The following is a 55,778-nucleotide window of genomic DNA, read 5'->3' as shown; positions in this document are numbered from 1 at the left end:
GGTCGGCACCAGCAGGGGCACGCAGCCGCTGATCTCCACCAGGGGAGTGATGTATTTGTGGGTCATGACCTGATAGGGGTGACCGTTACGGGGCTGGGCGCCCATGGTCATCAGGACGACGGGTTTACGATCGGTACGGGGGGCGGGGCTGGGCATAGGTCACCTTGGCTATCCTTGGCTGTGGTGTCTCATCCTGCGCCTTGGGAAGGCCCTTGCGGCGGCTAAGCAGCAAGGGCATGCCTCAAGGCATGGTCATGGGATCCGGGTCGCGCCGCGGTGCCAGAATCGTCGGTCAGCCTGGGCAATGACAGCCTGGATCCTGATCCCAGTCTGCCAAGGCCGTTCAATATGTCAAACGAAATGATGCGTTAATGTTAAATCTTGTGGCGGCTGAGCTAGCTTGAGTCCCAGTATCAGGGGGCTGTGCGCGTATCGGAGGGGATTGGGCAGGTTATCGTGGTGGATATATTAAACATGCAGATTCTGTGGTGAAACATGCGGGGCACCCTCGGGTGCCCCGGCGGGGATCAGGCATTCAGCACGAACTGCTCGATCACCCTGGCCACGCCTTCCTCGTCGTTGCGGCTGGTGATGTGCTGCGCCAGCGCCTTGATCTCGTCGGTGGCATTGCCCATGGCAACCCCTAGCCCGGCGTATTCGATCATGTGGCGGTCATTACCCGCATCCCCCACTGCGATCACCTCGTCTGCGGTGATGCCCAGATGCTCGGCCAGGGCGGCGACGCCGGTGCCCTTGTTGCTCTGCTTGTTCATGAACTCGAGGAAGTAGGGGGAGCTGCGCACCACAGTGTAACGCTGGTAGAGCTCGGCGGGCAGCTGGGCGATGGCGCGGGAGAGCTGGGGCTCCGGGTCTATCATCATCACCTTCATGATCTGCTCGTCGGCGGGCAGGGTGGCGAAGTCCACCAGGTTGATGGGCATGTCTACAAGGCGGGACTCGTGCTCGGTATAGGTGCTGACCCTGGGGCTGATGAGGCCCTGGCGCACGGAGAAGCCGTGGATGTTCACCCCCAGCTCATCGGCCAGGTGGGCGATGGCGCTGGCATCGCTGCCGGTCAGCAGCTGGCTGCGGATGATGCGTTGGTCCGCGACTTTCTGCACCAGGGCGCCGTTGTAGCAGATGACGTAGTCATCCGGTCCGGTGAGACCGAGCTCGGCCAGATAGGCCGTCATGCCTTCCAGCGGGCGGCCCGAGGTCAGCACTACGGTGACGCCCCTGGCGCGCGCGGCCGCGATGGCGGCGTGGGTGCGGGGGGTGATCTGACCTTGCTGGGTCAACAGGGTGCCATCCATATCCAATGCGATCAGCTTGTACATCTTCTCACTACCTGAGTCTGGCCGGCCCGCCCGATGGGGCCTGGGGGAGGCCGAGTGTAGCGAAAATCGCCGCCGGGATCACGCCATGCCGTGATCCCGCCAAGGCGAGAGAGTGGGCGGCCCTCAGCGGTGGCCCTGATAGGGGGTCAGTTGCAACTGATCTTCCCGGATGGCGAAGTGGATGGGGCCGTGCTCTATGTCGACCCTGTTGTGATGGTGGGCCATCTCCACCTCGACACCGGGGAACAGCCGCTGGGTGGCGATGATGTCCATGTTGGCCATCAGCGCCTGCAGCTCGGCCTGGACGCTGGCCAGTTGCTCGTCCAGCGACTTGCTTTCCTCGAGTTGCTGGCTGCGCAGCGTCTTGATCTTCTGCAGGGTCTCGGGGCTGCGCTTCTCCCGGGGCAGTTGCAGCAGCCGCAGGATGAGATCCTGCAGCTTGTCGAGCTGCTCCCGGCAGGCCTGCTTGCGTTGACGCAGGGCCTGCTCCTGCTCCTTGTGGCTGAAGTAGCCGCCGAGGATCTGCAGCCGGGTCCGGTTCTGTGCCGAGGCGCCGAGCACCGGGGCCATGATCAGCCGGTTGGCGATGTTGACGCCCCCGATCAGGTGACCCTTGCGCATGGCGCTGTCCCCGACCTTGAGATCCTGGCCGCTGCGGCAATAGCTGTGGCTGAGCTGGCTCTGGATATGGATGTCGCCATCGGCCTCCAGCCTGGCGTACTGGGCATAGCTGGCGTGGATCTCGCCCCCTGCGTTCAGGTGGCACAGGTACTCATCCTCCTCCTGCTTGCGGCCGATGATGCCGTTGCGCACCGTGATGGTGCCGCCCGATTCGATATAGCCCCCCTCGACGAAGCCACCGATCACCACGTCACCGCTGGTCTTGATCCGCATGCCGGGCATGACATCCCCGGTGACCAGCAAGGAGCCTTCGAAGATGACGTGGCCGTGGCGAATGTCGACCTGCTTGACGCTCAGCACCTCATCGACCCTCATGCCGGCCCGCTCCTGGCAGGGCAGGCCGGGGCGTGTCGCCAGCAGCAGATCCGGGTCTTCGGGGGCGAGGCAGGCCCCTTCCCCCGCCGTCATGGCGCTCTCCTTGCCCGCTCTGGCCGGCAGCGTTTGGCCCGTCACGGTGAAACCGTCGATCCCCTGAGTCGGGGGATGGCGCCGCATCAGCGGCGTGCCCGCCTTGACGGTGAGCAGGGTGCCGAGATCGCGCATGTCCACCTTGCCATGATCCCGCTCCTGGGGCCTGAGGATCCGCTCGGCCGGGGTCTCCACCAGCCGCTCGAGCCGGCTATCCAGACCGTGCTCGACCGCTCTGCCCAGGGCGATGACGGGCCTGAGCCGGGTGCCGGGGGCAGCCTCCCTCGCGGTCTGGACGAGGCTGGCGAGCCGGGATTCGTCGAGCCCCAGCCTGATCTCGCTCGCCGCCACGGCGGCCTGCAACTGGCTCAGGGTCAGGGGCTGGCCGCCCCAGTCTGCGGTGATCTGGGCGCTGGCACTCATCTTGTCCTGCTCGACCTGGATCAGCAGCCGGGCATCCTGGCGCTGGGCGATGGGCACGGGGGCATGGGAGGGGACGTCCGGATTGGTCAGCAGGGCGTTGAGCAGGGCGACGGCCTGGCGGATCCCTTCGGTCAGGGGCTGGTAGCGCCGGCAGTTGGAGGCCAGCAGCAGGGTCAGGACCTCGGCCTCGGTGACGGGCTGGACCAGGCCGGGGGCGATGCGCAGGCAGACATAGGTCATGTCCGTTGACAGCTGAAACCACTCTTTGCTTAACACCGGGATCCTCCCTGGTTATCCAAATCCGGCTTGCCCTCTTGGCGGCCCTGAACCGCAGTATTCTGGCATTTCTCTTTCCGGGTCAACGAGCTGAACTCAAATGAGTGAGCTGGACTGAGGAAATTGTTCGTGACGGAGGGTATGCTGGCGATAGCCATGTCCATTGTGTCCATCCCTATCTGTGAGGCCGTCGGCGAAATGCGATGACGGCCTGTGCGAGGAACCCCATGTCGCGTCCCCCCCTGTTGCGGATCCTGCTGCCCCTCTCCCTGCCGTTGGTGGTTAGCCTGCTCACCGCCTGCCAGCCCGATAACCAGGGGATGGCGCTGGGTACCCTGGAGCGGGATCGGGTGCTGCTGACCGCCACCGCCAACGAGATAGTCCGGGCCTTGCCGGTGGCAGAGGGGAGTCGGGTAGAGGAGGGCAGCCTGCTGGTGCAGCTGGACGATCGCCGCCAGCAGGCGGTGCTGGCCCGGGCCCGTGCCGAGGAGGCCAGCGCCAGGGCGGCCCTGGCTCGCATGACCAATGGTGAGCGGCCGGAGGACATCGCCGCCGCCCGCGCCAGCCTCGACAAGGCGCAGGCCAACCTCAGGGAGGCGGAACGCAGCTTCCAACGTACCGAGCGGCTGGTGGCGCAGAAGCTGCAGAGCCCCTCCGAACTCGACAAGGCGCGGGCCGAGCGTGACGGCGCCCTGGCCGAACGGGATGGCGCCCATCAGCAGCTCGACAAACTGAGCCGGGGCGTGCGGGTCGAGGACATCGACGAGGCCAGCGCCAAGCTGGCGGCCGCCAGGGCCGACGTGGCACTGGCCGAGCGGGAGCTGGCGGATCTGACCATCACAGCGACCCGCAGCGGTCGGCTCGACAGCCTGCCCTACAACCTGGGAGAGCGCGTCCCGGTCGGTGCCGTGCTGGCGGCCATCCAGGCGGATCAGGCGCCCTACGCCCGGGTCTATGTGCCCGAGACGGCGCTGGCCAGCTACCAGATTGGCCAGGCCATCCGGGTGCGGGTGGACGGCGTGCCCGAGCCCCTGACCGGGCGGCTGCGCTGGATCTCCAGGGAGCCCGCCTTCACCCCCTACTACGCCCTCAACGAGCAGGACAGGGCCCGGTTGGTCTATCTGGCGGAGATCGACCTGCCCACGGCGCAAGAGCTGCCAAGCGGCCTGCCCCTGCAAGCGGAACCCGGCGATGAATGAGTTCGCGATCCGGGCGCAGGGCGTCAGCCGCCGCTTCGGCGATTTTCTCGCCGTGGACGGGCTGGATTTGCGCGTCCCCGGCGGCCAGATCCACGGTTTTCTCGGTCCCAACGGCTGCGGCAAGTCCACCACCCTGCGGATGCTGACCGGCCTGCTCACCCCTTCCAGTGGGGAGATAGAAGTACTGGGGCTCGCCATCCCGAAGCAAGCCGAGGCGCTGCGCCGCCGGATGGGCTACATGACCCAGAAGTTCTCCCTCTACGACGAGCTGACGGGCTGGGAGAACCTGGAGTTTATGGGGCGCATCCACGGCATGAGCGGTGGGACTCTGACCGCCAGATTGCACGAGCTGCTCGCCACCTATGAGCTGACGGCGCTGGCGACGCGCCGGGCCGGGGCCATGAGCGGCGGCCAGAAGCAGCGATTGGCGCTGGCGGCGGCGGTGATCCACCGCCCGGATCTGCTGCTGCTCGACGAGCCCACCTCGGCGGTGGATCCCCAGAACAGGCGCGACTTCTGGGAGAAGCTGTTCGACTTGAGCGAAGGGGGCACCACCATCCTGGTCACCACCCACTACATGGACGAGGCGGAGCGCTGCCACGGGCTCGCCATCATGGAGGCGGGCAAGGTGCGGGCTCAGGGCTCGCCCCAGGCTCTGATGGAGGCCATGAATACCCGGGTGGTGGAGGTGCAGGCGGAGGATCTGCGGCTGCTCAAGCAGCAGCTGCTGCAACTGGCGCCGGTACGCTCCGCCGCCCAGCTCGGTCAGCGGCTGCGGGTGCTGGTGGACAAGTCGCTGGCGGATCCCGTGCCCTGGCTGCAGCAGGCCTGTCCGGCCCTGGCCGGCGCCGCCATGGCCCTGGTCAGGCCTAGCCTGGAAGACGTCTTCGTCAGCTGCACCGGTCAGGAGCCCAGGGCATGAACAGTCTGCGACGGCTCTGGGCCATCACCCAGAAGGAGCTAAGGCAGTTGGCGCGGGACAGGCTGACCTTTGGCACCCTGGCGGTGATGATCCCGCCACGTCGAACCGTGAGGGCAAGCCGATGGACGGTCTGAGGCGGCTCTGGGCAATTACCCAGAAGGAGCTAAGGCAGCTGGCGCGGGACAGGCTCACGTTTGGGATGGTGGTGATGATCCCGCTGATCCAGCTGCTGCTGTTTGGCTACGCCATCAATAGCGACGTGCGCCAGATCCCGGCCGGGCTGGTGGACATGAGCCAGAGCGTGCCGGGGCGGCTGCTGGCGGAGGCGGTGGAGGCGAGCCAGGTGGTGAGCATCAAGCAGCGTTACGTCGGTATCCAGCAGGCGGAAGCCGCCCTGACCCGGGGGGAGGTGCGGGCCGTGCTGGTGCTGCCCACGGATCTGGACCGTCGACTCAGCACCGGCGAGAGCGCGGGCCAGTGGCTGGTGGATGGCTCGGACACCATGATAGCGGGGGCTCTGCTCGGCTTGCGCACCATGCCGCTGACCGTGCTCAAGCCCGATCTCAAGCCTGTCCCCCCCACCTTCGAGACGGTGCTCTACTTCAACCCGGCCCGCCGCTCGGCGGTCAACATAGTGCCCGGCCTGCTCGGGGTGATCCTCACCATGACCATGATCATGTTTACCTCGGCGGCCATAGTGCGCGAACGGGAGCGCGGCAATCTGGAGCTGCTCATCACCACCCCGGTCGGCTCGATGGAGCTGATGATCGGCAAGATCCTGCCCTACATAGGGGTGGGACTGATCCAGGTCGCCATCATCCTCGGCCTCGGCCACTTCATCTTCGCGGTGCCCATCAACGGCGCCCTGAGCCAGGTGTTGCTGGCGACCCTGCTGTTTATCGCCGCCAGCCTGACCCTGGGGCTGCTCATTTCCACCCTGGCCCAGACCCAGTTGCAGGCGATGCAGATGACGGTGTTTATCCTGCTGCCGTCCATCTTGTTGTCGGGCTTCATGTTCCCCTACGAGGGGATGCCGGCCCCGGCCCAGTGGATCGCCGAGGTGCTGCCCGCCACCCACTTCATGCGGATCATCAGGGGAGTGGTGCTGCGGGGCGGGGAGCTGTCGGAGTTGCTGCCGGACGTGCTCTGGCTGCTGGGCTTCACCCTGCTGATGCTGACCCTGGCCGCCCACCGCTTCAAGAAGAGCCTGGATTGACCTGGGGGGCGGCCAGCTCCCTCAGGCCGTCCGACCCCCTTGTCTGGCGGTGAATTTGGCGCCGTATGAGGCGCAATTGATGTGTGACACGGGCATTTGGTGGAATAAATGACTGTGAAAGTGAGGTTTGAGCAACATTCGTCTTGCTCATTACGGTGGGAGGGATTCTAATCTGCCGCCCGGTACTCGCCGGGCCAGTACCGCATCCGTCCATCTCTTGCTTCATCGAACCCATCCATGACCGCCCAAGGCCACCTGCTGTTTTCCGTTACCTGCACCCTGCTTGCCCATCAACTGCAGCTCACCCCGGCCCTGGCCGATGCCAGCCTCTGGCAGCTGGTGCCCGTCGCCCTGGCCAGCGCCCTGCTGCCGGATCTCGACCACCCCAACTCCCTGCTCGGCCGGCGCCTGCCCTGGATCTCGGGGCCGCTCTCCCGCCTGTTCGGTCACCGTGGCTTCACCCATAGCCTGCTGGCGGTCGGCATCGCGGTCTGGGGGCTGGCGCAGTTCCAGGCCCCCGGCACGCTGTCGGCGGTGGTGAAGGATGCGCTCATCATCGGCTACCTGAGCCATCTGCTCGGGGACTGGCTCACCCCGGCGGGCATTCCGCTGTTCTGGCCGCTGCGCCGGCGTTATCGCCTGCCCTGGCTGCCGCTCAAGAGCGGCAGTGGCTACGAGACGGCGTTCTGTCTACTGACCCTGGCGCTGGCCGGTTACTGGGTGCATGGCGGGACGGCCTTCAGTGCGCTCGCCCGCCTGACGGCGCTCTGATCGCGGGGATATCCCGCCTATCGGGTTTGGCTGCGCGCGACCCAACGCGGGGGCTCACCGGGTTGGTCGGGCGGCGCTCGGCCGAGGTGGCGCTCGGCGCCCTTCTCCCCTCGCGGGAGAAGGGCGGGGATGAGGAGCCTAGCTGTGGCGCTGCGCGCTTCTGGGGAGGGTGAGGTAGTCGGCGATCACCGGCAGCCCCAGCAGGTGGCGGCGCAGCATGTCGAGGGCGGCGAAGGCGAGGATCTTGCGACCGCTCTGTGGATCCGGGTGGCTGACCTTGAGGGTCTGACCAATCCCCTTGCCATCGGTGCACAGCAGCAGCGGCACCCCGTCCGCTCCCGCACTGCCTATGGTCAGGCTCAGCCCTGTGTCCGTGCCGGTTAACTGCGCCAGCTCATTCGGGAGCCGCCCATCGAAGTGCGCCTCAAGATGGGGATGCTCGTGGCAAAAACCGAGCAGGGCGCCCCGACTCTCTCCCTCCCGAAGAGTCAGGTTGCGATCCCCCAGCAGGGCCAGGATCTGGCGCGCCGGATCCTCCTCTCCCCGTCCCACCAGCCAGGGTGAAATCTCCCCCAGCAGTCGACTTTCGGCGGCCTCCATATCGGCAGCGCCCGCCCCATGGCCGATGAGTTTCAGCTCGATGAGCGGCATGGAGGAGCGATAGCCGAGCTCGATGCCGCTCGGCCAGGGGGTGGCGTCCAGCTTGTCGGAGAGGGCCGACTCCGAGATGCCGAAGCTGTAGAAGCGGCGCAGCTCGGTGTCGGTCTGATCCCCCGCCAGCCGTTTCAGGCGTGGCAGGATCTGCTCGCGCACCATCTGCTTGAATTCGAACGGCACGCCCGGGGTGAAGAACAGCTGGCTCTGGCCGTGGCTGGCCGAATAATGGACCAGGAAGCCGCAGGCGGTGCCGACCGGGTTGTCGAGGATCTCGCACTCCCGGGGCAGCCAGGCCTGCTTGGCATTGCTCTGGGGCATGGGGCGGCCCCGGCTGGCGTAGCGCGCTTCGATAGTGGCGAGCCAGTCCGGGAACAGGGTCAGCGGCTGGGCAAATGCCTCGGCCGCCGCCAGGGCGGTGAGATCGTCGGCGGTGGGGCCCAGGCCGCCGCACACCAGCACCACCTCGGCGCGCCCGGCGCTCTCCTGCAGCACGGCTTTCAGATCCGCGAGGTTGTCCCCGACTGTGAGCCGGCGGCGCACCTGCCAGCCCTGCTCCAGCAACAGGGCGCTGAGCCAGGCGGCATTGGTGTCCACCACCAGGCCGGTCACTATCTCATCACCGGTGCTGATGATCTCGATACGCATGCAAACTCCTTGAAACGGGGTGGCGGCAGGCGCCGATGGGGTTGCAATTGTAGCAATATCCATCGGCCGCTGGCGACATCCCCTCCGTCCTGGCAGCACGGTGAGCCTCTCGTTGTTAACCAAGGCGCAACAAGGGTGAACCCTGGCTTAAGCGTGGGCATGTATTCCGGTGGCAACAGTCACGTTCCATGACAGAGGTGGGGTAAAATGCTCACCAATTGTTCAATTGTTCAAAAAGAAGGTCATGACCATGAAACACGCAGCCTTGTTGCTGGCCCTGCTGGTAGGCACCCCCGCCTGGGCTGGCTTGCAGATCAACTCCAACGATGTGCGCATCAACGTAGACGGCGATGACGTCGATGAGTGGAAAGACAAGCACGATGAGAACTGCTCGACGGTCGAGATAGGCAACGTCAAGATGAGCAATGAGGAGTGCGACGGCAAAGGCAAGAACAAGAACAAGAACAAGAACAAGAACAAGGAAAACAGCAGCGTGCATGGGGACAACAACCCTGGCAAAGGCCACAACAAGAACAAAAACAAGTAACAACAAGGGCGCCAAAAGGCGCCCTTGTTGTCAGTGTCGTCGAGGGAGGACGAATGCGCAGGTAACTGATGACAGGCTGGGCGCTTTATTATAGGCTTCTAGATGTCCAGACATATTTACCGATGCAGTACAGGGAGTCAGCATGCCGATCAAGATCCCGGACCAGTTGCCCGCCGCCGAAGTGCTGGGGCAGGAGAACATCTTCGTGATGACGGAATCCCGGGCCGTCACCCAGAACATCCGCCCGCTGCGGGTGCTCATCCTCAACCTGATGCCCAAGAAGATCGAGACCGAGATCCAGCTGATGCGGATGCTCTCCAACTCGCCGCTGCAGGTGGACGTGGATCTGCTGCGCATCGACGATCGGGAGTCGAAGAACACGCCCCAGGCGCACCTGGAGAACTTCTATCACGACTTCGAGCAGGTGCGTGGCAACAACTACGACGGCATGATCATCACGGGGGCGCCACTCGGGCTGGTGGAGTTCGAAGAGGTGGTCTACTGGCCGCGTATCGTCGAGATCATCGAGTGGTCCCATCAGCATGTGACCTCGACCCTGTTCCTGTGCTGGGCCGTGCAGGCGGCGCTCAAGGCCTTGTATGGCATGGAGAAACAGACCCACGGCGAGAAGCTGTCAGGGGTCTATCGCCACCATCGCCTCGATGAGCACGAGGCGCTGCTGCGGGGTTTCGACGACGAGTTCGTCGCCCCCCACTCCCGCTATGCGGCGTTCGACGGGGATCTCATCCGCGCCCACACCGATCTGCAGATCTTCGCGGAGTCAGAGGAAGCCGGGGTCTATCTGGCGGCGACCAAGGATTGTCGTCAGGTGTTCGTCACCGGCCATCCGGAATACGATGCCCTGACCCTGGATGGCGAATATCAGCGGGATCTGGCGGCCGGGCTCACCCCCGTCATCCCGGTCAACTACTACCCGGACAACGATCCCGGCCAGACGCCGCGGGCCAGCTGGCGCAGTCATGGCCATCTGCTGTTCTCCAACTGGCTCAACTACTACGTCTACCAGCTCACCAGCTACCGGTTGGAAGACATCGGCAAGGTGTTCACCTACGAGCAACCCAAGGCATAGGTGCCATCGGGACAGCTCACTAGCAGTTGGGTGGAGGACATCGGCAAGGTGTTCACCTACGAGCAGCCCAAGGCATAGGTGCCATCGGGACAGCTCACTAGCAGTTGGGTGGAGGACATCGGCAAGGTGTTCACCTACGAGCAGCCCAAGGCATAGATGTCATCGAGCCAACTCACTGACAGTGGGCTGGAGGGCATCGGCAAGGTGTTCGCTTACCCGCAGCCCAAGGCTCCCTCTTAGTCGGCCTGCAGCCGCGCCGCCTGGCTATCCAGCCAGTGGCGGTGGCAAGCCAGGGTGAAGGCGTTGGGCCGACGGGCCCGGATGGCGGCCATGGCCTCCCGCTGTGGCTGACCCAGCGTCATCAGCAGGAGGGCGGCGACCAGCCCGGTGCGACCGCTTCCCCCACGGCAGTGAATGGCCAGCTGCTTGCCGTCCCGCAGTAGCGCGATCAGCTGCGGCAACGCCTGCTGCCAGGCTAGCTCGAAATCGGCATCGGGGGCCTCGTCGTCCAGGATGGGCAGATGAAACCAGCCCATGCCCCTGGCCTCCACCTGCTTGCCAAGCCGTGTCAGCGCGCACGCGGCCAGCTCGTCACCCGTCATCAGGGTGATCAGGGCGTGGGCACCGGCCAGTTGCAACTGGCTGAGAGCGTGCGGCATGGGCACGTGCTGGGTGCCGGGGCAGGGGGTGAGCAGCAACTGCCCGTCGAGGCGGGGGACCTCCAGGCTCCAGAAGGGGTGAGAAGGGTGCATGGGGATCCTTGTGGGGGGGCCTGTTTGGTGTCAAATGAGCTCATTGGCGCCGTACCTGAGCGGGGCAGAGCATAGAGGCCCGGCTCAGGATGTCAATCTGCGTTGTGTTCGGCCCGGTTTACGGGCAGAGTCTAAAAAAATTGAGCGAGCAAGGAGTAGAGATGAGAAACCTGGATCAACTGGACTTGGATATCCTGGCCCATCTGTTTCGCGATGCGGGCATGACCAACAAGGATCTGGCGGCCCTGGTCGGGGTGGCGCCATCCACCTGCCTGGAGCGGGTACGCAAGCTGCAACAGGACGGGGTGCTCAAGGGAGCGCACTGCGAGGTGGATTATCAGGCGCTGGGCGGCCACATCCAGGCCATGGTCTCCCTGCAGCTGGCGCGCCACAGCCGTCAGATCATCGATGCGTTCCGCGATGCCATCCTGGCCCTGCCCGAGGTGATCAGCCTGTTCCACATGGGGGGCAAGGACGATTTTCTGGTGCACCTCTGCGTCGCCGACACCGAGCACCTGCGCAACTTCGTGTTCGATCACTTCACCTCGCGCGAAGAGGTGGTGCACCTCGAGACCTCCCTGGTGTTCGAGCACAGGTTCAGCCGCTCCTTGCCCTGCTTCACTCAGCCTTAAGCAGCATAGACAAGAAAAAAACCGCCATTCGGCGGTTTTTTTGTCTGTTAAATCTCATCAGTTCAGCACGATTCGACTGTCAGACGCCGTCTGGTAGAGCCCCTGCTGGTAGGCGAGGCTGCCCCAGAGCACCAGTCCCAGCGCCATCTCCTTTATCTCGTCCGGCTGGGGGGTCGGGCGCAACTGCTGGCGGACGGCATCGTAGATATAACCCTCCGCTGGCCGCTCCGGCTGCAGTATCACCACGTCCTTGCCCCGCATCAGGGCGAAGTTCTTGTCGTACTGCATGATGGCGCGTCCCGGCCAGTCGTCCGGCATCCGGGTCAGATCCTTGCCCAGCATGGGGTAGTCGGCGCTGATCCCCATCAGGGAGAGCAGGGTCGGCGCCATGTCTATCTGGCTCACGACGCGCTCGTCCTGGCGGGGTTTTATCCCCTCGCCGACGATGACGCCGGGGATGTGGAAGCGGGGGATGGGTACCAGGCTGGCACCGCCGACCCGGCTGTCGTGATCGGCGATGACCAGGAACAGAGTGTCTTTCCAATAGTCCGATTGGCGGGCCTTCTTGAAGAATTCACCGACGGCGTAATCCGCATACTTGGCGGCGTTGTTGCGGGTCTGCTTGGGCTGCTCGTAGAGGGCGATGCGATCGTCCGGGAATTCGAACGGATCGTGGTTGCTGGAGCTGAACACCAGGCTGAAGAAGGGCTTGCCCTCCTTGCTCAGGGCCCGGAAGGTCTCGTCCGCCTTGGCCATCAGATCCTCGTCCGAGGCGCCCCAGGAGCCTTCGAACACCGGGTTCTCGAAGTCCTTCTGCTCGACGATGTGGCTGAAGCCGTTGCCGAGGAAGAAGCTGCGCATGTTGTCGAAGTGGCTCTCGCCGCCGTAGATGAAGCTGGTGCTGTAGCCCCGTTGCTTCAGCAGGTCCGCGATGGTGAAAAAGTTGGTCTGGCTCTTGCCGAGCTTGACCACGGCCTGGGCCGGGGTCGGGGTGAAGCCGGTCAGCACGGCCTCGATGCCGCGCACCGAGCGGGTGCCGGTGGCATAGAGCTGGTTGAAGGTCCAACCCTCCTTCGACAGCGCATCTATGTGGGGGGTGAGTGGCAGGCCACCGAGGGAGCCGACGAACTGGGCCCCCAGGCTCTCCTGCAGCAGGATCACCAGGTTCTTCGGCTTGCCGCCGTAGCTGGCCTCGTTGAAGGTCTGGCTCGGCAAGGCCTCCGAGCTGAAGTCCTGGTCGGGGCGGCCGCTCTCCTGGCGCACCAGTGCCAGGATCCGCTCCCTTGGCAACTCACCATAGAACTCCCCGGCGTGCTCCTCGGCCCCCATCTGCTTGATGGCGAAGAACAGGGAGTAGGAGGAGTTGACCACCAGGGCATTGATCAGGGGATCGCTGGCAAAGGCCACCATGGCGGGGTTGAGGGCTCTGTGCCCCAGGCTGGAGCGGGCGCCGAGGAAACCGATGGCCAGGATCAGCAGGGCGAAGACGGGCCTCAGGTACCAGCGGGGGAAGCTGAGTCCGCGCATCAAACGGCCGCTGAGCCACCAGCCGCCGCCCAGCACCGCAGTGCTGAACACCAGGGCCAGCAGCAGTTCGCCCTTGCGACCGGCCCACAGCATGGCGAGCACCTCTTTCGGGTAGATGAGGTATTCGATGTAGAGGCGGTTGGGGCGCACCCCGTATTCGGTGACGAAGGAGGGGGTAGAGATCTCCAGGAACAGCATCAGCCAGAGCCCCAGGGTCAGCCAGACCCGGATCAGCATGAGCCAGGCCCGGCCGAGGGCGTGAGGGCCTGCCAGCAGCAGGGTGAAGACCGCGGGGACGCCCCACAGCCAGCAGAGGGTGGCGACGTCGATGCGCAATCCCTGCAGCAGCATCTGTGACCAGCCGGCGACGGCGTCGACGCGCTCCTGTTGCCAGAGTCCGAGGGCTGCCCGGCTGGCGGTGAGGCTGAGTAGCGCGATCACCGAAAAGATGGCAATGGGCCAAAATGGACCCAGCCAATTCCTTATTTTTGTCATTGTTTTTCCTGATAAAAACCTGATTTTTTATGCCCGTCCTCGGGCATTTTTTTATGTTGCAGGGATATGACCATGGGGCCTGGAAAAGGTTGCGTACGGGACAGGAAAAAGACGCAGACACCGCCGCTGCAATGGCCTCATTGTGACGGAGTCCTCGGACCAGTACGAGATAAACGGCTGGAAGAAGTGTGATCCCCACTGCAAAGCGGGGAAGGGGGCGTGCCTATAATGGCGCGGGAGTCTCTCAATCGGAGCCGCTATCATGCCGGTCTTTCTCGATGTCGAGTATTTGCAGGGGTGGTGCCTGTTCGTGGTGCTCTCGGATGGCACCACGGGGGCGCTGGATCTGGCCCCTTGGCGGGATCAACCGCTGTTTGCCGCCATCGACTCGGAGCGTCGCTTCGCCCGGGTCTTCATCAATCGTCGCCATCAGCTGGAATGGCCGGGAGGCTGCATGCTGGCCGCCCAGGAGGTCTATCACCTGATCAAGGCCGTCGACGAGCGCAGCGCCTTCAACGAGCGCAATCCACACTGAGAATGGCTGGCTAACCCACTGAGCCAGATAACGTTTTCAGTCACAGACCCGTTTTTTTCCGCTGGTTATCATGACCCCAGTAAGGCGCACCCTGCGCCTGTACCTCCACAGCGGGAAGATAACAATGAAACAGGGAACGTTGCGCTACGGTGGCCTGCTCGGGGCTGCCTTGTTCTTGTCGGCCTGCGGCAGCGGGGGTGGTGGATCCAGCACCGAGCCCCAGCCCCCTGTGGTCAATCCGCCGGTCACTCAGCCACCGGTGACGACGGCCAGCCGCGCCTGCTATGGCGCCGATCAGCCCGCCTGCAACCTGCGAACCTATCAGCTGATGGTGGAGTCCTTCGTCGACGGCGATGGCGCCGCCAACTACGGCGTCGGCTATGGTCCCTCCCAGCACAACGGCGATCTGCAGGGGATCATCGACAGCCTGGATCACATCAAGAGCCTCAACGTCAACGCCATCTGGCTGACCCCGGTGTTCGACTCCTGCGCCGGCCAGGCCGGGGACGACAGGCTGGATGCCACCGGCTACTTCGCCTGCGACTTCTTCAACGTCGACCCCAACTTCGGCAGCAACGCCAGGCTCAAGACCCTGGTGGATGAGGCGCACAAACGCGGCCTCTATGTGTTCCTCGACGGGGTATTCGGCCACGTCAACAAGGTGGGGGTGAGCAAGCCGTCGCCCGAGGGACGGCTGCCCGCCCTCAAGAGCGGCGGCGCCGGCTACCCCGGCCAGCTGGTGGACTACGGCAAGCCGGAGAGCCTCGCCTACTTCAAGGAGGTGGCACGCTACTGGGTCGAGCAGTACGGCATCGACGGCTGGCGGCTGGATCAGGCCTATCAACTCGGGCTGGACGAGTGGCGCGCCATTCGCACCGAGGTGGAGCAGGCGAGCGCGGCGCGCAAGGCGGCAGGCCAGCAGTGGGGCACGCTCGGCTACCTGGTGGGTGAGGTGTGGAAGGGGGCGGACGACATCCGCAACGAGGCCTATGGCCCGAGCGACAACCCAGCGCTGCCCTCGGCGTTCGACTTCCCGCTGCGCTACGGCCTGATGCAGGCGCTGGCGGTGGAGGAGTCCGGCAAGGGCGGGCAGGGGGCCAGCGTGCTTGATGCCAGCTGGAACAAGCTGGAAAACTACCCCAACCACGCCATGCCGAACCTGATGCTGGGCAACCACGATCTGGTGCGCTTCGGCGATCTGGTCCAGCGCGGCAACTTCAACCCGGCGGATTACTGGCAGCGCCACAAGGCGGCCTTCAGCTTCCTGGCGGCCCGCTCCGGTCCCATCACCCTCTATTACGGCGAGGAGTTCGGGGACGAGGTGCCGGGCTTCGCCAAGCAGGTGACCGATAACTGTGCGGCCCAGGGATTGTGCGACGATCACGTGGCCCGCAGCGACGGCAAGGTGCCCGGTGTCACCGGCTTCACCCCGAGCGGCGAGCAGGCCGAGCTCAAGCAGTGGCTCAGCGAGCTGCTGGCCTTGCGCGCCGCCCATCCCGCTCTCTATCAGGGGGAGCGAGTCAAGCTGGTGGCCGATGGCAGTGTCTATGGCGACATCAAGCAGACGGCGGCCGAGCAAGTGGTCTACCTGCTCAACGTCTCCACCACGCCCCAGAGCTACAGCCTGCCTCTGGCCAAGCTGCGCAGCGGCAGCGCCCTGGTGGATCTGCAGAGCGGCGAGCGCCTGGCCATGGGGGGCAGCAGCCTGACGGTAGATCTGCCGCCCCTCACCGGCCGCTTCCTGCTGCTGCAATAAGACGGCAAACAGCAAAAGGGCTCCCGCAGGAGCCCTTTTTGTTGCCAGCTGGCGGTAGGGTCACTTCTCGAGGCCGCCACCGAGCTCCTCCTGACGGGGGCGGGCCTGCACGCCGCGCTCGTTGCCGTTGCGCCAGTGCTCCAGCCGATTGTGCACGCCACGGCGCAGGCTCTTGAAGCTGGTCTCCAGGTAGTGAACCCCCACCAGGATCCCCAGGGTCACGCCGGTGAGCAGCACGGCCTGGTGCAGCATTCCCATGCCGATCAGGGCCCCGAGGGCGGCCAGCATCCAGATGGTGGCGGCCGAGGTCACCCCCAGCACCTGACCATCCCGGGTCATCATGACCCCGGCACCGAGGAAGCCGATGCCGGTGATGAGCTGACCCAGCACCCGCGCCTGATCCGCAGACTGCGGGCTGACGGCGGCGCCGATGGCGAGAAAGCAGTAAGTGCCGAGCACGATGAGGGAGGAGGTGCGAATGCCGACCGGCTTGCCGTGCAACTGACGCTCCAGCCCGACCAGACCGCCACACACCAGACAGGCCAGAATGTTGTTCCAGCCAAGGGGCGCTATGTCCCACCACTGCGTTGTCATCATACCCACCTCTGCCGATCCTGCTTGTTATCCTGCCGCGCCCTGTCCCCGGTTCTCCAGCCGTTGCCGGAAGGCCCTGGCCAGGCGCTCGTAGAGGTCCTTCGCCTCCCTGTCTTCAATATCGCCACGTATCCAGGGATTGTCGATGATTTCCAGCAGCACGCAGCCCTGTCCCTGCTGGCGCAGGTCCACCCCGAACAGGCCGTTGCCGAGCTGATGGACGGCGCGGCGGGCTGTCTGCAGCACCCTCTCCGGCACCTCGTTGAGCGGCAGCGCCTCGATCCGGCTCATGTCGAGGGGGTGCTTGCGGCGGCGGATCCGGTTGCCGGGCTCAGGCCGGAAGCGGCGGCAGGCGAACAGCGGCGAGCCGTCGAGAAAGCCGATGCGCCAGTCGAATTCGGCGGGGATCCGGCTCTGCACCAGCAGCAGGGCGGAGCGGCCCAGTCCCTCGTCCAGCAGGCGGGCGAGCTGCTGCTCGTCGCCGGCCATGGCGAGATCCCGGCCTTGGGCGCCGTCGGGCACCTTCACCATCAGCGGCAGGCCGAGCCGCTGCACCAGCTCGTCCACCTGGTGGCGGCCGCGGCGGGTCACCACCATGGTCGGCGGCATGGGCACGCCGCTGCGCACCATCAGCTCGTAGAGATAGAGCTTGTTGCTGCAGGCGAGGATGGCGCGGGAGCTGTCGATGACCGGCATCTTGAGCTGCTCGGCGCGGCGGGCGAACTCGAAGGTGTAGTGGCCGACCGCCGTCTCGGCGCGCAGCCAGAGGCTGTCGAACTCCGGCAGCCGCTCGATGGCGGACGGTGCCAGGATCTCGGCCCGGATCCCCTGGGCGGCGGCGGCCTCGATGAAGCGTGTCAGGGCCAGGGCATCGCTGCTGGCGCGGCCGTCATCGGGATCCACTAGGATGGCGAGCTGATAGAGGGGGGCGGCCTGCTCCTCGTCCCCCGCGCCGACCAGCGCTTGGGCGTGTTGCAGCATCAGCTCCCGCTCGCGTGGGCTCAGATCCTGCGGGGAGAGGCTCTGCTGCCGGCGCACCGACCAGCCGTGGCGGCCGCGCTTGAGGGTCAACTCTTGCAGCGGCAGCTGGCTCAGGCCGTAGTAGTAGCGGGCCAGCCCCGCCAGCTCGCTCTGCTCGCACTGGCCGAAGATGGCGCGCACCCGGATCCTGTCCTCGCTCTGGCGGGCCAGCCAGCCCTGCAGCTTGCGCCACAGCTTGGCGGGCGGCTGCTGGGGTTGCAGCACGCTGATGGCCTGCAAGCCCGGCAGGCAGTGGTGGCTGCGGGCCTGGGCCAGCAGGGAGCAGTAATAACCGGCGCTCAGGTGCTCCAGCGAGCGGCACAGGTTGATGATGCGGGGCCGCCCCCCCGTGGTGGGCAGGCCGTGCTGCAGGTAGGTGCGGGCGGTCAGCAGATAATCGGCATGGCAGGGCCAGTCGCCTGGCTCCTCGACGATGACATAGGTACTCATATTGTTGGCTCCACGGATCAGACTGCCAGGACGGCAGTATCCCCAGTGGGCTTCGATGCACCGACAAGCACGACAATGGCGCGAGGGGAAACAAGAGGTTACAGTGCCTAATATTCTGCCTTGGTAACCTGTGATACAAGTCGCATTGTTGGTGCTGAGGATAAATAACCGAACGAGGACACCCCGTGTTGACCGTGCGCACGGCCCGAGCCGATGATGTGGGCGCCATCGTCAGGCTTGAGCGCTACTGTTTTCCCCCCGAAGTCGCCTTCGGCCGCAGCCGCTGGCACTATCTGCTGAATCAGGCCAAGGGCCGCACCCTGCTGCTGCAAGACGACAAGGAACAGCTGCTGGGCTATCTCAGCGTGCTGGAGCACAGGGGCTGGGATCGACTGGTGATCCAGACCCTCGCCATCCGCTGGACGGTGCGCCGCCAGGGCTGGGCCCGCCGCCTGCTGGAGCAGGTCATTTCGGAGGGCAGGGCGGCCGGCTGGGGCGCCATCCGACTCGAGGTGGCCGATGCCAACGCCGAGGCCCTCGCGCTCTACCGGGGGCTGGGCTTTCGTGCCCAGCTCAGGCTGCCCGACTACTATGGGCCGGGCCAGCATGCGCACCGTCTGGTGCTGCCGCTGGGATCCGGTGAACAGGGGGCGGCATGAGCTGTGATGACTGCCTCGCCACCGCCTTCGGGGTCAGCATGAGCCGCGCAGCCTCGACATCGAGGAGCCGGCATGAGTTGTGATGACTGTCTCGCCACCGCCTTCGGGGTCAGCATGAGCCGCGCTGCCTCGACATCGAGGAGCCGGCATGAGCTGTGATGACTGTCTCGCCACCGCCTTCGGGGTCAGCATGAGCCGCGCTGCCTCGACATCGAGGAGCCGGCATGAGCTGTGATGACTGTCTCGCCACCGCCTTCGGGGTCAGCATGAGCCGCGCAGCCTCGACATTGAGGAGGCGGCATGAGTTGTGATGACTGCCTCGCCACCGCCATCCGGGCCAAGTTGGGGCGTTGTCCTGCCTGCGCTGGTCAGAGCCTGCTCATAGGAGCGCTCGGCTGGTTGGCCTGGTGGTGCGCGGGTGCCGATGTCTCGGTCAATGCCCTTACCGGTTTGCTGTTCGCTCTCGGTGGCAGCGGCCTGTTCGGGCTGCACCTGTTGATCTTCATCCAGCGCAGGATGAGGGCGCAGGATCATGAGTGAATACTATTCGTTTCAACAAGATAGATAACAACAGTGATTCAGATAATGGAGGTTCAGATGATAGCAATGGTAACGGGCGCCTCGTCCGGCTTCGGTGAGGCGATCAGTCGCCTGCTGGTGAGCGCGGGCTACCGGGTGATAGGCACGGGTCGACGCGCCGAGCGGCTGGCCGCCCTGGCCGAGGAGCTGGGCGCCGGCTTCCTGCCGCTGGTGTTCGACGTGCAGGACAAGGCCGCCACCAAGGCCGCCATCGAGGGCCTGCCGGCTGCCTGGCAGCAGGTGGATCTGCTGGTCAACAACGCCGGCCTGGCGCTCGGGCTCGAGCCCGCCCACAAGGCGGATCTGGAAGACTGGGAGCAGATGATAGCTACCAACATCAGCGGCCTGACCCTGCTCACCCGCCTGCTGCTGCCGGGCATGGTCGAACGTAATCGCGGCCACGTGATCAACATTGGTTCCATCGCCGGCACCTACCCCTATCCGGGCGGCAACGTCTACGGCGCCACCAAGGCGTTCGTGAAGCAGTTCAGCCTGAACCTGCGCGCCGATCTGGCGGGCAGCGCGGTGCGCGTCACCAACCTGGAGCCGGGCCTGTGCGGCGGCACCGAGTTTTCCAACGTGCGCTTCCACGGGGACGACGCCAAGGCGGCCACCGTCTATCAGGGGGTGCAGGCGATCCAGCCGGAAGACATCGCCAACACAGTGCTCTGGGTCAGCCAGCAGCCCGCCCACGTCAACATCAACAGCATCGAGATCATGCCGGTGGCCCAGACCTTCGGCCCGCTCAATATCAGCCGTCGCTGAGTGTGGCGCCCTGCTGAAACGAGAAGAGGCACCCCTGGGGGGCCTCTTTGTTTTGATGCGCCCTACAGGCTCATGATCTTCTTGAACTCCTCCTCCGAGTATTTCTTCTCGGTGCTCTTGGTGAGATCAGTCATCAGCTTGTAGCGCAACTCTTTGGCCAGCTGATAGTTCTGCTCCAGCTGGCCGTAGGAGTAGTCGGCCGCCAGTTGCAGCGCCGTGGCCTTGTCGCTGGCGTAGGTCTGCTTGAGGGTCTTGTCCAGCACCGCCACCTCCTTGTAGAACTTCTCGCTCTGCTTGCCCCAGACGCCGCGCAGCAGCGGCAGGTACTTGTCCGGGTTGGTGTTGGCGAGCGCGGTCAGGCTGCGGAACTGCCAGTAGGCGGAATCATCCGAGTAGCTGTCACTGCCGCTGCGATAGGGCAGGGGATAGGTTTCCAGGCTGTGGTAGAGCGGCACCATCACCGACTCGGCCAGCACGCCGTAGCTCTGCCAGATGAGGCCCTGCAACTCCTTGGGCATCTCCTTGCGCAGCTGGATGATGTGGGACTCGAGCTGGCGGTCGATGCGGATCGGCCGCTCCGCCTTGCCCGCCAGCGCCGTGCCATCATAGGTGGCGCGGAGCAGTTTGGTCACGTCCGGCACCGTGATGGGGGCATCCGGCTTCATGAACAGCGGATACTGCGCCTGACGGGTGGGCTGCTGGTGGGAGGCGCTCAGCAGTTGCTGGCCGAGCCATTCCCGGTCCACGTTGTAAGGATCGGCGATCACCCCGAACGCCTTGGCGAAGTTGAAGTTCTTGGGATCGGCGTTATCCAGCAGCTTGTGCTCGCGCACGAACTCCAGCAGCTTGGGGGAGTGCAACACCTGGCTGTCGTCCAGGTTCACCCCGTGGATGCGCAGGCCGTTGGCGACCATGGCGTAGCTGTCGTCCGGCACCCGCACCGCTATCCAGTGGTGGCCAGAGCCTATCTCCATCAACCAGGCCTCGTTCACGTCCGCCAGATAGAGGCTATTGCCCTCCCCGGCGCCATGGGTCTCCACATAGTGGCCGAGCAGCTCGACCCCCTCTTTCGCGCTCTTGGCCTGGGGCAGGATCAGGGTGGGGATGATGGCTTCTATGATCCCTTTTTCGATCAGCGGATCCGCTTTCTGGGCCTTGTCGTTGACCTCGGCACTGGTGGTGGCGGAGAGGGCGACGTTGTACTCGTTGATGCCGCGCTCCTCGTAATACTTGCCGGCGGGATCGCTGGTGGCGGCATCCCAGTCACGGATGGAGGAGTAGGCGAGGAAGGCCTTGGGCATGGGTACCTCCAGGCCATTGCCCAGTTTCCATAGCTTGCCCTCGTTCTGCTGGGCCGGGTGGAAGGCGAGGTACTTGTTCCAGTTGTTGATGCCGAAGTCTTCGTTTCTGGCGATCATGATGCTGCCATCCGCGCTGGCGCCCTTGCCGACGATGAGGCCGGTGCAGGCGTCGGCACTGGTGCCAAGCAGGCTGAGCAGGGTAGCGGAGAGGAGACTCAAGGTGTGTTTTTTCATTATTGTGCCTGAAGCTGTGAGGTGAGTGTGAGTCAGGGGAGGGGATGAGAGGCGGATCGCCGCAGGCCGGGTGCGGCACTGCATTGATGCCGAAGAATGGGTCTGCATGTTATTGATATTTCAAACATATCATCCACAATACTGCGTCCTGACCAGATTGTGCGCTGGCATGGTATGCCTCCATGGTTGTTTATTTTGTGATCTACCGTTCATTCCTGTGTTTAGTTCGGCAAAAGAAAAGATGGTTGGTGGCATCTGTGGTTGCTGGGTGCAGAGGCAGAATAATGATGGGGAAGTCGGCGGGAGTGTGCTGACAAGTTGGCCTGCTACTTGCTGAGCCCTGACCATGGCGGGGAGTCTGTCCCCGATTTCCGGCTCGGCCGGCAGCTTGGAGTCCCCATGGATATCAAACCCTACACCCAGCAACTCGCCCAGAGTGCATCCTATAGCCGTGCCCTGGCGACCCTCAGCGGCGACGATAGCCAGCAGGGCGGCGGCTGGGATCAGCAGGTCAGCCTCTCCAGCCAGGTGCTGACCGGCAAGGCGCAGCAGGTGCTGACTTACGAACATCTGGCCAGGAGCGGCAAGAGCGCGAGCCAGAGTGGCGGCGCCAATAATGCGCTGGTGCAGCAGCTGGTGGACAAGGCGCTGGGCTTCGATCGCAAGAAATTTGACGATCTCGAGAGTCAGATCAAGAGCGTGGCCGACAACAAACAGTTGTCGAGCGAGGAGCGGGAGCAGCAGACCAAGGCCCTGACCGAGCAGCGCGACGCCATGCTCAAGGCGGCCATGGACAAGCTCACCGGCAAGAAATCGGAAGAGAAGATCGCCTAGCGCCGCGAGTCAGGCCCAAACGGCAATCTTGAACGTCATGGAGGCAAGGGATTGCCCCTGGGGCTGGCGAGAGAGTGGCAAGGCAGGGGGACGAAGCAGGGAGGGCTGGCCCTCCCTGTGGATGTTGAAGGGCGAGGGCCTTATTTCTGTTCCGGCACTATTCCGATGCCGATGGCGGTGGTCTGGACCGCCTTGATCTGATCCCCCTTGGCGATCAGGGCGAACTGCGCCGGATCCTTCACCTTGAGGGTGAGGGTCTTGTCCACGCCCTTGACCCTGATGCTCTGCTGCGCCTTGTCGACGTCGATGACGTCCGCATAGATGGTCACCTGCATGCCGGCCCCGGCAGCGGGTTTATCCCCCGCGGCGGCCTTGGTCCCCTCGACCTCCACCACCCGTTTTCTCACCCCGGCGGTGCCCTTGAGCAGCTCCAGATCCAGCAGTTGCAGGTAGCGCAGCGCCACCTCGTCCCCCACCTTGAGGTTCTGCAGATCGGTCACCTCGTCGCCGGCGACGATATCGAAGACCTGGCCTTCGGCATTCTTCAGGCTGACCTTGCGGGTCGCGGTGTCGATGGCGGTGATGGTCGCCTTGGCTGTCACCTCTTCCGCCAGGCTGGCCTGGCCGGGGGCGATCGCCACATTGGTGGCCACCTCGGCGGCGTACACCAGGGCGGTGGGGGAGAGGCTGAGCAGACCGGCGATCCATGCGTGTTTCAGTTTCATAATTGAGACCCTGTGGCTGGGAGATGGCACCTCGTCAGAGGCGCCTCGATGGCGAAACGGCGTTGGCGCCATGATGATGGGGAGGGGCTGTGCCGCCTCCTCCCAGTGACACCATAGCAAAGTCACACCCGAGAACCTCATACCGAATGCCTGACCACCCCATTTTGGTAGCCCGCTCCCGTTTTTTGACCTCCCGCGAGTGCGGGCGCACAATCCTTCTGCATGCATTCAACCGAGGGCTCTGCCGTGTACAACTTCCAATATGCCAATCCCACCCGCATCTGTTTCGGGGAGGGCCAGATAGCCAGCCTGCCGGAGCTTATCCCGAGCGGCAGTCGCCTGCTGGTGCTCTACGGCGGTGGCAGCATCAAGACAAACGGGGTCTATCAGCAGCTGTGTGACGCCCTGGCTGGCCTGGATTGGCAGGAGTTCTCCGGCATAGGTGCCAACCCCCAGTACAGTCAGTTGATGGAGGCGGTCGCCCTGGTGAAGCGCGAGCGCATCGACTTCCTGCTGGCGGTCGGCGGTGGCTCTGTGGTGGATGGCACCAAGTTCGTGGCCGCCGCCGCCTGTTTCGAGGGGGAGGATCCCTGGGACCTGTTGCTGCACAAGACGCCGGTCAAGGCGGCGCTGCCCCTTGGCTGCGTGCTGACCCTGCCCGCCACCGGCTCCGAGAGCAATCCCGCCGCCGTGGTGAGCCGGGGGGATGCCAAGCTCTCCTTCATGAGCCCGCAGGTGCTGCCGCAATTTGCGGTGCTGGATCCCACCACCACTTACAGCCTGCCGACGCGCCAGATTGGCAATGGGGTGGTGGATGCCTTCGTCCACATCATCGAGCAGTACCTCACCTTCCCGGTGGGTGGCGAGGTGCAGGACAGGCTGGCGGAAGGCTTGCTGCAGGTGCTGGTGGACAACGGGCCCAGGGCGCTGAAGGAGCCCACCAACTATCAGGTGCGGGCCAACCTGATGTGGGCCGCCAGCCTGGCGCTCAACGGCCTCATCGGCCGTGGGGTGCCCCAGGACTGGTCTACCCACGCCATCGGCCATCAGCTGACCGCCCTCTATGGGCTGGATCATGCCCAGAGCCTGGCGGTGGTGCTGCCCTCCTTGCTGCGGGAGCAGGCCGCCCAGAAGCAGGAGAAGCTGGCCCAGTTTGCCGAGCGGGTCTGGCACTCCAACCGGGAGGACAGGGCGCTGCGCATCGAGGAGGCGATTATCCGCACCGAGCAGTTCTTCCAGCAGATGGGGGTGGGCACCCGCCTCGTCGACTATGGCCTGACGGAGAGCAGCATCCCGGCGATCTGCTCCAACCTCAAGCGCTTCGGCCTGACTTCGCTCGGGGAGCAGCAGGACATAGATCCGGACAAGGTCGCCAGGATCCTCTCCCACGCGCTGTGATCCCTGCGTTCTGTGCTCCAACCTCAAGCGCTTCGGCCTAACTTCGCTCGGGGAGCAGCAGGACATAGATCCGGACAAGGTCGCCAGGATCCTCTCCCACGCGCTGTGATCTTCAGGATCTGGCCTGAACGCAAAACGCCCCGATTGTCGGGGCGTTTTGCATTCCAGGGCACGGGCAGTCGATCAGGCGCTCTGATCCAGCTCGCGCTCCAGGGCGGCCGCCTTCTGGCGGGCCGGATGGGTATTAAGGCGTTCCCAGTAGCTCTTAAGGTGCGGGAACTGGGCCAGCTGACCGATCTGGGCCAGCAGATCCACCAGGAAGGAGTTCATGATGTCGGCGCCGGAGAGGCGATCCCCCACCAGATAGTGGCGGCTGGCCAGCACCTCATTGAGATAGCCCAGTACCTTGGCGCACTCCGCCTTGGTGTAACCCGGCAGGAAGCGCATCGGGCTGCCATCCTTGCGCACGAACATGTCCAGCAGCAGCGGCAAGATGCCGGAGCTTTCGGCGAAGTGGATCCATTGCAGGTACTCGGGGTAGTCGGGGCTGTCGGTGGCTGGCGCCAGCCGCTCCGGGGCGTGGCGGGCGATCAGGTACTCGGTGATGGCGCCGGACTCCGCCAGCACCCGGCCGTCGAACTCGATGACGGGTGACTTGCCGAGGGGGTGGATGGCCTTGAGCTCGGGGGGCGCCAGGAAGCTGGTGGCATCGCGCTGGTAGGCCTTGATCTGGTAGGGCAGGCCCAGCTCTTCGAGCAGCCAGATGATGCGTTGGGAGCGGGACTTGTTCAGGTGGTGCAGGACTATCATGGGAACCTCGATGGGTGGCGGAAGCGGCTGATACGTGCTGGCGTGGTGACTGGTTCACCGGCAGGCAAAAAAGAGCGGGCAGATGCCCGCTCTGTGCTGACTCAGGCCTCCAGCGCCTGATCCAGATCCGCCAGTATGTCCTCGATGGCTTCGATCCCCACCGACAGCCGGATCATCTCCGGCTTGACTCCGGCCCTGGCTTGCTCCTCCTCGCTCAGCTGGCGATGGGTGGTGGAGGCGGGGTGGCAGGCCAGGGACTTGGCGTCGCCTATGTTGACCAGCCGCTTGAAGATCTTGAGGGCGTCGTAGAAGCGGACCCCGGCCTCATACCCTTCCTTCAGACCGAAGGAGAGGATGGCCGAGGGGCGGCCGCCCATGTACTTCTCCGCCAGCGGGTAGTGGGGATGGCCCGGCAGACCGGCATAGCTGACCCAGGCCACCTTGGGGTGGCCTTTAAGGTGATGGGCGACCCGCAGGGCGTTGTCCACGTGGCGCTCCATGCGCAGGCTCAGAGTCTCCAGCCCCTGCAGCAGCAGGAAGGCGTTCATGGGGGCCAGCGCCGCCCCTGTGTTGCGCAGGGGCACTGTGCGCACCCGGCCGATAAAGGCCGCAGCGCCAAACGCCTCGGTGTAGACCACCCCGTGGTAGGAGGGCTCCGGGCTGGTGAGCTGGGGGAAGCGCGCGGGGTGATCCGCCCAGGGGAACTTGCCCGAGTCGACGATGACCCCACCGAGGGAGTTGCCGTGGCCACCGACATATTTGGTGAGGCTGTGCACCACTATGTCGGCGCCGTGTTCTATGGGTTTGCACAGCACAGGGGTGGCGACAGTGTTGTCGACGATGAGCGGCACGCCACGGGCGTGGGCGACTTTGGCGAAGGCGGCAAGATCGACGATGTTGCCCGCCGGGTTGCCGATGCTCTCGCAATAGACCGCCTTGGTCTTGTCGTCGATGAGGGCGGCGATGGCCTCGGCGCTATCATCCGCGGCGAAGCGCACCTCGACCCCGAAGCTCGGCAGCATGTGGGCGAACAATGTGTAGGTGCCGCCATAGAGCTGGGGGGTGGAGACGATATTGTCGCCGGCGGCGGTCAGCGCCTGGATGGCGTAGGTGATGGCGGCGGAACCCGCCGAGACCACCAGACCGGCGATACCCCCCTCGAGGGCGGCCATCCGTTGTTCCAGCACGTCGTTGGTGGGATTCATGATGCGGGTGTAGATGTTGCCAGGCACCGCCAGGTTGAACAGATCCGCCCCGTGCTGGGCGCTGTCGAACTCGTAGGCCACCGTCTGGTAGATGGGCACGGCCACCGCCTTGGTGGCGGGATCGTGGGAAAAGCCGTGGTGCAGGGCCAGGGTCGCATCTTTCATCACACACTCCTTGTTGGACGTCGTCGCCATTATGGATGGATAGACGTCCAATCTAGCAGGCCCTACACCGATGTAAACCACCCAATCCGGCAAAGCATTGTCAGGGGCTTGCAGTGATCCTGCGGCGCCCTTCCCTGCCCGGAGTCCTGGCCCAATCAGAGGCGGCGGCGATACTCCCTGTCGTCTATCTGGTGCATGTCCCACTGCATCAGGCGGTTGAGCTGGGCCATGGGATCCTCGACTGACGGCAACGGGCGGGGCAGGATCCGCTGGAAGTAACGGCGCAGGGTTTGCTGGATCTGGCTCGGTTTGGGGGAAGATGCTTGGCTCATGATGGTGCTCCTGTGAGGTTGTGCTCATGTTCGACAACAGTATTGAGCTAAAATGAGGAAGTAAAAACTGACGACTTCTCTACCAAGGATTTCCTCTTTTATGCCGACCGGTCGCCTCCATCAGCAATTTCAACGACTCGCCCAACAGCTGGGTGCCGACGAGCGAGATCTCAGCCTCGCCGAGGTGGCCGAATTGCTGTGCTGCACCCCGCGCAACGCCCGTCTGCTGCTGCGCCGCATGCAGGATCAGGGCTGGCTCAGCTGGTCCGCCGAGGCGGGGCGGGGGCGCCGCTCCCGGCTGACTCTGCTCGACAACCAGGAGAACCTGACCCGGCGCCGACTGCGGGATCTGCTGCAACAGGGGCTGCTGACCCAGGCGGTGCGGGTGGCGGAGGGGCGGCTGGACTTGCTCACCCCGCTGCTCATCGAGCAGCTCGGCCAGGCCACCCGGGCGGGGCGCCAGATCCTGCGGGTGCCCTACTACCGCCCGCTGCCCCGGCTGCTGCCCACGGATCCCTTGCGCCGCTCCGAAATCCACCTGAGCCGCCAAATCTTCAACGGCCTGACTAGGCGAAATGAGGAAAATGGGGAAATCGAGGGTGATCTCGCCCACCACTGGGAGCGGCTCGGCCCCTGCCACTGGCGCTTCTATCTGCGGCCGGCGGTGCGCTTTCACCACGGCCGCGAGCTGGGGGTGGAGGACGTGATGGAGAGCCTGCTGGCCCTGCGCGAGCGGCCGCTGTTCGCCCATCTCGTGCGGCTGGAGAGCCCCTGGCCACGAACCCTGGACTTGCATCTCGACAGCCCGGATCCCTGGCTGCTCCACCTGCTGGCCGAACCGGTGGCGGCCGTGCTGCCCCGGGAGCTGAAGGGGGAACCGGGCTTTGCCCTGCAACCCGTGGGCACGGGCCCCTACCGGGTGACCACCAACGATCCTCTGCACCTGTGCCTCAGTGCCTTCGACGACTACTTCGGCCTGCGCGCCCTGCTCGACGAGATCGACATCTGGATGTTGCCGGAGCTGGCGGAGCGGCTGGAGAGCCACCTGCAGCTTGGCCATGACAACCCCGAGCTCGGCACCATGCGGGGTGAGTCCGAGCTCGAGTCTGGCTGCTACTTCCTGCTGCAGGACGACAGATCCCCCGTCCTGCAGGATCCGGCCCTGCGCCAGTGGCTGGCGACCCTGCTCAACCCCATCGCCCTGATGGCGCGGGTCGCCCCCGAGCTGCAACGGGGCTGGACCAGCGCCCTCGGCTTGCTGCCCCACTGGCGCGAGCCCCTGCCGACCCCGCACCCGGCTCCGGTGCAGTTGCCGACCCGGCTGGTGCTGGCCTGCTTCAACCAGCATCTGGAGTTCAACGAGTGCGCCGGTGCCATGGCCAGCCTGTTGGCAGAGCAGGGCATCCGGCTGGAGGTACGCTCCCTGGATTACGACCGCTGGGTGAGCGGGGAGGATGAGGACGTGGATCTCTGGCTCGGCACCCTCAACCTGGAACACGAGCAGGCGTTCGCCCCCTATGCCTGGTTGCTGGGCACCCCTTTGTTGCAGCGGGTCTGGGGCCGTCAGCCGGCCCTGTGGCAGGGATTGACGCAGTGGCGCGCCGGCGGCGCCGAGCCGGGACCGCGCGCCCTGCTGGCCGAGGTGCAGCGTCAGCACTGGTTTGTGCCGCTGTTTCACCACTGGCTGGAGCTGGAGAGCCGGGTCGGCGTGCACGGGGTGCGCATGACGGCCCTCGGCTGGTTCGATTTTCGCAGCGCCTGGTTAAAACCCGAACAGGGGACTCAGGAGCCGGAAAGCGGAGCTCGCTCCCACCCGGACGCCGGGACGCTTGAGTCGTAGCGGTTGGCGCGCTAGCCTGTGCGCGGTCCCACGACAAGGAGTCGAATAGCCATGCTGGAAATGCAGATCCAACCCCGTTTTCAAGAGACAGATGCCCTAGGCCACATCAACAACACTGTGCCGGCGGTCTGGTTCGAATCGGCCAGGGATCCCCTGTTCCGTCTCTTCTCCCCCGAGCTGGATGTGCATGACTGGCATCTGATCATCGCGGGCTATGGGGTGCAGTTCAAACGGGAGCTGTTTTACGGTCAGCAGGTATCGATCAAGACCGGAGTGCGCCGTATCGGCACCAGCTCCTTCACGGCCTGGCAGGAGGCCTGGCAGGGCGGCGAGCTGGCCGTCACCGCCGAGACGACCCTGATCCATTTTGACTACCGGACCCGCCAATCCCGTCCCCTGAGCGAGACGCACCGGGAGGGGCTGCGGGCCTGGTTGGTAGAGAGTTAATCCTGGCCCGCGGGCCCATCACAGGACACTTATGCGCAATACCCTGATCGCTCTGACCCTGGGACTCTGTTCCCTGCCTTCGCTGGCCGCCACCCTGGCCGAGCAGTTCACCCTGATGGAAAAGGGGGCACAGAATGCCCTCGACACCCGCCTGTTCAGTCACGACGGGGTGGACATCAAGGCCTGGATCGACGGCAAGCCCGTCATCATCGCCGTGCCCATCATGAATGAGCAGGGCAAGCTGGAGGGGGAGAGCCGTTACTACTTCAAGGGTGGCCAGCTGTTCGGGGTGAAAGAGCCTGCGGCCCAGTTTGCCTTCGACGACAAGGGCAGCCTGACCCAGTGGCTGGACGACAAGGGCCAGCCAGCCGAGTTTGTCAGCAAGATGAGCATGCAGCAGCGTCAGGAGTGGCTCACCAAGCGGGCCGCCGAGCTGAGCCAGCTGTTTGTGCCGAGCCCGGCGGAGCAGAAGGCCGCCAAGGGCGTCAAGCTGAAGGGGGCCGAACTGACCCAGTGGCTGTGCAGTGGCAAGCTGATGACCCTGGCCAAGGGCGACAAGGTGCAGGTCGAGCCCCCGAAGATCAAGGTGAGCGAGCAGGGGCTGGAGGGGGAGGTTTCCCTGCGCCAGGACCAGGGCTGGCAGGATCTCTGCCTCAAGTGTGAGGTGCAGGGCACCCAGGTGACTCGCCTCACCTGGCAGCCGCTGCCGGGCGCCAACAAGCCGCAATGAGCCGGCAGGAGATGAAAAAAGGGGCCAATCTGGCCCCTTTTTTCATGGGGTTTCCCCGAGTTTTAGGCGGGTCAGGGCCTCGACCCTTCGCCATTGCTCTGGTTGAAACCAGTGGGCCAGAATTTCCTGCTGCTGCATGGCCCTGTCATCGACGGAAAGAGGGGTCAGCTCCGCCAGATAGCCCGCCAGCTGCTGGTCGAACGCCTGTCGGCTCTGATCCAGCTGGTGCAGGCGATCCACCGCCTCCTGTCCCACTTTCTCCTGCAGCACGGCGTCCCGCTCGGCCGGTGCCAGCCGGTCCAGGGTCTGCAACTCCCCCAGCAGCTGGCTGTTGGTGTCGGCCTCCCTGAACCATTGGGGCTGCTCCGCCAGCCAGAGTTCCAGCTCGGTGGCCAGCCCCTGCTTGTCGGCCTCGCTCGCTTCTGCCAGCGCCTTGCGGCGCAGGGTCCACTGCTCCATCAGCCGATCCTCGGCAAACAGCTGCTCCTGCTCGGCCGGGCTGAAGCGCTGCTGGCGCAACTGCTCGCGTTCATCGAACAGCAGTTGCAGGCTGGCGAGGCCGGGATCCGTCGGCACCCTCAGGCCACCCTCGGCCTGGAGAAAGCGCTGGTAGCGGGCCATCAGCTCGTCGCCTTCCCCCGCCTCTCCCTGCTCGAGGCGCTGGGCCAGTTGATGGCGCAGCGCACCCTGCTCGGGGGCCGCATCCAGGGAGGGCTCCGCACTGGGGCAGATCGCCAGCACCCCCAGCAGCAGGGCCGGGCACAGCAGCGCCAGTATCAGCACGCTCCTGTTCATAGCCCCAGCCCCTGCAAGCGATTGGCGTGCTGGCGATAGAGGGTCAGGGGATCGGTGTCAAACAGATGGTGGATACCGAAGGACTGGTTCACCTCGTCAAGGTGGTTCATCCGGTAGCCGGTACCTATCACCTTGCCGAGGTGGCTGCTGCACACCCCCACCAGGCCGTCGTTGGGCTCCTTGAAGAAGGTGCCGGTCAGCGCCAGCGCCGGATCCACCGGATCCAGGATGTTGGTCATGTTGCCGCGCCCGCTCCAGGAGAAGTAATAGACGCCGTTGGCGGCCTGCAGCGGTCCCTCGCCACAGTAGCGGCTGGGCAATCCTTCCGGATAGTGCTGGTTGAAGCGCTGGGCGCCGGCGCTGGTCAGGGCATCGAGGGAGGCGAGGGGATCCTGCGGCAGCTTGCTACCACCGGAGAGCAGGGAGATGACGCCGGAGAGCGCCGAAGCCGCCGCCACCGCGAGCCGCTCGGTCACAGAGCCGGGTTTGACGTTGGCGCGCACCAGATCTGCTATTTCTGAGCCCTGGTTGACCCCGCCCACGCTGGTGGCGGAGGCGACCAGTTCGGGGGCGACCGAGGCCACGTAACGAATGGTGGGGCCGCCGTGGGAGTGGCCGATGAGGTTCACCTTCTCGGCCCCCGTGATGGCGAGCACCTGCTGCACCTGCTTGAGCAGCTGTTCACCGCGCAGTTCGGAACTCTGGGTGGCGGAGACCTGGGCCACGTAGACGCGGGCGCCGTCCCGGGTCAGGGCCTGGGGGATGCCGTAGAAGTAATCGACCCCGAGCAACTTGTCGAAGCCAAAGAGCCCGTGCACCAGCACTATGGGGTAACGGGTCTGGGTATAGCCTGCCGCCTGAGTCAGCATGGGCAGGGCGCACAACAGCATCAACAGCCATCTCTTCATTGTCATCATCCTTGTGTCCAAGGCTGCCGACGGGCAGCCACCGGCGTCATGCCAGTGCCATCAGCATGGTATCCGAACTCGACTGTATCTGTGGCTGCGATCACTAAACCGGCCATCCCGATAAAGCACTGCCCATATGGGCAGAGGCCCGGGATTGAACTATCCCTTGTGTTCGTCCCCCAGATAAGTTAAATAATAACTATTATCACTTGGGTGATGGAGCCATGACAGCAAGCTGGGTAAAAGGGTGGGTCGGTGCCACCGAGACGGACAACAGCATGGTGCACTGGAAGCAGCAGACCCTCTGCGGCAACCGTCACTTCGATGCCGGCGAATATGCCAAGGCCCTCGACTGTTACCAGCAGGCGCTCTGGCTGGCCCGCCAGCAGTTCTCCTGCTGGCAGGATGCGGACGAGGCGGTGGCGGCACTGGTGGTGGCGCACCACAACCTGGCGGATCTGCTGGTGGCCATGACGCTGCCGGACAGGGCCGCCGACATACTGTGCCACGTGCACGACTGCCTGCTCGCCACCAGCCAGTCCCCCGCCTGCTCAGACTCGCTGCGCGCCTCCGCCTCGCGCCATAGCCACAACACCCGCACCGAGCTGCTCGCCTTCGTGCGCAAGCACGGCACCCACGACGGCATTCAACGCTGCCTCGGCCAATGCCTGTGCCAGGCCGAGCCCGCCTCCCGACTGCACTGATCACAACAAGAGAGACGAACATGAGCCATACCCTGCCTGCCCTCGCCTATGCCTACGACGCACTGGAACCCCACATAGACGCGCTGACCATGGAGATCCATCACAGCCGTCACCACCAGACCTATGTCACCAACCTCAACGTCGCGCTGGAGGGGGCCCCCGAGTTTTCGGCCCTGCCGGTGGATGAGCTGCTACTGAGCTTCGACAGCCTGCCGGCCAAGGTACAGGGGGCGGTGCGCAACCACGGCGGTGGCCATGCCAACCACAGCCTGTTCTGGCAGGTGATGAGTCCGCAGGGGGGCGGCGAGCCCGGTGGCGAGTTGGCCGAGGCGATAGTGCGGGATCTGGGGGGGCTGGATGCCTTCAAGCAGGCCTTCACCCAGGCGGCGTTGAGCCGTTTCGGCAGTGGCTGGGCCTGGCTGACGGTGAACAGGGAGGGCAGGTTGCAGGTGGAGAGCAGCGCCAACCAGGACAGCCCGCTGATGCAGGGCAATGTGCCCATCCTGGGGCTGGACGTGTGGGAGCACGCCTACTACCTCAAGTATCAGAACAAGCGTCCCGACTACATCGCCGCCTTCTACAACGTCATCAACTGGCCGGAAGTGGCACGCCGCTACCGGCTGGCGCTGGCGTAAGCACCGCGCTTTGCCCCTGCCAAAACAAGAGACCCGCCATCAGGCGGGTCTCTTGTTTCTGTCTGCTCAGGGGGCGGCGTGGGTTGCCGTTGCGGCACTGGTCGCCTTGTCTGCATCTGTCGCTGCTACCGCACTGGCCTCGGTGGTCGCCGTCGCCGCTGCCGAGCTTGTCACGGTCGCTGCGCTGGTTGCCACCGCCGCGCTGGCCACACCGACGGCCTTGTCGAGCGGCTTGCTCGGGGCCGCTTTCGCCGCAGTGGTCTTGGCCGGGATGGGCAGGCAGGGCTGGCTCGCGCCCAGGGTGCTCAGGGCCTGGCAGGGGATGGGACCGCCGATGACGATGGGCTCGCCGAGGAACTTGGGCCCCTTGTCCAGCACGTAGAGATCGAGCAACCCCATCAGCCGGGCGAACACCTCGCGCACCCGGGTGCGGATCCCCTGATAGGCGCTGGGATCCAGCGCGTTGAAGCCGACTGCATCGATGCCGAAGTGACGGGCGATGAAGATGGCGCGCTCGTTGTGGAAGGCCTGGGAAACCACGGTGAACTGAGCCTGGCCGAACACCTCCTTGGCCCGCACTATGGAGTCCAGGGTGCGAAAGCCCGCGTAGTCGCTGTAGATGGCGCTGGCCGGGATGCCGGCCTGGATCAGGGCGCGCCGCATCTGGCGCGGCTCGTTGTACTGCACGGTGGCGTTGTCGCCGGAGACCAGAATGTAGTCCACCTTGCCGTTGTTGTAGAGCTCGGCGGCGGCCTTGATCCGGTATTTGAAGTAGTGATTCGGGCTGCCGCCGATCAGGTATTTGGAGGTGCCGAGCACCAGGGCGACCCGGTTGTAGGGCACCGCATTGACGTCGTCATAGGTGTAGTGACGGGCGTCCGAGACGGTCCACTCGCTGTAGCCGAGCAGCGCGATGGCGGAGGCCAGCAGCAGGCAGAGGCAGGCGAGCAGGATCTTGGCAAACTTCTTCATGCGCGATGCGGTTCGGATCTGAAATAGGGAATGACAGGGAGCCATTCTATTACAACTTGGTGTGCCGCGTCAGGCTTGATGACCGCGAGGAATGTCACTCGGGCAGAGACTGTCGCTGGGGGGCTTCGTTTCGAATGAGGGGCGGCCCTGGCCGCCCCGTGTATGTGTCGGTTTCTCGGTGGGGGGAGCCGTCGCCTTTGCAGGTAACCGGCCCCTCGTTTGCCTCTGCGCCTCAGTGGGCTGAGTCGTTGCCCTTGCAGGCATCGGACGCCTTGTTGGACTCCCACCAGGGCAGCAATTCGCCTGCCAGCCACTGCTGGTAGGCCTCGCTGTCACCGGTGATCAGCTGATCCAGCTCGGCCTCGAAGGCGCCCATCGCCTGCCCCTGATCCGGGTTGCGCAGGGCCTGGGCCATGGCGAGCCAGCTGGCGCCGCGACCGGTCTCGTTCAGGAAGCGATGCACGGTGTAGGACCAGGAGTAGACCATCTCGCCGCCCTTGTCGTAGTCCAGGTGCAGTATGTCGGCGAGGCTGGGGCGCTCGCCGGCCGGGCGAGCCGTCACGTTGTCCAGGCCGCGGGCGAAGCACTGGCCGTGGGCGACAAATTCCGCCAGCCCTTCCGACCACCAGGTGGTGCGGTTGAGGGGGTAGTGGCCGAAACTGCCGTACTGGTTGAAGCGGCCGTCCAGGTAGTGCACGTACTCGTGGCGCAGATTCCACACCTGGAAGGCGGGGCGCTTCCACTCCGCCTCATAGGCGAAGAAGCGGGCCTGGTTGCCGGGACGAGCCGGATCCCCCTCGATATAGATGCCGCCGTTGTCGGTGGAGACGCCACCAAACAGGGCGCTGCCATAGCGTTTCCAGTCGGCGGAGGAGTCGAAGATCACCAGCTCAAGGGCCTCGTTATGGTCGTCGGCCACCGGCTGTCCGCCGGTCTCCAGCTGCCGATGGAACTGCTCTTCCTCGGCCCCCAGCTCGCGGCAGATGTTGCTTGCCTGATCCTGGCTCAAGTCCTGGGCCCGCAGGCGCAGGGTCGGCGAGCAGGTGTGCTCGAACGGCAGCACGTCCTCCATCCGGATGGGGGTGCAGAGGCCGGCAAAGTCGCCGCTGATGCAGGCCTCGGCGGTGCGATCCGTGTAGGTCAAGTAGTAGGTGGAGAGGGTCAGGGACATGTCTTCCAGCAGCGCCGGATTCTGGGCACCCCCTGGGATCAGGCCGTGGTGGCGGATCTGGGCGATGACGGCGTCATCCAGCAGCGTGCGATAACCCTCGCTCTCGTCGGGTCTGGTGTAACGGGCGATCCGGTAGAGGCGGGTATAGGCATCCAGCACGTTGTTGAGCAGGAAGAGATCCGCCCCCTCCCGTCCCTTCCACAGGGCGAGTTCGCTCATGCCGAGGGCGTGCAGTTGCTGGCGTAGCTCGCCATCCTGCTGGCGGAAGTCGTTGGCGAAGGGCTCGGCGTAGTCGCTGGCGAAATCGAGGAAGTTGAGCAGATCGAACAGGCCGGTCGCCCAGGCATGGCGGCCATTGATCTCGCTCGCATGACGGCTGCTGTAGGCCAGCATCTGGTTGAACTCAGCGAGCAAGGCGCCGAAGCGGCTCTGCACCGCCGGGCTTCTGAACTGGCCGTGCAGGGCTATGCTCCAGGCGCCGATGACGGTCCCCACCTCGTCGTTTGCCTGTGCCGGATAGAGCAGCGGATGGGCGCCGAGCGCGGTCAACGCCTCGGCCAGCGCTTCGGCGGCGGCCGTGCCGTCTTCCCTGTGCTTGCCATGGTTGTGGTAGTTGTGGGCGCGCACGTATTCGAGCAGCAGCTTCATGGCCGGGTGGGTGGGCTGGTTGGCCGTCAGCAGGCTCTGGATGCCGCGGGAGACGGCCAGCAGCTTGCGGTCGTCGTGGCCATAGTTCTCCTGCCACACAGGCGCGGGCTGGCCGCTGGCATCCTGCACTATCCTGGCAGCCTCGGCGTCCAGCAGATCCGTGCCCGGCTGCTCCGGCTCAGAGCAGGCACGGCCATCGGCGCGGCGGCAGTCGAGCTGCTCCTCCACGCTGGCCAGCACGATGGGGCGATTGAGCACCCGGCTCTCCTGCCACTCGGGGGTGTCCGGCAGGGCCTGCCACTCGTTGCCACCCACAGGATATTGATAGCCGCTGTCTTTCAGCACCACCTGCACCTCGCTGCCGGCGGGCAGGGTCTGGCGACAGATCCGGTAGCTGATGGTCTTGTCCCCCTCCTGGCGGGTCTGGGGCTGGTCGCACTCCTGCTGGGCCCTGGCCTCGTCCAGCAGCCAGCTGTACTGGCGCCAGACGTGCAGCTCACGCACCTGGCTGGCGGCCTGACTGCCCGCCACCGGCTGCAGGCGGAAGAAGATCTGCTCGAGGCGGCCGTCCCGCTCGTTGGGGGTCTCCTCCAGCACGCTCAGCTGTTGCCAGTCTTGCGGTCGATACTGCCAGCTCTGCTCGGCGCAGCGACCCTGGGCGTTGAGCTCGCAGCGATCCAGCTCCTGTTCGCTGTGACCGAGAACGAGGCGCTCGGGCAGCGGCAGGGTATCCTGGCGCGGGGCGGTCGGGGTGCCCGCCAGTGGCTCCCAGCGCCCCTGCTTCAGGCCGTAGCCAAAGTCATAGCTGCTGGCCGGCACGACCTTGCCCACCGGCACCACCTGCTCGCAACTGCGATAGCGGATCTGCCAGCCCTGCTCGACCCTGAGCTGTGGCTCGCCGCACTGCTGCTCGGCCAGGGCGTCCAGCTTGGTGGCCTGCCAGTCGAAGCGGCGATAGACCCTCAGCTGCTGATAGGGGACGCCGGCATCGCTTGCGCTCAGCTCATAGGTGACTTCGGTGAGGCGATCCCCCAGCTGGCGGCTCGATTCGCCGTTCAGCCGGTAGTGCTGCCAGTCGGGGGAATAGTTGGCCAGCGCCGAGGTGGCGAGCAGGCCGGGGGCTGCCAATAACAGCAGCCGGGTACCCAGGTGGTTCATGGTGATCCCTTTGATGAATGGATGGGCGTGGGGGACCAGACAAGGTATTGGGTTCCAAAAGAACATCAACCAGCCAGATGGGGCGGGGGAATCATCCCCTTCCCATGCGACATCACAAAAACAGCCCCATTAGGGGCTGTATCGATAGCAAGGACTTAGTCCCATATGGGGGTCAGTATCAGAGGGGGCGAGTCGGGCGGAAGGGTCGGGCAGCGGATGCCGAGTGCGGGCTTCAGGTCGAGGCGGCAAGCATGGCGAGCTTGGTGCGGGAAGGTTTCAGGTTACCACCGAGATCCGGCCAGGGCAGCCAACGGTCCGGCACCATGAAGCCGGGCAGGGCGGCGCGGATCCAGGCGGCCAGCTCGTCATGGGGCACCGGCTCGCCGTGCCAGTCGATAAAGGCGGCGGGGCGCTGGCCCCACTCGTCGCTCGGGATGGGGACCACCAGCGCCTGGGCAACGGCGCCGTGATCCACCAGCCGCTGCTCTATGGTCTCGGGCTGGATGTTCTCGCCGCCGGAGATGAAGAGATTGTCGAGCCGCCCCTCCACCACCAGCTCGCCAGCTGGGGTGAAGTGGCCCTTGTCGCGGGTGTGGAACCAGCCGGCCTCATCGAGCGGTCGCGCCAGCTGCCCGGCCTTGAAGTAGCCGGCGAACAGGGTGGCGCCGCGCACGCAGATCTCCCCCTGCCGGATGCAGACTTCTCGCCCCGGCAGCGGCTTGCCGACCACGCCGGCCCCGGTCGGCAGTCCGGTGCAGACCTGGCTGCCCATCTCCGACAGCCCGTAGCTCACCTTGGGGGTGAGCCCCATGGCCCTGAGTCGGCTCACCAACGGCTCTGGGATGGCGGCGCCGCCGAGCAGCAGCTCGCGCAGCCGGGTGCGGGCGGGGTCGAAGCCTTGTGCCAGCAGGCGCCAGAGCTGAGTCGGTACCAGCGAGAGATGGGTGACGGGCTGGCATTCGAGCCGCTCCTTGAGGGGCTGGCCGCGATCGTCCAGCACCAGGCTGGCCCCCGCCAGGAAGACCCGGAACAGGATGGCGTAGCCACCGACGTGAAACAGCGGCAGGGAGAGCAACCAGCCGCAGTCGCCGTCCAGCGGGATCAAGGATGCGGAGCCCCGGGCCGAGGCCAGATGGTTGGCGAGGCGGTGCACCACCGCCTTGGGCGTGCCGCTGGAGCCGGAGGTGAGGATCATATTGCCGAGTTGCGCGGGATCCAGCGGCCAGGGCTCCTCCCTTGCGGCCAGCTCGGCCTCGACATCCAGCCGCAGGGGCTGCCAGGGGCCGTCCGGGACCTCCCCTGCCGACCAGAAGGCGGCAACCCCTAGCTGGGCCGCCAGCTCGGCTTGTCTGGGGAGGGGAAAGGCGGGATTGAGGGGGCAGAAGACGATCCCACTGCGTACACAGGCCCAGGCAATCAACACATCTGCCAGAGCGCCTCGTACCACGGCGGTCAACCTGTCGCCTTTGCTCAGGCCAGCAGATCCAAGCTGTCGGCACAGGGCGTTGAGCCGCGCATCCAGCTGTCGGTAGCTGAGGGGTTCGTTGCCGTGGATGGCGATCCGCTCCGGCGCCGCCCTTGCCCAGTGGCGTACCGGGCAAGGCTCGCTGCCCTGCCCGATCAGGGGGGACTTGGCCTCAATCACGGTGGAACAGGGGCTCGAGCAGACTCAGGTCGGGTTGGCCCTGTTTATCCAGCAGATCGCCGGTCATCCAGCGGCGAGTATCCAGGCCGGGGGCCTGATCCGGTGCCCACTCCCCGGCGAGGCGGGCGAGTTGGCCGAGGCCGACACCGGACTCGAAGCAGGAGGAGACGATCACCTTCAGCCGCAGCTCGCGGGCGCGGGCCACCAGCGCCTCGCTGTTGGCGAGGGCGCCGAGCAGCATGGGCTTGAGCACCAGCGCTTTGAGCTGGGGGATGGGCTGCCAGGGTTCGCCCCGGGTCAGCAGTTCATCCAGCGCCACCGGCATGCCGGTGCGGGCCGCCACGAAGGCGATGTCGTCGAAGCTGGCGCACAGGTCTTCCAGGTATTCGATCCGGTTCGGATCCAGGTGACCGCAGAAGGCCCAGGCCTCCTCGCGGGTCCAGCCCTGGTTGGCATCCAGCACCAGCTTGAGGGTCGGGCGCCGATCGAGCAGCAGGCGGATCAGCGCCAGCTCGTCCCGCATGGGGTAGCGGGCCACCTTCAGCTTGGCCTTGTTGGGAGTCTGGTGCAGCCACTCCTTCCAGTGCTTGAGCAGCTCCTGGGGGGAGCCCTGAATGAGGGGATAGGGCTCGGGCAGGGAGGCCGTCTGTGCGGGCCAGTGACGGCGGGCACAGTCGAGGCCAAATTGCACCGAGGGTAGCGTGGGGGCTATGGTTTGCCCCCGCGCCAGTTGCGCCAGGCAGGCGAGGGTTTCGGTCTGCGCCTCGGCCAGCGTCTCCCTGGAGAAGCCGGGCAGGGGGGCTATCTCCCCCCAGCCATCGCCGATGCGCACCAACAGGCCCTCTCGCGCCACCTCCACCTTGCCGTGAAAGGTCAGGGGCTGGGTAAAGGGCAGATGATAGCGATAGAGGGCGAGTGTCATCAGGGATTCCGCTTGTATTTGGAGAAGTCGGGACGGCGTTTCTCGTTGAACGCATTGCGCCCTTCCTGACCCTCCTCGGTCATGTAGAACAGCATGGTGGCATTGCCCGCCAACTCCTGCAAGCCGGCCTGGCCGTCGCAGTCGGCGTTGAGCGCCGCCTTCAGGCAGCGCAGCGCCATCGGGCTGTTCTGCAGCATCTCGCGGCACCAGCGCACGGTTTCGCGCTCCAGCTCGGCCAGCGGCACCACTGTGTTGACCAGTCCCATGTCGAGGGCCTGTTTGGCATCGTACATGCGGCACAGGAACCAGATCTCGCGGGCCTTCTTCTGGCCGACGATGCGGGCCATGTAGGAGGCACCCCAGCCGCCGTCGAAGGAGCCGACCTTGGGGCCGGTCTGACCGAACTGGGCGTTGTCCGCCGCTATGGTCAGATCGCACATCATGTGCAGCACGTGGCCGCCGCCGACTGCGTAACCGGCCACCATGGCCACCACGGGTTTGGGGCAGGTGCGGATGTCGCGCTGGAAGTCGAGCACGTTGAGGTGGTGGGTGCCTTCGTCATCCTGGTATCCACCGTAGTCGCCCCGGATCTTCTGATCGCCACCGGCGCAGAACGCCTTCTCGCCGAAGCCGGTGAGGATGATGGTGCCGATATGATCGTCGTAGCGGGCATCGGCCAGGGCTTGCAGCATCTCTTTGACGGTGCGGGGGCGGAAGGCGTTGCGCACCTGGGGACGGTTGATGGTGATCTTGGCAATGCCATCTTGGGACTTGTGATAGAGGATGTCCTCGTAACCGGCGGAGCAATCCTGCCACGTCACGGGTGCGTAGAGTTCCGCTTCTGTCATTGCTTCAATCATGTTCACTCTCTTGTTATGGGTGATAAGCCCGCTCGCGCAGGCCGGGGCAAAGATGTCCGGCTGAGGTCAGGCCGGATCGGCGTCGCTTGCCAGCCACTCCCGCAGGCAGGCGGCGAAGCGTTCTGGCTGGCTGGCGTGCAGATTATGGCCGCCATCCAGCGTCAAGTGATTGATATTGCAGCCCTGCTCGACCAACTGGCAAGCCAGCGCATGGAATTTCTGATCTGTTGTGCCTGAGATCCAGCTCACCGGCAACCGGGTATTCCGAAGCCAGGGGGCGAGATCCGGCTGCTTGCCGAGCGAGGTGGCGCGCAGCATGGCGGCGACGGCCTGGCCATCGTTGCCGAGGCGCCTGGCTAGTTGGCGGGCCCGCTCGGCGGCGTCGAGATCCGCGAACACCGGCTGCCGGTACCAGTCTGCCAATACCTCGGCCAGCGGTTCGCACTCGAAGCGGCTGGCCCAACCCTGGTCGTGGGCGATGCGGGCTGGGCGCTCGGCGGCGGCCAGGCCAGGATGGCAATTCTCCAGCAACAGGGCCTGCAGCCCTGCGGGGGACTGGCTCGCGTGATAGAGCGCCAACCGCCCGCCGAGGGAATAACCCGCCAGCCGATAGCGCACGATGCCACGGGCTCTGAGCTCGCCGAAGAGCCACTGATGTGCCTCTTCGAAGCCGCTCACCCGCAGAGGCTGGTTGTGGCCGTGGCCCGGCAGATCCAGCGCATGGCATTCGCACCCCGGCAGGGCATCGATAACCTGCTGCCAGTCGTGACCGTCGCCGAGCAGGCCGTGCAGCAGCACCAGCGGCACTTGTTCTCTGGCTTCAATGGCCACGGATCGCCGCTCCCAGAGCCTTTAGATCCTCGGCCAGTTCGCTGTGATGTGGAACCTTGATTTCAATCTGGATGATGCTTGCCTGTGCTCTAGCTGCCACGGATCGCGCTTCCCAATGCCTTCAGATCCTCGGCCACTTCCTGGCTCGGTACCTTGATTTCAATCAGGGTTACGCCCTTTTCCAGGGCGGCGGCGTAGGCCAGTTCAAACTCGGCCAGGGTAGTCGGTGCCCGATACTGGAGGCCGAACATGGCGGCGGCGTGCTCGAAGTGCAGGCCGTGGGGCAGACAGTAGTAGGTCTCCAGCAGCCGATCGCCGGTGGGCACCGGCAGCATGCGGAAGATGCTGCCGCCATCGTTGTTGAGCAGGATCACCACCAGCGGACGGCTCGTCTTGCCGAGCAGGGCCAGGCTGTTGAGGTCATGGAGGGCGCTGAGATCCCCGAGCAGCAAGGTGGTTGGCTCATCGCGGCTCTGGGCGAAGCCATAGGCCGTGGCGATCAGGCCGTCGATGCCGGAGGCGCCGCGGTTGGTCATCACCCGGCTCGGCCCCTTGCCGGGTTCGCCGAGCATGTCCATCAGCCGGGCCGGCATGCTGTTGCCGACGAACAGCTGGCCTTCGATCAGCGCGTTCAGGCGGTGGCAGACCCCGAGCTCGGAGAAGCGATCGCAGGCGGCGCGGATCTGGCGGGTCGCCCGTTGCTGGCGCTCCCCCAGCCGATGCCAGGGCGGCTGTTGAGTGGCGAGCGGATGGCTGGCGGCGAAGGCGGCGGGTTCGCACAGCAGGCGGCGGCGCAGCCGGTAGTCCGGATCCAGCCTGGCCGGTTGCGAGTCCACCAGCCAGTAGTCCTGCCAGGGGTGTTGCTTGATGAACTGGCCGAGCCGCTTGGAGATGAGGCGGGCGCCGAACTGCAGCAGCACCTCGGCGCGGGCCAGCTCGGCGACGAAGCAGTCGTCTTGCAGCGCGAGATCCACGTGGATGAGGTTGCGGCTGTCGAAGCGGATCTGGCTCTGCAGATCCGCCAGCAGCGGCCAGCCGAGGCGCTCCGCCAGTTCGGCCACCGCCTGCCCTTGTAGGGGATCCTGAATGCGCCCCGCGATGATGACGCCGCGCTTGCCCTGCAGCTCGGCCCAGTCGGGTTGAACGGGGCAGCCTGGTTCGATCGCGAGCCAGGGGCTCCAGGGCGCGTCCGAGCGCAGCCAGTCGCCCAGCGGCGCCAGGTAGTCGGCAAAGTCCAGATAGTGGTCGCCGGGATAGAGCGGCTCGGGGTACATGCAGTTGAAGTGCACTGGCCCGGGGGTGTGCGCCTGCTGGGCCAGGGCTTGATCCACCGAGCTCAGCACGAAGGCGGCCGGTATGGTCGGAGTCGGGCTCGGCAGGTTCTGCTGATAGACGGGGTAGCGCCCGAAGATCCCCTGCTGGTCGATGGCCTGATTGGCGCCGTTGTCGATGAGCTCGGGGGGCCGGTCGGCGGAGAGGATGATGAGCGGTACCCCGGTCAGCTGCGCCTCGGCCACCGCGGGCCAGAGGTTCGCCACCGCGGTGCCCGAGGTCATGATCACCGCCACCGGTCGGCCGCTGCCCTTGGCGAGGCCCAGTGCCATGAAGCCGAGGCCCCGCTCGTCAAAGTGCAGGTGGCGGCGAAAACCGGGGTGAGCGGCGGCGGCCATGGTGAGCGGCGCCGAGCGGGAGCCGGAGGCCAGCGCTATGTCCCGCACGCCGAGGCGATAGAGCTCCTCCAGCAGGAGGGAGGACCAGACGTGGTTGAAGGTGGCATGTTGACTGGCAAACGCTTGATGCACAGACACTGGACTGGCGGGCATAGGGCTCTCGCAGTGAGGAAACAATGGAAAACGCTATCCCAGCAGGGAGAGCACATTGGCTATCTTGTTGTCGAGTTCGGCCCACTCGGCGGCGGGCTCGGATCCCGCCACTATGCCGGCCCCGGCGAACAGGTGGATGGCCTGCTCACTGACGAGGGCGCTGCGGATGGCGACGGAAAACTCCGAAGTCTCCCGACTTAGCATGCCACAGGCGCCGGCGTACCAGCCGCGATCATGGGGCTCGTACGCGCGGATGAAGGCCAGCGCCGCCTCGCGCGGGGCGCCGCCCACCGCCGGGGTGGGATGCAGGGCATCCAGCAGTTGCCAGTCGCCCACCCCGGGTTCGAGCTCGGCCTCGATGTCGCACTTGAGGTGTTGCAGCAGCCGCAGTTTGAGGATGCGCGGCTCGGTCAGGCTGGTGCTGGTGGTGAGCGGCGCCAACCGACTGAGGATGTCGGCGTGGACCAGGCGGTTCTCCAGCCGGTTCTTGTTGTCGGCCAGCAGTTCGGCGGCCAGGGCCGCATCGGTCGCCTCGTCACCGGAGCGGCGAATGGTGCCCGCCAGCGCCTCGGTAAACAGGTGGCGCCCCTCCCGACGATAGAGTCGCTCGGGGGAGCAGGCGATGAAGCTCTGCTCGGGGGAGAATTGGAAACCGAAGTGGAAGCACTCCTGAGCGTGTTGCGCCCACTGGGCCAGCAGGGACCAGGGGGAGGGAACGGCCTCCTCGCCTGTGCTGCCGCCATGGGTGAGCCGGCTCTCCCGGGACAGCACCACCTTGGGGGTGTGAGCCTGGAATTCGGGGGCCGTGACCCGGGTCACCAGTTGCTGCCACTGGGCACGGGAGGGACAATCTTCTCGCTGCCAATCGTGCTTGTGCAGGGGCGGCAGGGGCGCTTCCGGTTGCAACCTATCCAGCGCGGTCAGGGCGGCCTGCATCTCGGCCTCGAAGTCGGCCACCCGTTCCCGCTTGGGCAACCAGAGGTTCAGGCAGAGGCTGACACACTCGCCCCGGCGCACCAGCTCGATGCGCGGCAGCACGAAGCGGCAGGGGCCAAAATCCGGCCAGCCGGGCTGGGTCGGATCGAATGCCAGCCCGCCGTAGTAACGGGGGCTGTCTTCGCTGCTGGCGGCCGTGTTGTCACAGACCCGGCGAACATCCTGCGGCTGGTTCAGTTCATGGATGCGGCCGAGGGCGACATATTCGGGACTCTTGGGGCCGCGTGCCTGCCAATAGATGCGGGGATAGAGGCTCTGCGCCGTCAGCCAGCCCAGAAAGGAGTGCACCGGGGCCGCCACGCGCAACCGCACGAAGCCACTGACATTGTTGTGACGCAGGGCGTCCAGTTGTTGCTTGATATGGGTCTGAGCCAACATGGATGTCTTGTCTGAGCCGGATAGTCGCAATCGCTCTGGGGGAGGATGGCGCAGGTTGATGCCAAAGGGCGATGATTTCCTATATATTATCTGCCCATTCGTCCATGTAAATTGCCCGAGGGAGCCTGAGCCCCCACGGAGCCAAGTATACCTAAATCCGGTTCGATAACCCTTAACACGATCAATATCTGATTGTTTGGCCAACACAATATGACAAATACCTTCTCTGTGTGGTTGCTGGCGGCGCGTTTGCGAACACTGCCCCTTGCCTGTTCTTCTATTTTGTTGGGCGCCGGACTGGCTGCCAGCCGGGGTGCCTTCGACGGTGCCATCATGGGCCTCTCCTTGCTGACTGCCATCTTGCTGCAGATCCTCTCCAACCTGGCCAATGACTACGGCGATGCGGTGTCCGGCGCCGATAACGGCGAGCGGATCGGCCCCCAGCGCGCCGTGGTCTCAGGTCTCATCACCCGCCAGCAGATGTGTGTGGCCATGGGGCTGACCGCACTGGCCGCGGTGGTGAGCGGGCTCGCCCTGCTGATCTGCGCCTTCGGTGAGGCCTGGCAGCAGATCCTGACCTTCGTCCTGCTGGGCGGTGCGGCCATCGTTGCGGCCATCACCTACACGGTGGGCAAGACTCCTTATGGCTATCGCGGCTTCGGCGATATCTCGGTGTTCCTGTTCTTCGGCCTGCTGGGGGTGCTCGGCTCTTATTACCTGTTCACCCACAGCCTGCAGTGGGATCTGCTGCTGCCGGCCGGCGCCTGCGGCCTGCTGGCGACGGCGGTGCTCAACATCAACAACGTGCGCGACATCGAGACAGATACCGCCAGCGGCAAGATCACCCTGGCGGTGCGGCTCGGTCGCAACCGCGCCATCGCCTACCACTGGCTGCTGCTGGGGGCGGCGCTGCTCGCCACCGTCGCCTTCCTGCTGATCCAGCCCGCCAGCCTCTGGCCCTGGATCTTCCTGCCTGCCATGAAGCCCCTCGCCGATGCCGCCCGCACCCTGCGGGAAAGTTTCGATGGCGAGGTGCTGACCGGGGCCCTCAAGAAGACCGCCATCAGCGCCTTCCTGTTCAGCCTGCTGCTCGCCATCGGGTTGGCGCTTTCCTAGGCAAAACGAAGCGTCCAATCCTTGGTATGAAAGGCCCCTTCGAGGGGCTTTTTTGTGGCTCTTCCCGCCATTTTTTCCAATTAATTCAGTCTCATATATGTCACGCCTCCTCAAGCGGCCGTGATCCGGTCGGCAATTTTGATAAATTCTCGGGGCTGCTCGCCGACTTGTGACGGTCCCCGATTGTGGCGTTCGGGGGATTGCTATAGAGATGTAACCGTACCTGGACGTATATGTAAAAACGATGAAGGGAGACTTATGGACAAGTTAGGGAAACACCTGGGATGGATGCTGATGGCGCTGGTCGGTGCCAGCTCCCTCGGCTATATCGCCCTCAATCGGGGCGAACAGATCAACGCACTCTGGATAGTGGTCGCGGCGGTGTGCGTCTATCTGATCGCCTATCGCTACTACGGCCTGTTTATCGCCAAGCACGTGTTGGCGGTGGACGGCACTCGCATGACGCCGGCGGTGCGCCACAACGATGGTCTGGACTATGTGCCGACCGACAAGAAGGTGCTGTTCGGCCACCACTTTGCCGCCATCGCCGGTGCCGGCCCCCTGGTCGGCCCCGTGCTCGCGGCCCAGATGGGCTATCTGCCCGGCATGCTCTGGCTGCTGGCCGGGGTGGTGCTGGCGGGGGCAGTACAGGACTTCATGGTGCTGTTCGTCTCCACTCGTCGCGATGGTCGCTCCCTCGGTGAGCTGGTCAAGGCGGAGATGGGGCCGACGGCCGGCGTCATCGCCCTCATCGCCACCTTCATGATCATGGTGATCATCCTGGCGGTGCTGGCGATGATAGTGGTCAAGGCGCTGGCTCACAGCCCCTGGGGCACCTACACCGTGGCCTTCACCATACCGCTCGCCATCTTCATGGGGATCTACACCCGCTACCTGAGGCCAGGGCGCATCGGTGAGGTGTCGATCATCGGCCTGGTGTGCCTCATCTTCGCCATCGTCTCCGGTGGCTGGGTGGCCGAGAGCGAGACCTGGGCGCCCTATTTTGACTTCGACGGCGTGCAGCTGACCTGGATGCTGGTGGGCTACGGCTTCGTCGCCTCGGTGCTGCCGGTCTGGCTGCTGCTGGCCCCGCGGGATTACCTCTCCACCTTCCTCAAGATCGGCACCATAGTGGGTCTGGCCATCGGCATACTGGTGACCCAGCCGACCCTGCAGATGCCGGCGCTGACCCAGTTCATCGATGGCACGGGCCCGGTCTGGGCCGGGGATCTGTTCCCCTTCCTGTTCATCACCATCGCCTGTGGTGCCGTCTCCGGCTTCCACGCGCTGATCGCCTCCGGTACCACCCCCAAGATGCTGGCCAACGAGAACCAGGCCTGCTTCATCGGCTACGGTGGCATGCTGATGGAATCCTTCGTCGCCATCATGGCGCTGGTGGCGGCCTGCGTCATCGATCCGGGCGTCTACTTCGCCATGAACAGCCCCATGGCGGTGCTGGCACCGGCGGGCACCGCCGACGTGGTGGTCTCCGCCGCCGCCGTGGTGAGCAGCTGGGGCTTCCAGATCACCCCGGAGACCCTGACCCGTATCGCGAGCGAAGTGGGTGAGCAGAGCATCATCTCCCGCGCCGGCGGCGCCCCGACCCTGGCGGTCGGCATGGCCTACATACTGCACGGCGCCCTCGGTGGCCTGATGAACGTCGCCTTCTGGTATCACTTCGCCATCCTGTTCGAGGCGTTGTTCATCCTCACCGCTGTGGATGCCGGCACCCGTGCCGCCCGCTTCATGCTGCAGGATCTGATGGGGGTCATCTCGCCCTCCCTCAAGCGCACCGACTCCCTGCCGGCCAACCTGCTGGCCACTGCCCTGTGCGTGCTGGCCTGGGGTTACTTCCTGCATCAGGGGGTGGTGGATCCCCTCGGTGGCATCAATACCCTGTGGCCGCTGTTTGGTATTGCCAACCAGATGCTGGCGGGCATGGCGCTGATGCTGTGCGCCGTGGTGCTGTTCAAGATGAAGCGTCAGGCCTATGCCTGGGTGGCGCTGTTGCCCACCAGCTGGCTGCTGATCTGTACCCTGACCGCCGGTTGGGAGAAGACCTTCAGCGACAATCCCAAGCTCGGCTTCCTGGCCATCGCCAACAAGTTCCAGGCCATGATCGACAGCGGCAGCATCCCGGCCCAGTACACCGAATCCCAGCTGGCTCAGCTGGTGTTCAACAACCGGCTGGATGCGGGGTTGACGATGTTCTTCATGCTGGTGGTGGTGGTGCTCGCCGCCTTCTCCCTGAAGACGGCGCTCAAGGCGCTGCAAAACCCGCAGCCGACCGCCAACGAGACCCCTTATCAGCCGATGCCGGCGGGCAAGGGGGCGGCTCAGCCCGAGTCTGATGACGACGGCGATCTGGCCCCCAGCCTCAAGTAAGCGAGTCAGCAGGCCGGCACCCCTGGGTGCCGGCCCTCATCGATAGCCCCAAGGAGCTAGCATGTTCGATACCCTGGCCAAGGCGGGCAAGTATCTGGGGCAGACCGCCAGACTGATGGTGGGTGTGCCCGATTACGACAACTACGTGCAGCACATGCGGCTGACTCATCCAGAGCAGACCCCCATGAGCCACGACGAGTTCTTTCGTGAACGCCAGGATGCCCGCTACGGCGGCAAGAATGGCGGACGCTGCTGTTAGGAGACGTTGAGGTTTCGGCGCTGTCGCGATGAAACCTCAACGGCCCCTCATACATCCATCACCGGAGCCCATCATGACGCAAGCGGTAGTGGTCACCCTTGCTTGAATGGTCTTCTCGGCTCTGGCTAGATATATCCCCTCACCACAGGACTTTCATCATGACCCAGGCTGTAGCGGTCACCCTGCTGACCGGTTTTCTCGGCGCCGGCAAGACCACCTTGCTCAACCACTTCCTGCGCCACCAGGCCAACGCCTCCGTGGCCATCCTTGAGAACGAGTTCGGCGCCGCCAATATCGACGGAGACCTGCTGCAAAGGGGGGCGGGGATCAGCGTGGTGGAGCTCAGCAACGGCTGCGTCTGTTGCAGCGTGCGCGGTGAGTTCAGGGCCGCGCTGGCCGATCTGCTGGCCCGGCGGACGGCGGGAGAGCTGAAGTTCGAGCGGCTGATCGTCGAGACCACGGGGCTCGCCGATCCCGCCCCCATCATCCAGACCTTCTTCGTCGAAGAAGAGTTGCGCGATGCCTTGCGCCTGGACGCCGTCATCACCCTGGCCGACTGTGAGCACATCGCCCGCCAGTTGGACGAGTATCCGGTGGCGGCGGCCCAGCTCGGCTTTGCGGATCGCATCCTGCTCACCAAGACCGACAGGGTGGACGAGGGGACGCGGGAGGCCGCCATCACCCGCGTTCACAGGATCAACCCCAGGGCGCAGATCATCGACATAGTGCAGGGGGAGTGCCCGGCCGAACTCTGGCTGGATCTCGATGCTTTTACCCTCAGCGACGAGCTCGGCCTGAGTCCTGGCCTCAACATAGTGCGGGCCGGGCGCCAGGGCTTCGAGGCCTTCTCGCCGCTCTCGGCCCAGCCGCGCTCCTGGCACGACGCCATCTCGGCCCAGCTGTTCGAGGGGGGCGAGCTGGATCTGAAGCGGATCGGCGCCTTCATGGAGCAGTGCATAGATCAGCATGGCAATGACATGCTGCGCTACAAGGGGGTGCTGGCCATCGCGGGTGAGCCGCGCCGGCTGATAGTGCAGGGGGTGCACAAGGTGGCGGGGTTCGATTATGGCTCCCCCTGGGGAGAGGAAATCCCGCGCTCAAAGCTGGTGATCATCGGCCGCTACCTGCCCGTCGACGAGTTGCGAGCCGGTTTTCTGCAGACACAAGAGTGAGGAATATCCGCCGATGCGCGCATCACTGAGAGAGAAGATGATCCGGGTCTGCCACCAGAAAATCGCCCGGAAGGGGGAGGGGGTTGGCGTCTCCTTCTACGCCTTCTTTGCCAACAAGAATGAGGATCCGGCGTTGTTGATGGAGGCCGCCACCTGGTGGATCCAGACCCATGAGCTCGACCACTTCGAGAAGGCCAGCAAGATCATCAGGCTGGTGGAAGCCACTGCCTAGGGATGAATAAATTAATAAGGGCTCCTAATGGGAGCCCTTATTGCATTAATAGAACTGATGGCCAAGGCCGCCGTTTATGCCAAATGGCTCAGCTGGTCTGCGCCGCTTCGGTTTCCCGGCGGGAAAAGATCAGGCTGTCCAGCAGCCAGATGACGAGCATGGAGGCACCGACCAACGGGAAACAGACGCCGAGCAGCACCAGCACGGCGATGGCACCGCGCATCGGCGGTAGTTTGGCGGGCAGGGGGGGGGCGGCGAGCCGGCCTTGCGGGCGGCGGCTCCACCATATCCAGAGGCCGCTCACCGCACTCAGCAACACCATCAGGCAGATGATCAGCATGACGAGCTGGTGGGGCCAGCCGTAGAGCTTGCCGGTGTGCAGCATGACGCCGGTTTCCACCGTCTTGGCGACCGGGCCGTAATCCTGCCAGCGCACGTCGGCCAGCACCTTGCCGCTGTATTGATCGATGTGCAGGGTGGCGTCGTTGCGCGGATCGTCGGCAAACAGGGCGATGGTGTAGACGCCGCTCTCACCGGCGGGCGGGGTGATGCTGTAACCCGGGGTAACCTTGCGCTCTCTGGCGATCTCCACCACTTGCTGCAGCGGGATGCGATGGCTTGGCATCACCATGCCATCGTGCCCGTCGCCGTGGTTCATGGCGCTGTGGTCATGACCCTCGGCGACTGGCTGCGAGCTCGGCATGGGCAGGGTCTCAGTCCCCCAAGGGACGGTCTGCGAGTGAGCCTGGTTGAGGCTGCGGGTGAGGGGGGCGGATTTCGGTACCTCGTTCCACATGGCGGCAGGGAAGCGATTCCAGACGTTGGCGAACTGATCGCCCCAGAAGCCGGTCCAGGTCATGCCGCTCAGCAACAACAGCAGCAGGAAGCCCGCTCCCCAGAAGCCGACCACGGCATGCAGATCCCGCCACCAGAGGCGCCCACGCTGGCTCATTCTGGGCCAGAGGATGCCACCGACGCCGGGGCCCTTGCGCGGCCACCACAGATAGAGGCCGCTGATGAGCAGCACTATGCCCCAGCCGGCGGCCAGCTCTATCAGGCGATCCCCCGTGGTGCCGATCAGCAGCTCCGCGTGCAGGGCGCGGGCGACCGCCTGTAGATTCCACTGGTTGTCCATGGTGCCGAGCAGGGCGCCGCTGGCGGGATCCATAAACAGGGTCAGTTCGCTGCCCTGCTGGCGGACGATGAACTGGGCGCTCTGATCGGGGGCCGCAGGGGGCAGGTACTTGCTGAGGCTGGCGTCCGGCATGGCCATCATCGCCTTGGCCAGCAGGGCATCGGCGCTCAGGGTTTGGCTAGCGGGGATCACCTTCATCAGCTCGGGGTACATGATGTTGTCGAGCTGAGGCTTGAACAGATACACCATGCCGGTGAGGGAGAGCAGGATCAGGAAGGGCGCGACGAAGAGCCCGGCGTAGAAGTGCCAGCGCCAGATCCGTTGGTAATGATTCGCATCGTGAGTTTTCATCTCTGATCCTTGCGGCGGTGTGAAAGGTTACGGCAGGTGGAACCTTGGGTGGCGCGGATGATAGCAGCAACGTTTTATTAACTGCAATAGAACATGGCGTACCCAATCGGCGTCGGGTGTCGTGGCGAGTTCGGCGTGATAAACCACTTGTCCCGCTCGTCGATGCAGTCGGGTTCACCCATCTCGAACGCGCGGCAGATTAAAAGACGCACCTCATGGATGCGGCACATCATGAAGAGGGGCGATCCAGCGCCGCCGTGCGGCTAGTTCAGCGTGATAAACCACTTGTCCCGTTCATCGATGCAGTCGGGTTCGCCCATCTCGAACTCGCGGCAGATTAAAGGACGTACCTCATGGATGCGGCACATCATGAAGAGGGGCGATCCAGCGCCGCCGTGCGGCTAGTTCAGCGTGATAAACCACTTGTCCCGTTCATCGATGCAGTCGGGTTCGCCCATCTCGAACTCGCGGCAGATGAGTGGACGTACCTCGTAGATGCGGCACATCATGGTGTTGCGATCCAGCGCCGCACACCAGCCATCTTCCAGCCGGTGCATCACGGGCACCTGTCCCTCTATCTCGTCCACATAGCGATCCGGCACGCCGGTATCGGTAAACAGCATCACTTCGAGGCGGCAGCAGCAGGCTTCGCAGTTCTGGCAGCTGACCTCGGCTTGGGGTTGTTTGTTCATCTCTGTTGTCCGTGCCATGGGATGGCACATTCCTGATAAAAAACAGGCGCCTGCAAGAGGCGCCCGTGCTGTGGTCAGTGACGAGTCGGGCAGACGTGCCGCCCGGCCTCCTCTTTAACCCAGTTTGCGGGCGCGGTAGGTGCGCCCCTTGATCTTGCCTTCCTGCAACCGCTTGAGGGCGGCGCTCGCCACCTGACGCTTGACCGCCACGTAGGAGTATTGCTCCGAGATCTGGATCTTGCCGACGTCGGCACCGGCGATGCCGCCTTCGCCGGTCAGGGCGCCGAGGATGTCACCGGCGCGCACCTTGCTCTTGCGGCCCGCATCGATGGAGAGGGTCACCATCTGCGGCGCTATCGGCTTGATCTCGCGGCCGATCCCGGCCAGATCCCCTTGCGGGATGGGAGCCTGCTGGTACTCCTCGATCAGGTTGACACGCTGGGCTTCGTTCGGCTGGTAGAGGCTCAGGGCCAGGCCTTGCTGGCCGGCGCGACCGGTACGACCGATGCGGTGCACGTGCACCTCGGGATCATAGGTCAGCTCGTAGTTGATGACGGCGCCGAGCTCCTTGATGTCCAGCCCACGGGCGGCCACATCGGTGGCGACCAGTATGGTGGCGCTGCCATTGGCGAAGCGTACCAGCACCTGATCCCGCTCGCGCTGTTCCAGATCACCGTTCAGCGCCAGCGCCGAGAAGCCCTTGGCGGCCAGGTGATCGGCCACGTCGTTGCAGGCGCGCTTGGTGTTGCAGAACACCACACAGGAGCTCGGCTGATGGTGGCTCAGCAGCCAGGTGAGGGCATCGAGTCGCTGACCGGCGGGCACTTCATAGAGTTTCTGTTCGATGGCGCTGCCTTCGTGCAGGGACTCCACGCTCACCTCGACCGGGTTGCGCTGCACACCGCGGCTCATCTGGGCGATCCCTTCCGGATAGGTGGCGGAGAACAGCAGGGTCTGGCGGCGCTCGGGGGCATAGCTGATGACACGGTTGATGTCTTCGCCAAAGCCCATGTCCAGCATGCGATCTGCCTCGTCCAGCACCAGGGTCTCCAGGCTGGACAGCTCCAGGGTGCCCTGCTCCAGATGCTTGAGGATGCGGCCCGGGGTACCGACGGCGATGTGGGCACCGAAGCCCAGGGTGGCTGATTGCGGTGCGGTCGGGGTGCCGCCGCACAGGGTCACCAGCTTGACGTTCGGCAGGGCGCGGGCCAGACGACGGATCTCCTGGGCGACCTGATCCGCCAGCTCGCGGGTCGGGCAGAGCACCAGCGCCTGCACGTCGACCCGGTTGACGTTGAGCCGGGAGAGCAGGCCGAGGGCGAAGGCGGCAGTCTTGCCGCTGCCGGTTTTTGCCTTGGCGATCAGATCTTTACCGTCGAGTACCAGGGGCAGGCTCTGGGCCTGGATCGGGGTCATCTGCAGATAACCCAGGCTGGCGAGGTTCTCCAGCAGGGCGGGGGAGAGGTTGAGGCTGCTAAATTCGCTGTTGTTCACAAGAGGACTCTATTTCGGGAAAACGGGCTGCGCCGTGCGCAAGGGCGCGCATTATACCAGAGAGTGCCGTCTCGTGGGATGGATTGTGGCGGATTTTTGAACGCCTGCACCTGCCATGGGGGCAAGGACCGGTGCGGAGGGGTCGCAAGTGCGGGCGAGGATGCCGCAGGCACCCCATCACAGGCCATATTATCGCCAGCGACTAATTATGCGCAAAACAGATAAACGTTTTTCACTCATTTTGATTAAATACAATGACGCCAAGCCTGCCATTACGGGCATGGCAGTGAACGGAGTCACAGTGCAATTCATGGAGATATATAGTCTGAAATTGATTAACTAAAATACAACCGTATGTTTTGTATATAGTATTTATGGTTATTCCGACTGAACGATGACCACGCTTGATGATTAATTAATTTAAAAACGTTTGTATTATTTCGAGTGCATATTTTTACCGCAGATTGTGATGGCTATCTGATTTTTAAATACACAAATCACTATGATGGCGCCGGTCAAAAAATTACAACTCACTCAGGTGCTACTGGTATGGAATACGTTCACTTTGTGCTCGGACTCGTGATGGTCCTCGCTCTGGCGTTGCTGGCGAACCGCCACAACTGGAAACAGATCAAGCTGCGCTATATCGGTCAGCTGCTGGTGGTGGAACTGGCGCTGGCCTGGTTCATGCTGAACTCCGAAGTGGGTCTGGCGGTAGTGGGTGGCTTCGCCGCCGGCTTCACCAAGCTGATGGAATTTGCCAAACAGGGTACCGACTTCGTGTTCGGTGGCCTGGTCAACGAGGGGGCCTTCTCCTTCTTCCTGATGGTACTGATGCCCATCGTCTTCATCTCCGTGCTGATCGGGATCCTGCAGTACATCCGCCTGTTGCCCATCGTCATTCGTGGCATCGGCACCGTGCTGGCCAAGATCAACGGCATGGGCAAGCTGGAGTCCTTCAACGCCATCAGCTCCATGATCGTCGGTCAGTCCGAGAACTTCATTGCGCTCAAGAACACCTTGCCGCACCTGAACGAGAAGCAGATGTACACCCTGGCGGCGACCGCCATGTCCACCGTCTCCATGTCCATCGTCGGTGCCTACATGCAGCTGATCGAGCCGCGCTACGTCGTGGCCGCCCTGGTGCTCAACATGTTCAGCACCTTCATCGTGCTGTCGCTGATCAACCCTTACGAGCCGGATAACTCGGTCACCGACATCAAGGCCCTCGCCGAAGGCGACGAGCACCACAGCCCGAAGAAAGAGAACTTCTTCGAGATGCTGGGCGAATACATCATGGCCGGTTTCTCCGTCGCCGTGATCGTGGCTGCCATGCTGGTGGGTTTCATCGCCCTGATCGCGCTCATCAACTACCTGTTCGAGGCGGCGTTTGGCGTCAACTTCCAGTACGTCATGGGCTACATCTTCTATCCTATCGCCTGGATCCTGGGTATCCCGAGTGGTGAGGCGCTGCAAGCCGGCTCCATCATGGCGACCAAGCTGGTGACCAACGAGTTCGTGGCCATGATGGATCTGGGCAAGATTGCTGCCGAACTGTCCCCGCGTACCGTCGGTATCCTCTCCATCTTCATGGTGTCGTTCGCCAACTTCAGCTCCATCGGCATCATCGCCGGTGCGGTGAAGGCGCTGAACGAAGAGAAGGGCAACATGGTCTCCCGCTTCGGTCTGAAGCTGGTGTACGGCTCGACTCTGGTGAGCCTGCTCTCCGCCGTGATCGCTGGCATCATGATCTGATCCATCCCATCATAATGCTGATAAACCCCTGCTCTGGCAGGGGTTTATTTTTTCCAAGCCCGGAACTTTTCTATTTTATCCTGCTCTGAACGACTGAATAAAAATGAATCACGACCAAGGAGAGCAGGATGAGATGGTGGATATGGGGGCTCGTTGCCCTGTTGGCCGGCTGCACCGCCAAGGGAGACACGCCGGAAGAGAAGCGTGGCTACGTGCAGGGCATGCGTGAACAGGTGTTGACCGAACTCTATCAGGAGAAGGCGAGCATCCGCGATGAGGTACAGCAGGCCAAGGGCTACGCAGTCTTCTCCAGCGTCAACAACAGCCTGGTCTTCGTCAGTGCGGGCAGTGGCTTTGGCGTGGTGAGAGACAACCAGAGTGGCAAGGACATCTACATGAGCATGGCCAATGCCGGTGTGGGGCTGGGGCTTGGCATCAAGGACTTCAGGGCCCTGATCCTGTTCAACGACGCCGATGCGTTGAAGCACTTTATCGAGGTGGGCTGGGAGGCCGGCGCCCAGGCCGATGCGGCGGCGCGCTCCGGCGACAAGGGCAGCGAGCTGCTCAATACCACGGGCAGCACCAATGCCAAGAAGGTGACCGTCTATCAGCTGACCCAGAGCGGTCTGGTGCTGCAGGCAACCTTGCAGGGCTACAAATACTGGGCCGATGACGAACTCAATGAACCCGGTCCCGCAACGGTGCAGGCTGTGCAGTGACTCTCGTGTGCGCCAGATTGCTAAAACCGGTTGACCGCACCAGGGAGTGTCTAGTCCTGAAATAG

At 64.6% G+C, this 55,778-nt stretch carries 53 protein-coding genes and 1 pseudogene (1 of these 54 running past the window's edge); 27 read left to right on the top strand and 27 right to left on the bottom strand.

What is annotated here, in order from left to right; all coding sequences use genetic code 11:
* From LG30_RS0114885 to LG30_RS0114875, 3 genes are all read right to left on the bottom strand, one after another.
* A protein-coding gene (locus LG30_RS0114885) for a gamma-glutamyl-gamma-aminobutyrate hydrolase family protein (protein WP_033131480.1) crosses the window boundary here: on the bottom strand, positions 1-156 show its beginning. Its footprint begins 621 nt before the window's first position; the window shows 156 of its 777 coding nt (coding positions 1-156); its start codon is at positions 154-156; its stop codon lies off the left edge, out of view.
* Between the two features lie 371 nt (positions 157-527).
* Entirely contained in the window at positions 528-1,337 is an 810-nt protein-coding gene (yidA, locus tag LG30_RS0114880) for a sugar-phosphatase (RefSeq protein ID WP_033131479.1), read from the bottom strand.
* Positions 1,338-1,460: 123 nt separating this feature from the next.
* A complete protein-coding gene (locus LG30_RS0114875) occupies positions 1,461-3,125 on the bottom strand; it encodes a FapA family protein (protein ID WP_033131478.1) in 1,665 nt (554 codons plus the stop codon).
* Between the two features lie 227 nt (positions 3,126-3,352).
* Here LG30_RS0114875 and LG30_RS0114870 point away from each other — a divergent pair, with 227 nt between their 5' ends.
* The 5 genes from LG30_RS0114870 to LG30_RS0114850 all read left to right on the top strand — a co-directional run bounded on the left by LG30_RS0114870 (position 3,353) and on the right by LG30_RS0114850 (position 7,233).
* Positions 3,353-4,324 carry an HlyD family secretion protein gene (locus LG30_RS0114870; protein ID WP_033131477.1) on the top strand — a complete coding sequence of 324 codons (972 nt, stop codon included), beginning with the start codon at positions 3,353-3,355 and terminating at the stop codon, positions 4,322-4,324.
* Positions 4,317-5,246: an ABC transporter ATP-binding protein gene (locus tag LG30_RS0114865; RefSeq protein WP_033131476.1), complete on the top strand. Its 930-nt coding sequence runs from the start codon at positions 4,317-4,319 to the stop codon at positions 5,244-5,246. Before LG30_RS0114870 ends, LG30_RS0114865 begins: the two co-directional genes overlap by 8 nt.
* A complete protein-coding gene (locus tag LG30_RS22560) occupies positions 5,243-5,380 on the top strand; it encodes a hypothetical protein (protein WP_033131475.1) in 138 nt (45 codons plus the stop codon). Before LG30_RS0114865 ends, LG30_RS22560 begins: the two co-directional genes overlap by 4 nt.
* A complete protein-coding gene (locus LG30_RS0114855; RefSeq protein ID WP_033131474.1) occupies positions 5,368-6,462 on the top strand; it encodes an ABC transporter permease in 1,095 nt (364 codons plus the stop codon). The genes LG30_RS22560 and LG30_RS0114855 overlap by 13 nt, the downstream gene beginning before the upstream one ends.
* Positions 6,463-6,699: 237 nt before the next feature.
* Positions 6,700-7,233 (top strand): metal-dependent hydrolase, encoded by a 534-nt coding sequence (locus LG30_RS0114850; protein ID WP_052101116.1) that lies wholly within the window; start codon positions 6,700-6,702, stop codon positions 7,231-7,233.
* Between the two features lie 138 nt (positions 7,234-7,371).
* Here the strand turns inward: LG30_RS0114850 and LG30_RS0114845 are convergent, their stop codons facing one another.
* On the bottom strand, positions 7,372-8,535 hold the full coding sequence (locus tag LG30_RS0114845) for a molybdopterin-binding protein (RefSeq protein WP_033131473.1): 1,164 nt from the start codon (positions 8,533-8,535) through the stop codon (positions 7,372-7,374).
* A gap of 250 nt (positions 8,536-8,785) precedes the next feature.
* Between LG30_RS0114845 and LG30_RS0114840 the strand changes: the two genes are divergently transcribed.
* On the top strand, positions 8,786-9,082 hold the full coding sequence (locus tag LG30_RS0114840; RefSeq protein WP_152599314.1) for a CG2 omega domain protein: 297 nt from the start codon (positions 8,786-8,788) through the stop codon (positions 9,080-9,082).
* Positions 9,083-9,224: 142 nt separating this feature from the next.
* The gene (gene metA / locus LG30_RS0114835; RefSeq protein WP_033131472.1) at positions 9,225-10,172 is read left to right on the top strand and encodes a homoserine O-acetyltransferase MetA; all 948 of its coding nucleotides are present in this window, start codon (positions 9,225-9,227) and stop codon (positions 10,170-10,172) included.
* Positions 10,173-10,408: 236 nt separating this feature from the next.
* On the opposite strand, the gene LG30_RS0114830 is transcribed toward metA, so the two are convergent.
* Entirely contained in the window at positions 10,409-10,924 is a 516-nt protein-coding gene (locus tag LG30_RS0114830; protein ID WP_033131471.1) for a phosphatase domain-containing protein, read from the bottom strand.
* A 161-nt stretch (positions 10,925-11,085) separates the two neighbouring features.
* Here LG30_RS0114830 and LG30_RS0114825 point away from each other — a divergent pair, with 161 nt between their 5' ends.
* The gene (locus LG30_RS0114825) at positions 11,086-11,556 is read left to right on the top strand and encodes an Lrp/AsnC family transcriptional regulator (RefSeq protein WP_033131470.1); all 471 of its coding nucleotides are present in this window, start codon (positions 11,086-11,088) and stop codon (positions 11,554-11,556) included.
* Positions 11,557-11,613: 57 nt separating this feature from the next.
* Here the strand turns inward: LG30_RS0114825 and LG30_RS0114820 are convergent, their stop codons facing one another.
* Complete coding sequence (locus LG30_RS0114820) at positions 11,614-13,578, bottom strand: LTA synthase family protein (RefSeq protein ID WP_033131469.1); 1,965 nt, start codon at positions 13,576-13,578, stop codon at positions 11,614-11,616.
* A 262-nt stretch (positions 13,579-13,840) separates the two neighbouring features.
* Between LG30_RS0114820 and LG30_RS0114815 the strand changes: the two genes are divergently transcribed.
* Both LG30_RS0114815 and LG30_RS0114810 read left to right on the top strand, forming a co-directional pair.
* Entirely contained in the window at positions 13,841-14,113 is a 273-nt protein-coding gene (locus LG30_RS0114815; RefSeq protein WP_033131468.1) for a DUF2442 domain-containing protein, read from the top strand.
* A 124-nt stretch (positions 14,114-14,237) separates the two neighbouring features.
* Positions 14,238-15,869 carry an alpha-amylase family protein gene (locus tag LG30_RS0114810; protein WP_033131467.1) on the top strand — a complete coding sequence of 544 codons (1,632 nt, stop codon included), beginning with the start codon at positions 14,238-14,240 and terminating at the stop codon, positions 15,867-15,869.
* Positions 15,870-15,929: 60 nt separating this feature from the next.
* Here the strand turns inward: LG30_RS0114810 and LG30_RS0114805 are convergent, their stop codons facing one another.
* Together LG30_RS0114805 and LG30_RS0114800 are read right to left on the bottom strand one after the other, a co-directional pair.
* Positions 15,930-16,466 carry an MgtC/SapB family protein gene (locus LG30_RS0114805; protein WP_033131466.1) on the bottom strand — a complete coding sequence of 179 codons (537 nt, stop codon included), beginning with the start codon at positions 16,464-16,466 and terminating at the stop codon, positions 15,930-15,932.
* A gap of 24 nt (positions 16,467-16,490) precedes the next feature.
* Positions 16,491-17,933 (bottom strand): RimK family protein, encoded by a 1,443-nt coding sequence (locus LG30_RS0114800; protein ID WP_033131465.1) that lies wholly within the window; start codon positions 17,931-17,933, stop codon positions 16,491-16,493.
* Between the two features lie 185 nt (positions 17,934-18,118).
* Here LG30_RS0114800 and LG30_RS0114795 point away from each other — a divergent pair, with 185 nt between their 5' ends.
* From LG30_RS0114795 to LG30_RS0114785, 3 genes are all read left to right on the top strand, one after another.
* Positions 18,119-18,592: a GNAT family N-acetyltransferase gene (locus LG30_RS0114795; RefSeq protein WP_033131464.1), complete on the top strand. Its 474-nt coding sequence runs from the start codon at positions 18,119-18,121 to the stop codon at positions 18,590-18,592.
* Positions 18,593-18,892: 300 nt separating this feature from the next.
* Complete coding sequence (locus LG30_RS0114790; RefSeq protein WP_033131463.1) at positions 18,893-19,132, top strand: DUF3624 domain-containing protein; 240 nt, start codon at positions 18,893-18,895, stop codon at positions 19,130-19,132.
* A gap of 57 nt (positions 19,133-19,189) precedes the next feature.
* Positions 19,190-19,936, top strand: coding sequence for an SDR family oxidoreductase (locus tag LG30_RS0114785; protein WP_033131462.1), 747 nt, complete (start codon positions 19,190-19,192; stop codon positions 19,934-19,936).
* A gap of 62 nt (positions 19,937-19,998) precedes the next feature.
* Here LG30_RS0114785 and LG30_RS0114780 read toward each other — a convergent pair whose 3' ends face one another.
* A complete protein-coding gene (locus tag LG30_RS0114780; protein WP_033131461.1) occupies positions 19,999-21,471 on the bottom strand; it encodes a C69 family dipeptidase in 1,473 nt (490 codons plus the stop codon).
* Positions 21,472-21,870: 399 nt separating this feature from the next.
* Here LG30_RS0114780 and LG30_RS0114775 point away from each other — a divergent pair, with 399 nt between their 5' ends.
* Complete coding sequence (locus LG30_RS0114775) at positions 21,871-22,305, top strand: hypothetical protein (protein WP_033131460.1); 435 nt, start codon at positions 21,871-21,873, stop codon at positions 22,303-22,305.
* 140 nt (positions 22,306-22,445) lie between these two features.
* On the opposite strand, the gene LG30_RS0114770 is transcribed toward LG30_RS0114775, so the two are convergent.
* Complete coding sequence (locus LG30_RS0114770) at positions 22,446-23,030, bottom strand: hypothetical protein (RefSeq protein WP_033131459.1); 585 nt, start codon at positions 23,028-23,030, stop codon at positions 22,446-22,448.
* A gap of 222 nt (positions 23,031-23,252) precedes the next feature.
* On the opposite strand from LG30_RS0114770, the gene LG30_RS0114765 reads away from it, so the two are divergent.
* Positions 23,253-24,428 carry an iron-containing alcohol dehydrogenase gene (locus tag LG30_RS0114765; protein WP_033131458.1) on the top strand — a complete coding sequence of 392 codons (1,176 nt, stop codon included), beginning with the start codon at positions 23,253-23,255 and terminating at the stop codon, positions 24,426-24,428.
* 183 nt (positions 24,429-24,611) lie between these two features.
* Here the strand turns inward: LG30_RS0114765 and LG30_RS0114760 are convergent, their stop codons facing one another.
* From LG30_RS0114760 to LG30_RS22555, 3 genes are all read right to left on the bottom strand, one after another.
* A complete protein-coding gene (locus LG30_RS0114760; RefSeq protein WP_033131457.1) occupies positions 24,612-25,238 on the bottom strand; it encodes a glutathione S-transferase family protein in 627 nt (208 codons plus the stop codon).
* A gap of 101 nt (positions 25,239-25,339) precedes the next feature.
* On the bottom strand, positions 25,340-26,608 hold the full coding sequence (locus tag LG30_RS0114755) for an O-acetylhomoserine aminocarboxypropyltransferase/cysteine synthase family protein (protein WP_033131456.1): 1,269 nt from the start codon (positions 26,606-26,608) through the stop codon (positions 25,340-25,342).
* 155 nt (positions 26,609-26,763) lie between these two features.
* Complete coding sequence (locus LG30_RS22555; RefSeq protein WP_152599308.1) at positions 26,764-26,940, bottom strand: hypothetical protein; 177 nt, start codon at positions 26,938-26,940, stop codon at positions 26,764-26,766.
* A gap of 100 nt (positions 26,941-27,040) precedes the next feature.
* On the opposite strand from LG30_RS22555, the gene sgrR reads away from it, so the two are divergent.
* Genes sgrR through LG30_RS0114740 form a run of 3 tightly spaced genes read left to right on the top strand, consistent with a single transcriptional unit; the run spans position 27,041 to position 29,957 of the window.
* Complete coding sequence (sgrR, locus tag LG30_RS0114750; protein WP_033131455.1) at positions 27,041-28,780, top strand: HTH-type transcriptional regulator SgrR; 1,740 nt, start codon at positions 27,041-27,043, stop codon at positions 28,778-28,780.
* A 51-nt stretch (positions 28,781-28,831) separates the two neighbouring features.
* On the top strand, positions 28,832-29,227 hold the full coding sequence (locus tag LG30_RS0114745; protein ID WP_033131454.1) for an acyl-CoA thioesterase: 396 nt from the start codon (positions 28,832-28,834) through the stop codon (positions 29,225-29,227).
* A gap of 31 nt (positions 29,228-29,258) precedes the next feature.
* A complete protein-coding gene (locus tag LG30_RS0114740; RefSeq protein ID WP_033131453.1) occupies positions 29,259-29,957 on the top strand; it encodes a hypothetical protein in 699 nt (232 codons plus the stop codon).
* 42 nt (positions 29,958-29,999) lie between these two features.
* Here the strand turns inward: LG30_RS0114740 and LG30_RS0114735 are convergent, their stop codons facing one another.
* Together LG30_RS0114735 and LG30_RS0114730 are read right to left on the bottom strand one after the other, a co-directional pair.
* Entirely contained in the window at positions 30,000-30,752 is a 753-nt protein-coding gene (locus LG30_RS0114735; RefSeq protein WP_033131452.1) for a lipase secretion chaperone, read from the bottom strand.
* Positions 30,749-31,660 carry a lipase family alpha/beta hydrolase gene (locus LG30_RS0114730; protein ID WP_033131451.1) on the bottom strand — a complete coding sequence of 304 codons (912 nt, stop codon included), beginning with the start codon at positions 31,658-31,660 and terminating at the stop codon, positions 30,749-30,751. The genes LG30_RS0114735 and LG30_RS0114730 overlap by 4 nt, the downstream gene beginning before the upstream one ends.
* Positions 31,661-31,938: 278 nt before the next feature.
* Between LG30_RS0114730 and LG30_RS0114725 the strand changes: the two genes are divergently transcribed.
* Together LG30_RS0114725 and LG30_RS0114720 are read left to right on the top strand one after the other, a co-directional pair.
* Positions 31,939-32,364 (top strand): tetratricopeptide repeat protein, encoded by a 426-nt coding sequence (locus LG30_RS0114725; protein WP_033131524.1) that lies wholly within the window; start codon positions 31,939-31,941, stop codon positions 32,362-32,364.
* A 20-nt stretch (positions 32,365-32,384) separates the two neighbouring features.
* A complete protein-coding gene (locus tag LG30_RS0114720; protein ID WP_033131450.1) occupies positions 32,385-32,999 on the top strand; it encodes a superoxide dismutase in 615 nt (204 codons plus the stop codon).
* 66 nt (positions 33,000-33,065) lie between these two features.
* On the opposite strand, the gene LG30_RS0114715 is transcribed toward LG30_RS0114720, so the two are convergent.
* The 8 genes from LG30_RS0114715 to LG30_RS0114680 form a co-directional block, all read right to left on the bottom strand.
* Positions 33,066-34,016 (bottom strand): SanA/YdcF family protein, encoded by a 951-nt coding sequence (locus LG30_RS0114715; RefSeq protein ID WP_033131449.1) that lies wholly within the window; start codon positions 34,014-34,016, stop codon positions 33,066-33,068.
* 187 nt (positions 34,017-34,203) lie between these two features.
* The gene (locus LG30_RS0114710) at positions 34,204-36,948 is read right to left on the bottom strand and encodes a collagenase (protein WP_033131448.1); all 2,745 of its coding nucleotides are present in this window, start codon (positions 36,946-36,948) and stop codon (positions 34,204-34,206) included.
* A gap of 232 nt (positions 36,949-37,180) precedes the next feature.
* A complete protein-coding gene (locus tag LG30_RS0114705; RefSeq protein WP_238566439.1) occupies positions 37,181-38,593 on the bottom strand; it encodes an AMP-binding protein in 1,413 nt (470 codons plus the stop codon).
* The gene (gene menC, locus LG30_RS0114700) at positions 38,586-39,515 is read right to left on the bottom strand and encodes an o-succinylbenzoate synthase (RefSeq protein ID WP_033131447.1); all 930 of its coding nucleotides are present in this window, start codon (positions 39,513-39,515) and stop codon (positions 38,586-38,588) included. The genes LG30_RS0114705 and menC overlap by 8 nt, the downstream gene beginning before the upstream one ends.
* Positions 39,515-40,375 carry a 1,4-dihydroxy-2-naphthoyl-CoA synthase gene (gene menB / locus LG30_RS0114695; RefSeq protein ID WP_033131446.1) on the bottom strand — a complete coding sequence of 287 codons (861 nt, stop codon included), beginning with the start codon at positions 40,373-40,375 and terminating at the stop codon, positions 39,515-39,517. Before menB ends, menC begins: the two co-directional genes overlap by 1 nt.
* A 66-nt stretch (positions 40,376-40,441) precedes the next feature.
* Positions 40,442-41,200 (bottom strand): 2-succinyl-6-hydroxy-2,4-cyclohexadiene-1-carboxylate synthase, encoded by a 759-nt coding sequence (gene menH / locus LG30_RS0114690; protein WP_202963161.1) that lies wholly within the window; start codon positions 41,198-41,200, stop codon positions 40,442-40,444.
* 95 nt (positions 41,201-41,295) lie between these two features.
* Complete coding sequence (menD, locus tag LG30_RS0114685) at positions 41,296-43,029, bottom strand: 2-succinyl-5-enolpyruvyl-6-hydroxy-3-cyclohexene-1-carboxylic-acid synthase (protein ID WP_033131444.1); 1,734 nt, start codon at positions 43,027-43,029, stop codon at positions 41,296-41,298.
* 33 nt (positions 43,030-43,062) lie between these two features.
* Positions 43,063-44,403 (bottom strand): isochorismate synthase, encoded by a 1,341-nt coding sequence (locus LG30_RS0114680; protein WP_033131443.1) that lies wholly within the window; start codon positions 44,401-44,403, stop codon positions 43,063-43,065.
* Positions 44,404-44,613: 210 nt separating this feature from the next.
* On the opposite strand from LG30_RS0114680, the gene LG30_RS0114675 reads away from it, so the two are divergent.
* The 5 genes from LG30_RS0114675 to LG30_RS0114655 all read left to right on the top strand — a co-directional run bounded on the left by LG30_RS0114675 (position 44,614) and on the right by LG30_RS0114655 (position 49,567).
* On the top strand, positions 44,614-45,519 hold the full coding sequence (locus LG30_RS0114675; RefSeq protein WP_033131442.1) for a 1,4-dihydroxy-2-naphthoate polyprenyltransferase: 906 nt from the start codon (positions 44,614-44,616) through the stop codon (positions 45,517-45,519).
* Positions 45,520-45,777: 258 nt separating this feature from the next.
* Complete coding sequence (gene cstA, locus LG30_RS0114670) at positions 45,778-47,904, top strand: pyruvate/proton symporter CstA (RefSeq protein WP_052101102.1); 2,127 nt, start codon at positions 45,778-45,780, stop codon at positions 47,902-47,904.
* A gap of 61 nt (positions 47,905-47,965) precedes the next feature.
* Positions 47,966-48,163 carry a YbdD/YjiX family protein gene (locus LG30_RS0114665; protein WP_025325546.1) on the top strand — a complete coding sequence of 66 codons (198 nt, stop codon included), beginning with the start codon at positions 47,966-47,968 and terminating at the stop codon, positions 48,161-48,163.
* 158 nt (positions 48,164-48,321) lie between these two features.
* Positions 48,322-49,335 carry a CobW family GTP-binding protein gene (locus LG30_RS0114660; RefSeq protein WP_033131441.1) on the top strand — a complete coding sequence of 338 codons (1,014 nt, stop codon included), beginning with the start codon at positions 48,322-48,324 and terminating at the stop codon, positions 49,333-49,335.
* A gap of 13 nt (positions 49,336-49,348) precedes the next feature.
* Positions 49,349-49,567: a DUF6500 family protein gene (locus tag LG30_RS0114655; protein ID WP_033131440.1), complete on the top strand. Its 219-nt coding sequence runs from the start codon at positions 49,349-49,351 to the stop codon at positions 49,565-49,567.
* An 88-nt stretch (positions 49,568-49,655) separates the two neighbouring features.
* Here the strand turns inward: LG30_RS0114655 and LG30_RS0114650 are convergent, their stop codons facing one another.
* The 4 genes and pseudogenes from LG30_RS0114650 to dbpA all read right to left on the bottom strand — a co-directional run bounded on the left by LG30_RS0114650 (position 49,656) and on the right by dbpA (position 53,239).
* A complete protein-coding gene (locus LG30_RS0114650; protein ID WP_033131439.1) occupies positions 49,656-51,053 on the bottom strand; it encodes a PepSY-associated TM helix domain-containing protein in 1,398 nt (465 codons plus the stop codon).
* A 263-nt stretch (positions 51,054-51,316) separates the two neighbouring features.
* Positions 51,317-51,424 (bottom strand): annotated as a pseudogene (locus tag LG30_RS22935) (YkgJ family cysteine cluster protein); the annotation flags it as partial.
* 30 nt (positions 51,425-51,454) lie between these two features.
* Positions 51,455-51,745, bottom strand: a complete 291-nt coding sequence (locus tag LG30_RS0114645) for a YkgJ family cysteine cluster protein (RefSeq protein WP_033131438.1) — start codon at positions 51,743-51,745, stop codon at positions 51,455-51,457.
* A gap of 114 nt (positions 51,746-51,859) precedes the next feature.
* Positions 51,860-53,239 carry an ATP-dependent RNA helicase DbpA gene (gene dbpA, locus LG30_RS0114640; protein ID WP_033131437.1) on the bottom strand — a complete coding sequence of 460 codons (1,380 nt, stop codon included), beginning with the start codon at positions 53,237-53,239 and terminating at the stop codon, positions 51,860-51,862.
* Positions 53,240-53,788: 549 nt separating this feature from the next.
* Between dbpA and LG30_RS0114630 the strand changes: the two genes are divergently transcribed.
* Together LG30_RS0114630 and LG30_RS0114625 are read left to right on the top strand one after the other, a co-directional pair.
* Complete coding sequence (locus LG30_RS0114630; protein WP_033131435.1) at positions 53,789-54,994, top strand: NupC/NupG family nucleoside CNT transporter; 1,206 nt, start codon at positions 53,789-53,791, stop codon at positions 54,992-54,994.
* Positions 54,995-55,122: 128 nt separating this feature from the next.
* Positions 55,123-55,713, top strand: a complete 591-nt coding sequence (locus LG30_RS0114625; protein ID WP_033131434.1) for a lipid-binding SYLF domain-containing protein — start codon at positions 55,123-55,125, stop codon at positions 55,711-55,713.
* The last annotated feature ends 65 nt before the right edge of the window (positions 55,714-55,778 follow it).

The organism is Aeromonas aquatica (assembly GCF_000764655.1).
GTDB lineage: Bacteria > Pseudomonadota > Gammaproteobacteria > Enterobacterales > Aeromonadaceae > Aeromonas > Aeromonas aquatica.
This window is presented reverse-complemented; position numbering and strand designations above follow the sequence as displayed.

Coding starts and splice junctions, on each gene's coding strand:
- LG30_RS0114660 (WP_033131441.1), top strand. CDS start 48,322: ATGACCCAGGCTGTAGCGGTCACCCTGCTGACCGGTTTTCTCGGCGCC.
- menC (WP_033131447.1), bottom strand. CDS start 39,515: ATGACACTCGCCCTCTATCGCTATCATCTGCCCTTTACCCAGCCCCTG.
- menD (WP_033131444.1), bottom strand. CDS start 43,029: ATGCCCGCCAGTCCAGTGTCTGTGCATCAAGCGTTTGCCAGTCAACAT.
- LG30_RS0114815 (WP_033131468.1), top strand. CDS start 13,841: ATGCCGGTCTTTCTCGATGTCGAGTATTTGCAGGGGTGGTGCCTGTTC.
- LG30_RS0114735 (WP_033131452.1), bottom strand. CDS start 30,752: ATGAACAGGAGCGTGCTGATACTGGCGCTGCTGTGCCCGGCCCTGCTG.
- LG30_RS0114675 (WP_033131442.1), top strand. CDS start 44,614: ATGACAAATACCTTCTCTGTGTGGTTGCTGGCGGCGCGTTTGCGAACA.
- LG30_RS0114845 (WP_033131473.1), bottom strand. CDS start 8,535: ATGCGTATCGAGATCATCAGCACCGGTGATGAGATAGTGACCGGCCTG.
- LG30_RS0114725 (WP_033131524.1), top strand. CDS start 31,939: ATGGTGCACTGGAAGCAGCAGACCCTCTGCGGCAACCGTCACTTCGAT.
- yidA (WP_033131479.1), bottom strand. CDS start 1,337: ATGTACAAGCTGATCGCATTGGATATGGATGGCACCCTGTTGACCCAG.
- LG30_RS0114865 (WP_033131476.1), top strand. CDS start 4,317: ATGAATGAGTTCGCGATCCGGGCGCAGGGCGTCAGCCGCCGCTTCGGC.
- LG30_RS0114655 (WP_033131440.1), top strand. CDS start 49,349: ATGCGCGCATCACTGAGAGAGAAGATGATCCGGGTCTGCCACCAGAAA.
- LG30_RS0114810 (WP_033131467.1), top strand. CDS start 14,238: ATGAAACAGGGAACGTTGCGCTACGGTGGCCTGCTCGGGGCTGCCTTG.
- cstA (WP_052101102.1), top strand. CDS start 45,778: ATGGACAAGTTAGGGAAACACCTGGGATGGATGCTGATGGCGCTGGTC.
- LG30_RS0114785 (WP_033131462.1), top strand. CDS start 19,190: ATGATAGCAATGGTAACGGGCGCCTCGTCCGGCTTCGGTGAGGCGATC.
- LG30_RS0114630 (WP_033131435.1), top strand. CDS start 53,789: ATGGAATACGTTCACTTTGTGCTCGGACTCGTGATGGTCCTCGCTCTG.
- menB (WP_033131446.1), bottom strand. CDS start 40,375: ATGATTGAAGCAATGACAGAAGCGGAACTCTACGCACCCGTGACGTGG.
- LG30_RS0114720 (WP_033131450.1), top strand. CDS start 32,385: ATGAGCCATACCCTGCCTGCCCTCGCCTATGCCTACGACGCACTGGAA.
- LG30_RS0114680 (WP_033131443.1), bottom strand. CDS start 44,403: ATGTTGGCTCAGACCCATATCAAGCAACAACTGGACGCCCTGCGTCAC.
- LG30_RS22555 (WP_152599308.1), bottom strand. CDS start 26,940: ATGAGCCAAGCATCTTCCCCCAAACCGAGCCAGATCCAGCAAACCCTG.
- LG30_RS0114775 (WP_033131460.1), top strand. CDS start 21,871: ATGGATATCAAACCCTACACCCAGCAACTCGCCCAGAGTGCATCCTAT.
- LG30_RS0114765 (WP_033131458.1), top strand. CDS start 23,253: ATGCATTCAACCGAGGGCTCTGCCGTGTACAACTTCCAATATGCCAAT.
- LG30_RS0114855 (WP_033131474.1), top strand. CDS start 5,368: ATGGACGGTCTGAGGCGGCTCTGGGCAATTACCCAGAAGGAGCTAAGG.
- LG30_RS0114870 (WP_033131477.1), top strand. CDS start 3,353: ATGTCGCGTCCCCCCCTGTTGCGGATCCTGCTGCCCCTCTCCCTGCCG.
- LG30_RS0114625 (WP_033131434.1), top strand. CDS start 55,123: ATGAGATGGTGGATATGGGGGCTCGTTGCCCTGTTGGCCGGCTGCACC.
- LG30_RS0114850 (WP_052101116.1), top strand. CDS start 6,700: ATGACCGCCCAAGGCCACCTGCTGTTTTCCGTTACCTGCACCCTGCTT.
- LG30_RS0114755 (WP_033131456.1), bottom strand. CDS start 26,608: ATGAAAGATGCGACCCTGGCCCTGCACCACGGCTTTTCCCACGATCCC.
- LG30_RS0114740 (WP_033131453.1), top strand. CDS start 29,259: ATGCGCAATACCCTGATCGCTCTGACCCTGGGACTCTGTTCCCTGCCT.
- LG30_RS0114770 (WP_033131459.1), bottom strand. CDS start 23,030: ATGAAACTGAAACACGCATGGATCGCCGGTCTGCTCAGCCTCTCCCCC.
- LG30_RS0114645 (WP_033131438.1), bottom strand. CDS start 51,745: ATGAACAAACAACCCCAAGCCGAGGTCAGCTGCCAGAACTGCGAAGCC.
- LG30_RS0114790 (WP_033131463.1), top strand. CDS start 18,893: ATGAGTTGTGATGACTGCCTCGCCACCGCCATCCGGGCCAAGTTGGGG.
- LG30_RS0114840 (WP_152599314.1), top strand. CDS start 8,786: ATGAAACACGCAGCCTTGTTGCTGGCCCTGCTGGTAGGCACCCCCGCC.
- LG30_RS0114665 (WP_025325546.1), top strand. CDS start 47,966: ATGTTCGATACCCTGGCCAAGGCGGGCAAGTATCTGGGGCAGACCGCC.
- LG30_RS0114730 (WP_033131451.1), bottom strand. CDS start 31,660: ATGAAGAGATGGCTGTTGATGCTGTTGTGCGCCCTGCCCATGCTGACT.
- LG30_RS0114745 (WP_033131454.1), top strand. CDS start 28,832: ATGCTGGAAATGCAGATCCAACCCCGTTTTCAAGAGACAGATGCCCTA.
- metA (WP_033131472.1), top strand. CDS start 9,225: ATGCCGATCAAGATCCCGGACCAGTTGCCCGCCGCCGAAGTGCTGGGG.
- LG30_RS0114825 (WP_033131470.1), top strand. CDS start 11,086: ATGAGAAACCTGGATCAACTGGACTTGGATATCCTGGCCCATCTGTTT.
- LG30_RS0114805 (WP_033131466.1), bottom strand. CDS start 16,466: ATGATGACAACGCAGTGGTGGGACATAGCGCCCCTTGGCTGGAACAAC.
- LG30_RS0114760 (WP_033131457.1), bottom strand. CDS start 25,238: ATGATAGTCCTGCACCACCTGAACAAGTCCCGCTCCCAACGCATCATC.
- sgrR (WP_033131455.1), top strand. CDS start 27,041: ATGCCGACCGGTCGCCTCCATCAGCAATTTCAACGACTCGCCCAACAG.
- LG30_RS0114715 (WP_033131449.1), bottom strand. CDS start 34,016: ATGGCTCCCTGTCATTCCCTATTTCAGATCCGAACCGCATCGCGCATG.
- LG30_RS0114710 (WP_033131448.1), bottom strand. CDS start 36,948: ATGAACCACCTGGGTACCCGGCTGCTGTTATTGGCAGCCCCCGGCCTG.
- LG30_RS0114780 (WP_033131461.1), bottom strand. CDS start 21,471: ATGAAAAAACACACCTTGAGTCTCCTCTCCGCTACCCTGCTCAGCCTG.
- LG30_RS22560 (WP_033131475.1), top strand. CDS start 5,243: ATGAACAGTCTGCGACGGCTCTGGGCCATCACCCAGAAGGAGCTAAGG.
- LG30_RS0114650 (WP_033131439.1), bottom strand. CDS start 51,053: ATGAAAACTCACGATGCGAATCATTACCAACGGATCTGGCGCTGGCAC.
- LG30_RS0114830 (WP_033131471.1), bottom strand. CDS start 10,924: ATGCACCCTTCTCACCCCTTCTGGAGCCTGGAGGTCCCCCGCCTCGAC.
- LG30_RS0114800 (WP_033131465.1), bottom strand. CDS start 17,933: ATGAGTACCTATGTCATCGTCGAGGAGCCAGGCGACTGGCCCTGCCAT.
- LG30_RS0114820 (WP_033131469.1), bottom strand. CDS start 13,578: ATGACAAAAATAAGGAATTGGCTGGGTCCATTTTGGCCCATTGCCATC.